The sequence below is a fragment of the Staphylococcus hominis subsp. hominis genome (genome assembly GCF_002901845.1).
GTDB lineage: Bacteria > Bacillota > Bacilli > Staphylococcales > Staphylococcaceae > Staphylococcus > Staphylococcus hominis.
This window is the reverse complement of the sequence record NZ_PPQE01000021.1, coordinates 1-57,671: the sequence shown is the minus strand read 5'-3', so window position 1 is coordinate 57,671 and position 57,671 is coordinate 1. Positions and strand designations below refer to the sequence as shown.

The 57,671-nt window shown below is 32.5% G+C and carries 57 protein-coding genes, 1 pseudogene and 1 other annotated feature (1 of these 59 running past the window's edge); of the genes and pseudogenes, 52 read left to right on the top strand and 6 right to left on the bottom strand.

The window, feature by feature from the left end:
• The 24 genes from radA to tuf form a co-directional block, all read left to right on the top strand.
• A protein-coding gene (gene radA / locus CD034_RS01460) for a DNA repair protein RadA (RefSeq protein ID WP_049418285.1) crosses the window boundary here: on the top strand, positions 1-728 show its 3' portion. The gene continues 646 nt to the left of window position 1, outside the view; the window shows 728 of its 1,374 coding nt (coding positions 647-1,374); the start codon falls outside the window, past its left edge; its stop codon occupies positions 726-728.
• Positions 729-750: 22 nt separating this feature from the next.
• Positions 751-1,821: a PIN/TRAM domain-containing protein gene (locus CD034_RS01455; RefSeq protein ID WP_002488403.1), complete on the top strand. Its 1,071-nt coding sequence runs from the start codon at positions 751-753 to the stop codon at positions 1,819-1,821.
• 280 nt (positions 1,822-2,101) lie between these two features.
• A complete protein-coding gene (gene gltX, locus CD034_RS01450; protein WP_002449039.1) occupies positions 2,102-3,556 on the top strand; it encodes a glutamate--tRNA ligase in 1,455 nt (484 codons plus the stop codon).
• A gap of 383 nt (positions 3,557-3,939) precedes the next feature.
• A complete protein-coding gene (cysE, locus tag CD034_RS01445) occupies positions 3,940-4,569 on the top strand; it encodes a serine O-acetyltransferase (RefSeq protein WP_172457920.1) in 630 nt (209 codons plus the stop codon).
• Positions 4,553-5,953: a cysteine--tRNA ligase gene (cysS, locus tag CD034_RS01440; protein WP_103288076.1), complete on the top strand. Its 1,401-nt coding sequence runs from the start codon at positions 4,553-4,555 to the stop codon at positions 5,951-5,953. The genes cysE and cysS overlap by 17 nt, the downstream gene beginning before the upstream one ends.
• Position 5,954: 1 nt before the next feature.
• Positions 5,955-6,344 carry a Mini-ribonuclease 3 gene (locus CD034_RS01435; protein ID WP_049431129.1) on the top strand — a complete coding sequence of 130 codons (390 nt, stop codon included), beginning with the start codon at positions 5,955-5,957 and terminating at the stop codon, positions 6,342-6,344.
• 5 nt (positions 6,345-6,349) lie between these two features.
• Positions 6,350-7,099, top strand: a complete 750-nt coding sequence (rlmB, locus tag CD034_RS01430; RefSeq protein WP_103288075.1) for a 23S rRNA (guanosine(2251)-2'-O)-methyltransferase RlmB — start codon at positions 6,350-6,352, stop codon at positions 7,097-7,099.
• On the top strand, positions 7,096-7,626 hold the full coding sequence (locus CD034_RS01425) for an NYN domain-containing protein (RefSeq protein WP_002455753.1): 531 nt from the start codon (positions 7,096-7,098) through the stop codon (positions 7,624-7,626). Before rlmB ends, CD034_RS01425 begins: the two co-directional genes overlap by 4 nt.
• A 67-nt stretch (positions 7,627-7,693) precedes the next feature.
• Positions 7,694-8,284: a sigma-70 family RNA polymerase sigma factor gene (locus tag CD034_RS01420; RefSeq protein ID WP_103288074.1), complete on the top strand. Its 591-nt coding sequence runs from the start codon at positions 7,694-7,696 to the stop codon at positions 8,282-8,284.
• Positions 8,285-8,364: 80 nt separating this feature from the next.
• Entirely contained in the window at positions 8,365-8,508 is a 144-nt protein-coding gene (rpmG, locus tag CD034_RS01415) for a 50S ribosomal protein L33 (protein ID WP_049336738.1), read from the top strand.
• 43 nt (positions 8,509-8,551) lie between these two features.
• Positions 8,552-8,752 carry a preprotein translocase subunit SecE gene (gene secE / locus CD034_RS01410; RefSeq protein ID WP_002449032.1) on the top strand — a complete coding sequence of 67 codons (201 nt, stop codon included), beginning with the start codon at positions 8,552-8,554 and terminating at the stop codon, positions 8,750-8,752.
• A gap of 17 nt (positions 8,753-8,769) precedes the next feature.
• Positions 8,770-9,318: a transcription termination/antitermination protein NusG gene (gene nusG, locus CD034_RS01405; protein ID WP_002449028.1), complete on the top strand. Its 549-nt coding sequence runs from the start codon at positions 8,770-8,772 to the stop codon at positions 9,316-9,318.
• Between the two features lie 186 nt (positions 9,319-9,504).
• On the top strand, positions 9,505-9,927 hold the full coding sequence (gene rplK / locus CD034_RS01400) for a 50S ribosomal protein L11 (protein ID WP_001832298.1): 423 nt from the start codon (positions 9,505-9,507) through the stop codon (positions 9,925-9,927).
• Positions 9,928-10,133: 206 nt separating this feature from the next.
• A complete protein-coding gene (gene rplA / locus CD034_RS01395; protein ID WP_002449030.1) occupies positions 10,134-10,829 on the top strand; it encodes a 50S ribosomal protein L1 in 696 nt (231 codons plus the stop codon).
• Positions 10,830-10,955: 126 nt separating this feature from the next.
• Positions 10,956-11,109: a sequence feature (ribosomal protein L10 leader region), on the top strand.
• 30 nt (positions 11,110-11,139) lie between these two features.
• Positions 11,140-11,640 (top strand): 50S ribosomal protein L10, encoded by a 501-nt coding sequence (rplJ, locus tag CD034_RS01385; RefSeq protein WP_002449049.1) that lies wholly within the window; start codon positions 11,140-11,142, stop codon positions 11,638-11,640.
• 39 nt (positions 11,641-11,679) lie between these two features.
• The gene (gene rplL / locus CD034_RS01380; protein WP_002449041.1) at positions 11,680-12,048 is read left to right on the top strand and encodes a 50S ribosomal protein L7/L12; all 369 of its coding nucleotides are present in this window, start codon (positions 11,680-11,682) and stop codon (positions 12,046-12,048) included.
• 171 nt (positions 12,049-12,219) lie between these two features.
• Positions 12,220-12,828 (top strand): class I SAM-dependent methyltransferase, encoded by a 609-nt coding sequence (locus CD034_RS01375; protein WP_050215260.1) that lies wholly within the window; start codon positions 12,220-12,222, stop codon positions 12,826-12,828.
• A 203-nt stretch (positions 12,829-13,031) separates the two neighbouring features.
• Positions 13,032-16,583 carry a DNA-directed RNA polymerase subunit beta gene (rpoB, locus tag CD034_RS01370; RefSeq protein ID WP_002449020.1) on the top strand — a complete coding sequence of 1,184 codons (3,552 nt, stop codon included), beginning with the start codon at positions 13,032-13,034 and terminating at the stop codon, positions 16,581-16,583.
• Positions 16,584-16,772: 189 nt separating this feature from the next.
• Positions 16,773-20,366, top strand: a complete 3,594-nt coding sequence (gene rpoC, locus CD034_RS01365) for a DNA-directed RNA polymerase subunit beta' (RefSeq protein ID WP_161800511.1) — start codon at positions 16,773-16,775, stop codon at positions 20,364-20,366.
• A 147-nt stretch (positions 20,367-20,513) separates the two neighbouring features.
• Positions 20,514-20,774: a ribosomal L7Ae/L30e/S12e/Gadd45 family protein gene (locus CD034_RS01360; RefSeq protein WP_002449063.1), complete on the top strand. Its 261-nt coding sequence runs from the start codon at positions 20,514-20,516 to the stop codon at positions 20,772-20,774.
• A gap of 89 nt (positions 20,775-20,863) precedes the next feature.
• Complete coding sequence (gene rpsL / locus CD034_RS01355; RefSeq protein WP_002449050.1) at positions 20,864-21,277, top strand: 30S ribosomal protein S12; 414 nt, start codon at positions 20,864-20,866, stop codon at positions 21,275-21,277.
• A gap of 69 nt (positions 21,278-21,346) precedes the next feature.
• Entirely contained in the window at positions 21,347-21,817 is a 471-nt protein-coding gene (gene rpsG, locus CD034_RS01350) for a 30S ribosomal protein S7 (protein WP_001137495.1), read from the top strand.
• 121 nt (positions 21,818-21,938) lie between these two features.
• Positions 21,939-24,020 (top strand): elongation factor G, encoded by a 2,082-nt coding sequence (fusA, locus tag CD034_RS01345; protein WP_049336725.1) that lies wholly within the window; start codon positions 21,939-21,941, stop codon positions 24,018-24,020.
• A 209-nt stretch (positions 24,021-24,229) separates the two neighbouring features.
• Entirely contained in the window at positions 24,230-25,414 is a 1,185-nt protein-coding gene (gene tuf / locus CD034_RS01340) for an elongation factor Tu (protein ID WP_002449023.1), read from the top strand.
• 182 nt (positions 25,415-25,596) lie between these two features.
• Here the strand turns inward: tuf and CD034_RS01335 are convergent, their stop codons facing one another.
• Positions 25,597-26,763: a M20 family metallopeptidase gene (locus CD034_RS01335; RefSeq protein WP_002455749.1), complete on the bottom strand. Its 1,167-nt coding sequence runs from the start codon at positions 26,761-26,763 to the stop codon at positions 25,597-25,599.
• A gap of 181 nt (positions 26,764-26,944) precedes the next feature.
• On the opposite strand from CD034_RS01335, the pseudogene CD034_RS01330 reads away from it, so the two are divergent.
• The 4 genes and pseudogenes from CD034_RS01330 to CD034_RS01315 all read left to right on the top strand — a co-directional run.
• A pseudogene (locus CD034_RS01330) lies at positions 26,945-27,085 on the top strand (8-amino-7-oxononanoate synthase); the annotation flags it as partial.
• 156 nt (positions 27,086-27,241) lie between these two features.
• Positions 27,242-27,754, top strand: coding sequence for a GNAT family N-acetyltransferase (locus CD034_RS01325; protein ID WP_002488410.1), 513 nt, complete (start codon positions 27,242-27,244; stop codon positions 27,752-27,754).
• 4 nt (positions 27,755-27,758) lie between these two features.
• Entirely contained in the window at positions 27,759-28,178 is a 420-nt protein-coding gene (locus CD034_RS01320) for an NUDIX hydrolase (RefSeq protein WP_002455746.1), read from the top strand.
• A gap of 312 nt (positions 28,179-28,490) precedes the next feature.
• Positions 28,491-29,444, top strand: coding sequence for an ornithine cyclodeaminase family protein (locus tag CD034_RS01315; RefSeq protein WP_103288073.1), 954 nt, complete (start codon positions 28,491-28,493; stop codon positions 29,442-29,444).
• A 76-nt stretch (positions 29,445-29,520) separates the two neighbouring features.
• Here CD034_RS01315 and CD034_RS01310 read toward each other — a convergent pair whose 3' ends face one another.
• Complete coding sequence (locus CD034_RS01310) at positions 29,521-32,406, bottom strand: 5'-nucleotidase C-terminal domain-containing protein (RefSeq protein ID WP_070653742.1); 2,886 nt, start codon at positions 32,404-32,406, stop codon at positions 29,521-29,523.
• Between the two features lie 273 nt (positions 32,407-32,679).
• Here CD034_RS01310 and CD034_RS01305 point away from each other — a divergent pair, with 273 nt between their 5' ends.
• Together CD034_RS01305 and CD034_RS01300 are read left to right on the top strand one after the other, a co-directional pair.
• A complete protein-coding gene (locus CD034_RS01305; RefSeq protein ID WP_002449055.1) occupies positions 32,680-33,636 on the top strand; it encodes an NAD-dependent epimerase/dehydratase family protein in 957 nt (318 codons plus the stop codon).
• Positions 33,637-33,810: 174 nt separating this feature from the next.
• On the top strand, positions 33,811-34,890 hold the full coding sequence (locus CD034_RS01300; RefSeq protein ID WP_103288072.1) for a branched-chain amino acid aminotransferase: 1,080 nt from the start codon (positions 33,811-33,813) through the stop codon (positions 34,888-34,890).
• 96 nt (positions 34,891-34,986) lie between these two features.
• Here CD034_RS01300 and CD034_RS01295 read toward each other — a convergent pair whose 3' ends face one another.
• A complete protein-coding gene (locus tag CD034_RS01295) occupies positions 34,987-36,123 on the bottom strand; it encodes a site-specific integrase (RefSeq protein ID WP_103288071.1) in 1,137 nt (378 codons plus the stop codon).
• Between the two features lie 119 nt (positions 36,124-36,242).
• Positions 36,243-37,103 (bottom strand): helix-turn-helix domain-containing protein, encoded by an 861-nt coding sequence (locus tag CD034_RS01290; protein WP_103288070.1) that lies wholly within the window; start codon positions 37,101-37,103, stop codon positions 36,243-36,245.
• A 149-nt stretch (positions 37,104-37,252) separates the two neighbouring features.
• Between CD034_RS01290 and CD034_RS01285 the strand changes: the two genes are divergently transcribed.
• From CD034_RS01285 to CD034_RS01190, 18 genes are all read left to right on the top strand, one after another.
• The gene (locus CD034_RS01285; RefSeq protein ID WP_002455739.1) at positions 37,253-37,456 is read left to right on the top strand and encodes a helix-turn-helix transcriptional regulator; all 204 of its coding nucleotides are present in this window, start codon (positions 37,253-37,255) and stop codon (positions 37,454-37,456) included.
• A 37-nt stretch (positions 37,457-37,493) separates the two neighbouring features.
• Positions 37,494-37,763: a hypothetical protein gene (locus tag CD034_RS01280; protein WP_002455738.1), complete on the top strand. Its 270-nt coding sequence runs from the start codon at positions 37,494-37,496 to the stop codon at positions 37,761-37,763.
• Between the two features lie 131 nt (positions 37,764-37,894).
• Entirely contained in the window at positions 37,895-38,038 is a 144-nt protein-coding gene (locus tag CD034_RS01275; protein WP_258026797.1) for a hypothetical protein, read from the top strand.
• A gap of 59 nt (positions 38,039-38,097) precedes the next feature.
• Positions 38,098-38,349 (top strand): hypothetical protein, encoded by a 252-nt coding sequence (locus CD034_RS01270; RefSeq protein ID WP_103288068.1) that lies wholly within the window; start codon positions 38,098-38,100, stop codon positions 38,347-38,349.
• Between the two features lie 313 nt (positions 38,350-38,662).
• Positions 38,663-39,457, top strand: coding sequence for a DnaD domain protein (locus tag CD034_RS01260; protein ID WP_103288067.1), 795 nt, complete (start codon positions 38,663-38,665; stop codon positions 39,455-39,457).
• 12 nt (positions 39,458-39,469) lie between these two features.
• Positions 39,470-40,267, top strand: coding sequence for an AFG1/ZapE family ATPase (gene zapE / locus CD034_RS01255; protein WP_017175335.1), 798 nt, complete (start codon positions 39,470-39,472; stop codon positions 40,265-40,267).
• A 53-nt stretch (positions 40,268-40,320) separates the two neighbouring features.
• Positions 40,321-41,163: an encapsidation protein CP3 gene (locus CD034_RS01250; protein ID WP_103288066.1), complete on the top strand. Its 843-nt coding sequence runs from the start codon at positions 40,321-40,323 to the stop codon at positions 41,161-41,163.
• Complete coding sequence (locus tag CD034_RS01245; RefSeq protein ID WP_103288065.1) at positions 41,153-41,386, top strand: hypothetical protein; 234 nt, start codon at positions 41,153-41,155, stop codon at positions 41,384-41,386. The genes CD034_RS01250 and CD034_RS01245 overlap by 11 nt, the downstream gene beginning before the upstream one ends.
• An 11-nt stretch (positions 41,387-41,397) precedes the next feature.
• The gene (locus tag CD034_RS01240) at positions 41,398-41,919 is read left to right on the top strand and encodes a hypothetical protein (protein WP_103288064.1); all 522 of its coding nucleotides are present in this window, start codon (positions 41,398-41,400) and stop codon (positions 41,917-41,919) included.
• 54 nt (positions 41,920-41,973) lie between these two features.
• Complete coding sequence (locus tag CD034_RS01235; RefSeq protein ID WP_037554527.1) at positions 41,974-42,213, top strand: terminase small subunit; 240 nt, start codon at positions 41,974-41,976, stop codon at positions 42,211-42,213.
• Between the two features lie 24 nt (positions 42,214-42,237).
• Positions 42,238-42,666 carry a terminase small subunit gene (locus tag CD034_RS01230; protein WP_103288063.1) on the top strand — a complete coding sequence of 143 codons (429 nt, stop codon included), beginning with the start codon at positions 42,238-42,240 and terminating at the stop codon, positions 42,664-42,666.
• Positions 42,667-45,545: 2,879 nt separating this feature from the next.
• The gene (locus CD034_RS11130) at positions 45,546-45,707 is read left to right on the top strand and encodes a hypothetical protein (protein WP_170999991.1); all 162 of its coding nucleotides are present in this window, start codon (positions 45,546-45,548) and stop codon (positions 45,705-45,707) included.
• Positions 45,708-45,730: 23 nt separating this feature from the next.
• Complete coding sequence (locus CD034_RS01220) at positions 45,731-45,985, top strand: hypothetical protein (protein ID WP_103288061.1); 255 nt, start codon at positions 45,731-45,733, stop codon at positions 45,983-45,985.
• A gap of 146 nt (positions 45,986-46,131) precedes the next feature.
• The gene (locus CD034_RS01215) at positions 46,132-46,611 is read left to right on the top strand and encodes a Pycsar system effector family protein (RefSeq protein WP_103288060.1); all 480 of its coding nucleotides are present in this window, start codon (positions 46,132-46,134) and stop codon (positions 46,609-46,611) included.
• Between the two features lie 11 nt (positions 46,612-46,622).
• Entirely contained in the window at positions 46,623-47,132 is a 510-nt protein-coding gene (locus tag CD034_RS01210) for an ImmA/IrrE family metallo-endopeptidase (protein WP_172457901.1), read from the top strand.
• Entirely contained in the window at positions 47,119-48,549 is a 1,431-nt protein-coding gene (locus tag CD034_RS01205; RefSeq protein ID WP_103288058.1) for a hypothetical protein, read from the top strand. The genes CD034_RS01210 and CD034_RS01205 overlap by 14 nt, the downstream gene beginning before the upstream one ends.
• A gap of 1,702 nt (positions 48,550-50,251) precedes the next feature.
• Positions 50,252-50,482, top strand: a complete 231-nt coding sequence (locus tag CD034_RS01195) for a hypothetical protein (protein WP_070811097.1) — start codon at positions 50,252-50,254, stop codon at positions 50,480-50,482.
• Positions 50,483-50,764: 282 nt separating this feature from the next.
• Positions 50,765-51,466 (top strand): HAD family hydrolase, encoded by a 702-nt coding sequence (locus tag CD034_RS01190; RefSeq protein WP_070548009.1) that lies wholly within the window; start codon positions 50,765-50,767, stop codon positions 51,464-51,466.
• Positions 51,467-51,607: 141 nt separating this feature from the next.
• Here the strand turns inward: CD034_RS01190 and CD034_RS01185 are convergent, their stop codons facing one another.
• A complete protein-coding gene (locus CD034_RS01185) occupies positions 51,608-52,270 on the bottom strand; it encodes a deoxynucleoside kinase (protein WP_002449060.1) in 663 nt (220 codons plus the stop codon).
• On the bottom strand, positions 52,263-52,880 hold the full coding sequence (locus CD034_RS01180; RefSeq protein ID WP_049431567.1) for a deoxynucleoside kinase: 618 nt from the start codon (positions 52,878-52,880) through the stop codon (positions 52,263-52,265). The genes CD034_RS01185 and CD034_RS01180 overlap by 8 nt, the downstream gene beginning before the upstream one ends.
• A gap of 63 nt (positions 52,881-52,943) precedes the next feature.
• Here CD034_RS01180 and tadA point away from each other — a divergent pair, with 63 nt between their 5' ends.
• From tadA to CD034_RS01160, 4 genes are all read left to right on the top strand, one after another.
• Positions 52,944-53,432, top strand: coding sequence for a tRNA adenosine(34) deaminase TadA (gene tadA / locus CD034_RS01175; RefSeq protein WP_049431569.1), 489 nt, complete (start codon positions 52,944-52,946; stop codon positions 53,430-53,432).
• 117 nt (positions 53,433-53,549) lie between these two features.
• The gene (locus tag CD034_RS01170) at positions 53,550-54,416 is read left to right on the top strand and encodes an HAD family hydrolase (protein ID WP_049431570.1); all 867 of its coding nucleotides are present in this window, start codon (positions 53,550-53,552) and stop codon (positions 54,414-54,416) included.
• Positions 54,417-54,443: 27 nt separating this feature from the next.
• Complete coding sequence (locus CD034_RS01165; RefSeq protein WP_002449053.1) at positions 54,444-55,010, top strand: NADPH-dependent FMN reductase; 567 nt, start codon at positions 54,444-54,446, stop codon at positions 55,008-55,010.
• A 267-nt stretch (positions 55,011-55,277) separates the two neighbouring features.
• Positions 55,278-57,671: YSIRK-type signal peptide-containing protein (locus CD034_RS01160; RefSeq protein WP_180991105.1), on the top strand; the 2,394-nt coding region annotated here is incomplete at its 3' end.

Here is a 57,671-nt window from a genome sequence, read left to right as displayed (position 1 = left end):
AAGAAGGACAAATTGCTGGTCCAAGACTATTAGAACATATGGTAGATACAGTTTTATACTTCGAAGGTGATGAACACCATGCTTATCGAATTCTAAGAGCAGTTAAAAATCGTTTTGGTTCAACGAATGAAATGGGTATTTTTGAAATGAAACAAAGTGGTTTGAAAGGTGTACAAAATCCTTCAGAAATGTTTTTAGAAGAACGCTCTACAAATGTTCCAGGATCAACAATTGTGGCTACTATGGAAGGCACACGACCACTATTGATTGAGGTGCAATCTCTAGTAACACCTACTACATTTAATAATCCAAGACGAATGGCCACAGGCATCGACCACAATCGACTTAGCTTACTTATGGCTGTTTTAGAGAAAAAAGAAAATTATCTTTTACAACAACAAGATGCTTACATTAAAGTAGCGGGTGGAGTGAGACTGACTGAACCGGCTGTAGATTTAAGTATTATTGTAGCGACTGCTTCAAGTTTTAAAGATAAAGCCGTAGATGGTTTGGATTGTTATATTGGTGAAGTGGGATTAACTGGTGAAGTAAGACGAGTATCGCGTATTGAGCAACGTGTACAAGAAGCGGCAAAACTAGGATTTAAGAGAGTGATTATTCCCAAAACGAATATAGGTGGATGGACATTCCCAGAAGGTGTTCAGGTCGTTGGCGTGACAACGGTACATGATGCCTTAAAATATGCGTTTAGTAATCGCTCATCATAGGCATTTAAAGGGGTGATAACGTATGAAGGTATTAAAAGGAATTGTTATTATAATCTACATCATTCTTGGTGCATCATTTGGAATCATGTTAATTCCAGAAATTTTAAATGATTTAGGTATGAACACCCCACCCATTTATACTAATCATTATATTGATGGTTTAGTAGGGATGATTGTATTCTTTCTAATATTTGGTCTATTTATTAATAAAGTAACACGATTACTTAAAGAAGCTGAAATGTGGATTATGAAACGTAGTGCAGTCGAAATTTTGTTTGCTACACTAGGATTAGTCGTTGGTTTATTTATTTCAGTAATGGCTTCATTTATTTTAGAAATGATAGGAAATTCTATATTAAATCACCTTGTGCCTATTATTATTACACTATTATTATGTTATTTAGGATTCCAGTTTGGTTTGAAAAAGCGTGATGAAATGCTTATGTTTTTGCCAGAAAATATAGCACGTTCAATGTCTAAAAATAATATCAGTGCTATACCTAAACTGTTAGATACAAGTGCAATTATTGATGGAAGAATTTTAGATATTATTAAATGCGGGTTTATAGATGGAGAAATACTTATTCCTCAAGGAGTTATAAATGAATTGCAAGTAGTTGCAGATGCTAATGATAGTATCAAACGTGAAAAAGGACAACGTGGATTAGATATTTTAAATCAACTTTATGATTTAGACTATCCAACTCGTGTGATTCATCCTCAAAAATCTCATAGTGATATTGACAAACTGTTAGTTGAATTAGCTCAAGTCTATCATGCCCATGTCATTACAACCGATTTCAATTTGAATAAGGTATGTCATGTTCAAGGGATTACTGCATTAAATGTTAATGATTTATCAGAAGCAATTAAACCCAATGTTCATCAAGGTGACCGACTTAATATTTTATTAACTAAAATGGGTAAAGAACCTGGCCAAGGGGTAGGATATCTAGATGATGGAACAATGGTTGTTGTAGATCATGCCAAATCTCTTATAGGGAAACAGGTTGAATTAGAAGTCATTAGTTTATTACAAACATCATCTGGTCGTATTATATTTGCTAAGACTATAGAGGAGTCCTTAAGTTAATAGGAAAAAGAGTTTCATGTGAAACGTAGTCATTGATGAATTATTGTATAATATTTTTCGTTATGAGATATTGCTGAGTAACGTAACAACAGTAGCAATAGACTTATCAAACCAGCCAATTAATGCTACAATAATAAGGAAATGCGAAGTTGATCTAAGTATAGATTAGAAGTTAAAGTTATTCAAAAACGACTCTTTAAAGATTGTTTGGGATAACTTTTTTCTAATGAAAGAAATCATTCGCTATAAAGAATGAATAACAAAATTAGGAGTGAAACGAATGAGTGAACGCGTAAGAGTAAGATATGCGCCAAGTCCAACTGGATATTTACACATCGGAAATGCAAGAACTGCATTATTTAATTATTTATTTGCTAAACATTATGATGGAGATTTTGTAGTACGTATTGAAGATACAGATAGTAAAAGAAATCTTGAAGATGGAGAATCTTCACAATTTGATAACTTAAAATGGTTAGGATTAGATTGGGATGAATCTATCGATAAAGACAAAGGTCATGGTCCTTATCGTCAATCTGAACGTGCAGACATCTATAATCCACTTATTCAACAATTATTAGATGAAGATAAAGCATACAAATGCTACATGACTGAAGAAGAATTAGAAGAAGAACGTGAAGCTCAAATTGCTCGTGGAGAAATGCCACGATATGGCGGTAAACATGCACATCTCACCGAAGAACAACGTCAACAATTTGAAGCTGAAGGACGCAAACCCGCTATTCGTTTCCGTGTTCCAAAAGATAAAACATATACATTTGATGATATGGTTAAAGGAGAAATTTCTTTTGACTCTAATAATATTGGAGATTGGGTTATCGTGAAAAAAGATGGCGTCCCTACGTATAATTTCGCGGTAGCAGTAGATGATCACTACATGGAAATTTCTGATGTTATTCGTGGAGATGATCATGTATCAAATACACCTAAGCAATTAATGATTTATGAAGCATTTGGTTGGGAACCACCACGTTTTGCGCATATGTCATTAATTGTAAATGAACAACGTAAAAAATTAAGTAAACGAGATGGCCAAATTTTACAATTTATCGAGCAATATCGTGATTTAGGTTATTTACCTGAAGCGTTATTCAATTTTATTGCTTTACTCGGTTGGTCTCCTGAAGGTGAAGATGAGATCTTTTCTAAAGAAGAATTTATTAAGATTTTTGATGAACAACGTCTTTCTAAATCTCCAGCAATGTTTGATAGACAAAAATTAGCTTGGGTTAATAACCAATATATGAAAACAAAAGATACAGAAACAGTATTTGAGCTTGCTTTACCACACTTAATCAAAGCAAATTTAATTCCTGAAAATCCAAGTGAAGAAGATAAAGAATGGGGACGCAAATTAATTGGTCTTTATCAAAAAGAAATGAGTTATGCAGGAGAAATTGTTCCGTTATCAGAAATGTTCTTCCATGATATGCCTGAATTAGGTGAAGAAGAACAAGAGGTATTAAATGGCGAACAAGTTCCTGAATTAATGTCTCATTTATATGGTAAATTAGAAGCGCTTGAACCATTTGAAGCTGCTGAAATTAAAAAAACGATTAAAGAAGTACAAAAAGAAACTGGTATTAAAGGTAAACAATTATTTATGCCTATTCGTGTAGCAGTGACTGGTCAAATGCATGGTCCTGAATTACCGAATACAATTGAAGTATTAGGAAAAGAAAAAGTACTATCTCGTTTAAAAAAATATGTTTAAAACAATGTTAATATAATAAGTCAGACACACATGTTTAAACTTGAAATTTTATAAAAAACTTCTTATGATAAGATTAAACATATGTTAGTTAAAGGATTAGTAAATATACGATAATGTTGTTAGAGAGTATGCGGTTGCTGTGAGCATATCATTATCTATATCGAATGCACCTTTGAATGTTCAATTAAATATAGAAATGAGTATGATAAGGTAGACTAGTATGTTCATCAACTTACTTTATCTAAAATGAAGAGTGGAACCGTGCAATAGCGCCTCTAGCAGTTAATGTTAGGGGCGCTTTTTTTAAATATTTGAATGATACATGGACTGTAAGATATTCATAATATATAGAAAATGGGGAGGCGAGCGTCTTGATAAAAAGAATGAAAGATGATGTAAAAATGGTATTTGAACAAGACCCTGCAGCACGTACAACATTTGAAGTAATCACAACTTATGCAGGCTTGCATGCGGTGTGGAGTCACTTAATTGCACATAAATTATATAATAAAAAACACTACGTTTTGGCGAGAATGATTTCACAAGTATCTCGCTTTTTTACAGGAATTGAAATTCATCCTGGAGCGAAAATTGGAAAACGTCTATTTATTGATCATGGTATGGGTGTAGTTATTGGTGAAACATGTACGATTGGAGATAACGTAACGATTTATCAAGGCGTGACACTTGGAGGTACAGGTAAACAAAAAGGAAAGCGTCATCCAGATATTGGAGATAATGTTTTAATTGCAGCAGGATCAAAGGTTTTAGGAAATATCCAAATTGATTCTAATGTTAATATTGGTGCGAATTCAGTAGTCTTACAATCTGTGCCAAGTTATACAACAGTTGTAGGTATTCCAGGTCATATTGTTAAACAAGAAGGAAAACGAATTGGGAAAACATTTGATCATCGTAATTTGCCTGATCCTTTATTTGAACAAATTAAGCAACTAGAACGACAATTGGAAAAAGCTAAGAATGGAGAGATTAAAGATGATTACATTATATAATACTTTAACACGTCAAAAAGAGGCGTTTAAGCCCATTGAACCTGGTAAGGTGAAAATGTATGTATGTGGACCTACAGTGTATAATTACATTCATATCGGTAATGCCCGTCCAGCAATTAATTATGACGTCGTACGTCGATATTTTGAATATAAAGGCTATACGATTGATTACGTATCTAATTTTACTGATGTAGATGATAAACTCATTAATCGTTCTAAAGAATTAAATGAAAGTGTGCCAGAAATTGCTGATCGATATATCAAGGCATTCTATGAAGATGTAGGGGCACTTAATGTTAAAAGAGCGACATCTAATCCACGAGTAATGAATCATATGGATGAAATCATTGACTTCATTAAACAACTTGTAGATGACGGTTATGCATATGAAAGTAATGGAGATGTGTATTTTAGAACCCGTCAATTTGATGGATATGGTAAATTAAGTCATCAGTCTATTGATGATTTAAAAGTTGGCGCTCGTATAGAAGCAGGTGAACAAAAAGAGGATGCATTGGATTTTACGCTATGGAAAAAAGCAAAACCTGGAGAAATTAGTTGGGAGAGCCCATTTGGACAAGGACGTCCAGGATGGCATATTGAATGCTCTGTAATGGCTTATCATGAATTGGGAAAAACAATTGACATCCATGCAGGAGGATCAGACTTACAATTTCCACATCATGAAAATGAAATAGCGCAATCTGAAGCACACAATCACGCGCCTTTTGCTAATTATTGGATGCATAATGGTTTTATTAATATAGATAATGAAAAAATGAGTAAATCATTAGGTAACTTTATTTTAGTACACGATATTATTAAAGAAATTGATCCAGATGTATTACGTTTCTTCATGATCAGTGTTCATTATAGAAGTCCAATCAACTATAACGTTGAATTAGTGAATGCTGCTAAAAGTGGATTAGAGCGTATACGCAATAGTTATCAATTAATTAAAGAAAGAGAAGCAATCGCAACTGATTTAGAAACACAAACAGACTATATTGATCAAATTAATGATATTTTAAAACAATTTGAAGCAGTAATGGATGATGATTTTAATACAGCAAACGCTGTAACTGCATGGTATGATTTATCAAAATTAGCTAATAAATATGTGTTAGAAAATACAACATCAACTAAAGTGATTCAGCGCTTTAAAGAAGTATATCAAATTTTTAGTGACGTATTAGGTGTGCCATTAGAAGGAAAAGAAAATGATGTATTACTTGATGAAGACATAGAAAAACTTATCGAAGAACGTAATGAAGCACGTAAAAATAAAGATTTTGCTCGAGCTGACGAAATTAGAGATACGCTAAAAGAACAAAATATTATTCTTGAAGATACGCCTCAAGGTGTAAGATTTAGAAGGGGTTAATATGGATGCCAGACTACTAAACCCATTAACGTTAGCTTATATGGGAGATGCTGTATTAGACCAGCATGTACGTGAATACATTGTGCTTAAATTACAAAGTAAACCGAATCGCTTACATCAAGTATCGAAACAATATGTGTCTGCAAAAAGCCAAGCACAAACGCTTGAGGTATTAATAACAAAAGAATGGTTTACTGAAGAAGAACGAGATATTGTTAGAAGAGGCCGTAACGCTAAAAGTTATACGAAAGCTAAAAATACAGATGTACAAACCTATCGTAAAAGTTCAGGTTTAGAAGCTATTATAGGATTTCTTTATTTAGATCATCGAAATGAACGATTAGATGCGTTACTTGATATGATTGTACAAATTGTTGATGAAAGGTTGTGAACATAGTGGAAGATATCGTTATTGTCGGTAGACACGCTGTTAAAGAAGCAATTGTGTCTGGTCATACAATAAATAAAATTTGGATACAAGAAGGAATAAGAAAGCAGCAAATTAATGATATTTTAAAAAATGCTAAAGCACAGAAATTGATTATACAAACTGTTCCAAAATCCAAATTAGATAATTTAGCAAATGCACCGCATCAAGGTGTAGCTGCACTGATTGCACCATACGAATATGCAGATTTTGATCAGTTTATTCAATCTCAAAAAGAAAAAGAAGGCCTTTCTACAATAATTATTTTAGATGGGTTAGAAGATCCACATAATCTTGGTTCGATCATTAGAACGGCAGATGCAAGCGGAGTAGATGGAGTTGTTATCCCTAAAAGACGTTCTGTTGCGCTCACACAAACTGTTGCAAAAGCGTCAACAGGTGCGATTCAGCATGTCCCAGTGATGCGTGTTACAAATTTATCAAAAATAATTGATGAGTTGAAAGATAATGGATATTGGGTAGCAGGCGCTGAAGCGGATAATGCTACAGATTATCGCAATATGGCTGCTGATATGCCACTGGCTATCGTAATTGGTAGTGAAGGGCAAGGTATGAGTAGATTGGTTAAAGATAAATGTGATTTCTATATTAAAATTCCCATGGTAGGCCATGTTAATAGCTTAAATGCTTCTGTAGCTGCTAGTTTAATGATGTATGAAGTATATCGTAAACGACATCAAATTGGAGACTCCCAATGAAAGATAGATATCTAATTATTGATGGGTACAATATGATTGGTCAATCAAGGGAATTGAGTAAAGTAGCAAGAGAAAGTTTAGAGGAAGCACGTGAACAACTCTTAGATGTGATTGCCAATTACAATGCAGTTGTCGCTGATGAGATTGTATGTGTATTTGATGCATATGAACAATCTGGTATAGAAAGAGAATACATTTATCATGGTGTTAAAACAGTTTTTACGAAAGAAAAAGAAACTGCAGATAGCTATATTGAGCGTTATGTATACAATTTATACAATAAACATACGACACATATTACAGTAGTGACCAGCGATATGAGCGAGCAACATGCTATTTTTGGAGCAGGTGCATATCGTGTTTCATCTAGAGAAATGTGGCGAGATTTAAAAGAGAATGCAATGACGGTTAGTAAATCAGTAGATGATTTTAATGAACGTAAACCAAGAACTCGAATTTCGTTATCAAAAGATGTACTTGCAGAATTTGAAAAAATACGACGAGGATATGGTAAAAAACATAAATAATACAGTCTTGCCATTTAAAAGATGCGTCTTATACAATGTGCCTAACTTATAAAGAAAGGTTTTGTATATGACTTATCATTTTCGACAACTAGAAGATATATTTAAAGCTTTTCAATATAGCCAAAATACATTGGAGAAAGAACAGTTATTCGCAAATATAATGAATGTGATACGTCCTAAACTTATGATGAAGTTTAGAAGTCTAGGTATATATCATCAAGAACTAGAAGATTTAATTCAAGATACCTCGTTAAAGATATATTTAGCTTTACACACATTTAATTTTAATACGAATGTTCCATTCGAACATTATTTAAATCGTCTCGTTTATTCTGTAAAAAAAGATTTTTGGAGAAAACGTTATGCGTTTAATCAACGTCAACAATTGTTAATCAATGAATGTGTAGTAGAATATCGTTTGAATCAAATGATAAAAAGGACGGAAGCACTATATTTAACTAGATTAAGTAAAGAAGACTTGATAGATAGTTTTAAGAAGTTAAGTATGTTTGAAAGAGAAGTTGCAAATTTACTTCTACTGGATTATTCCCCATCAGAAATAGCAAAAAGACTAAATGTAAAAGATAAAGTAGTTTACAATAGTATTCAACGTTGTAAAATAAAAATGAAACAATATTTATTGAAATACAAACGTTAAGTATTTTAGTACGAGTTTGACAGTTTATTATAAGTTTATGTATAGTAGACTGGTATTAATATGAGTAAAGGTGAATTGATGTGAGAAAAGTACCTTTAGTTTGTGAAATGTGTGGTAGCAGAAATTATAATGTACCTAAAAAAGAAACATCAGCTAAGAGATTACAACTGAAGAAATATTGTTCCAGATGTAATGAACACACGATGCATAAAGAATCAAAGTAATGAGTTTATAAGTATATACTTTGAAAAGCATGGAGGTAAGGTTATGGCTAAAGATAAAGACGCAAGTAAGAATAAAGAAAGTTTCTTCCAAGGCGTTAAAAGCGAAATGGAAAAAACAAGTTGGCCTACGAAAGAAGAACTTTTTAAATATACTGTCATTGTAGTAGCTACAGTAATTTTCTTTATGGTCTTTTTCTGGGTATTAGACGTAGGTATTGGTAATTTAATTCAATTATTTAGATAAAAGTAAGGAGTGACAACATGTCTGAAGAAGTTGGGGCTAAGCGTTGGTACGCAGTGCATACGTATTCTGGATATGAAAATAAAGTTAAAAAGAATTTAGAAAAAAGAGTAGAATCAATGAATATGACAGAGCAAATTTTTAGAGTTGTCATACCTGAAGAGGAAGAAACACAAGTTAAAGATGGGAAAGCAAAAAAACAGGTTAAAAAGACATTTCCTGGATATGTTTTAGTAGAGCTTATTATGACAGATGAATCATGGTATGTTGTACGTAATACTCCAGGTGTCACAGGATTTGTTGGTTCAGCAGGTGCAGGTTCAAAACCTAATCCATTACTTCCTGAAGAAATGAGATTCATCTTAAAACAAATGGGACTTAAAGAAAAAACAATTGATGTAGAATTAGATGTAGGTGAACAAGTCCGCATCAAATCAGGACCATTTGCAAATCAAGTTGGTGAAGTTCAAGAAATCGAAGCAGATAAATTTAAATTAACTGTATTAGTCGATATGTTTGGTAGAGAAACACCAGTTGAAGTAGAATTCGATCAAATAGAAAAATTATAATCATTTTAAATTATAAAGTATGATTTGCTTAAAAAGATGAAATTTTACTATTGATTTTTAATTAAGTTTAATGTTAAAATAATGTGGTCGCGTTTTTAGAACGCTCATTTCGTCACGAAATGTTTATGAGTGGGAGGGCAAAACTGAGCCCTGTGACCACATCACGATATCAAGGAGGTGCACATCGTGGCTAAAAAAGTAGAAAAAGTAGTTAAATTACAAATTCCTGCAGGTAAAGCGAACCCAGCACCACCAGTTGGTCCAGCATTAGGTCAAGCAGGTGTGAACATCATGGGATTCTGTAAAGAATTCAATGCACGTACACAAGAACAAGCAGGTTTAATCATTCCGGTAGAAATCAGTGTATATGAAGATCGTTCATTTACATTCATTACTAAAACTCCACCGGCTCCAGTACTACTTAAAAAAGCAGCTGGCGTTGAAAAAGGTTCTGGTGAACCAAACAAAACTAAAGTTGCTACAGTAACTAAAGATCAAGTACGTGAAATTGCTCAAACAAAAATGCAAGACTTAAACGCTGCAGACGAAGAAGCAGCTATGCGTATTATCGAAGGTACTGCACGTAGTATGGGTATCACTGTACAATAATTATTAAATGAAAATGAGTTTGAATTTGAAATAAACTCATAGACGATAGCAGGTAACAGAAACGACAACATATATTGTCTATGATTAGTCTTTAGTAAATTAATATTTATTAATGACATCATCTGTTATCTGCTCTTAACTTGTGTAAATCACACAAGTAAGCGTGGGAGGAAATTCCGCTAAAACCACTAAAGGAGGAACAATAAATGGCTAAAAAAGGTAAAAAGTATCAAGAAGCAGCTAATAAAGTTGACCGTACTAAATACTATAGTGTTGAAGAAGCAATTAAATTAGCTAAAGAAACTAGTATCGCTAACTTTGATGCATCAGTTGAAGTAGCATTCCGTTTAGGTATTGATACACGTAAAAATGACCAACAAATCCGTGGTGCAGTAGTGCTACCAAACGGTACTGGTAAATCACAACGTGTATTAGTTTTTGCTAAAGGCGATAAAATTACAGAAGCAGAAGAAGCAGGCGCAGATTACGTGGGTGAATCTGAATATGCTCAAAAAATTCAACAAGGTTGGTTCGACTTTGACGTAGTAGTAGCTACACCTGACATGATGGGTGAAGTTGGTAAATTAGGTCGTGTATTAGGACCTAAAGGTTTAATGCCAAACCCTAAAACTGGTACAGTAACTATGGACGTTAAAAAAGCTGTAGAAGAAATTAAAGCTGGTAAAGTTGAATATCGTGCTGAAAAAGCAGGTATCGTACATGCTACGATTGGTAAAGTATCTTTCGACGAAGAAAAATTAGTTGAAAACTTTAATGCTTTACAAGATGTTTTAGCTAAAGCTAAACCAGCATCTGCTAAAGGTACTTACTTCAAATCTGTTGCTGTAACTACAACAATGGGTCCTGGAGTTAAAGTAGATACTTCATCTTTTAAACTTTAATTTCAAATATATGAATAGATTGTAGACTGGTAGATAATCATTGCTTATTTTGAAAAAGATAAGATCATTTTCTTCCAGTCTTTTTTTAAAAAACAATTGACATATTACAATAAACAAGTTATATTATTTATTGTGATTATTTTACCTAAGACAGTAGGAGTTAATCTTTAACTTAAAACAATATCCTACCGAGGCTAAAATTGACTTGAACGTGATGATTATTATAATGATCTTTCAAGCACTTTTTGCCGTGGGTAGAAAGTGCTTTTTTTATTAAAAAAGCACCAAAAATAAAAATGGAGGTGTCTGAATGTCTGCTATTATTGAAGCTAAAAAACAACAAGTTGACGTTATCGCTGAACAACTTAAAAATTCAGTTTCAACTGTTATCGTGGACTACCGTGGTTTAACTGTTGCGGAAGTAACTGATTTACGTGCTCAATTACGTGAAGCTGGTGTTGAGTATAAAGTATACAAAAACACATTAGTTCGTCGTGCAGCTGAAAAAGCAGGTATCGAAGGCTTAGATGAATTCTTAACTGGTCCTACAGCTATCGCTACAACTACTGATGATGTAGTTGCTCCAGCGAAAGTGATCTCAGGATTTGCTAAAGAACATGAAGCTTTAGAAATTAAAACAGGCGTTATGGAAGGTAACGTTATCTCAGCAGAAGAAGTTAAAACTGTTGGTTCATTACCTTCACACGATGGTCTTGTATCTATGCTTTTATCAGTATTACAAGCTCCAGTACGCAACTTCGCTTATGCGGTTAAAGCTGTTGGAGAACAAAAAGAAGAAAGCGCTGAATAATTGCGCATAAAATTTTAAAATAAATGGAGGAATAATAAAATGGCTAATCAAGAACAAATCATTGAAGCAATTAAAGAAATGTCAGTATTAGAATTAAACGATTTAGTAAAAGCAATTGAAGAAGAATTTGGTGTAACAGCAGCAGCTCCTGTAGCAGCAGCTGGTGCAGCTGGTGGCGGAGATGCTGCCGCAGAAAAAACTGAATTTGACGTTGAATTAACTTCAGCTGGATCTTCAAAAATCAAAGTTGTTAAAGCAGTTAAAGAAGCAACTGGCTTAGGCTTAAAAGATGCTAAAGAATTAGTAGACAACGCTCCTAAAGTAATCAAAGAAGCTGTTGCTAAAGAAGATGCTGAAAAACTTAAAGAACAATTAGAAGAAGTTGGAGCTACTGTAGAATTAAAATAATTCTAGTATCTTAACTTAATATATAAGTAAATCATTTTAACTTAGTCACTTTAGAGTGAAAGTGTTAATGATTACTTGCATTCTTTGAGAAATTAAAACCCCGTTATTGTTGATAACGGGGTTTTAATTCATTTTCTAATCAAATAGATGAACGAATAAAGAGGTGAAATCATGAGTCACTATTATGATGAAAATCCTGAAGTACAAAGTGATGAAAAAACAATTCAATACTTTTATCATAAATCTCAGTTAAAACTAACGACAGATGCGGGCGTTTTTTCAAAAGGAAAAGTAGACTTTGGGTCTGATTTATTAGTACAAACGTTTTTAAATGAACATCCACCAGGTCCAAGTAAACGTATCATTGATGTTGGCTGTGGTTATGGTCCTATTGGTTTAATGATTGCTAAAGTGTCACCACACCATCAAATTACTATGGTGGATGTGAACCATCGAGCTTTACATTTAGCTGAAAAGAACAAAAAGCAAAATCAAATTGATAATGTTATCATTACAGAAAGTGATGGTCTGTCACAAGTTGAGAATGAATACTTTGACTTTGTATTAACAAATCCGCCAATTAGAGCTGGGAAAAATGTTGTTCATCGAATCTTTGAAGAAGCATATCAAAAGCTAAAAAATCAAGGTGAACTCTATGTTGTCATTCAGAAAAAGCAAGGTATGCCTTCTGCTAAAAAGAAAATGGAAGAAATATTTAATAATGTAGAAACTGTGAACAAAAGTAAAGGGTACTATATACTGAAGAGCCAAAAAGGTTGATTTCAAAATGGTATTCTGATATAGTTATAAAATGTAAAAATTTATGTTCAACAAGTGTGTACTTTTACGCAAAATGAGCACGATAAACAAGAATAAGAAAAGAATCGAAAATGGTGTCATCAATTGTGTTGCCGTTTTCTTTTTGTCTTGTTATGTGAAATTTTGTGTATAAGTTCAACACAATATTTGAGGGGTGAATCTGTTTGGCAGGTCAAGTTGTCCAATATGGAAGACATCGTAAACGTAGAAATTATGCGAGAATTTCAGAAGTATTAGAATTACCTAACTTAATAGAAATTCAAACTAAATCTTATGACTGGTTCTTAAAAGAAGGTTTATTAGAAATGTTCCGTGATATTTCACCAATTGAAGATTTCACTGGAAACCTATCTTTAGAATTTGTGGATTATAGATTAGGTGAACCAAAATATGATTTAGAAGAATCAAAAAACCGTGACGCTACTTATGCTGCACCTCTTCGTGTTAAAGTACGTCTTATTATCAAAGAAACTGGTGAAGTTAAAGAACAAGAAGTTTTCATGGGTGACTTCCCATTGATGACGGATACTGGTACGTTCGTAATTAATGGTGCAGAACGTGTTATCGTTTCACAATTAGTACGTTCACCATCAGTATATTTTAATGAGAAAATAGATAAAAATGGACGTGAAAATTACGACGCAACGATTATTCCAAACCGTGGTGCGTGGTTAGAATATGAAACAGATGCTAAAGACATCGTTTACGTTCGAATTGATAGAACACGTAAATTACCTTTAACAGTATTATTACGTGCTTTAGGATTCTCTAGTGATCAAGAAATTATCGATTTATTAGGAGACAGTGAATACTTACGTAATACGCTTGAAAAAGATAGTACTGAAAATACTGAACAAGCTTTATTAGAAATCTATGAACGTTTACGTCCTGGTGAACCACCAACAGTTGAAAACGCAAAAAGCTTATTATATTCACGTTTCTTCGACCCTAAACGCTATGATTTAGCAAGTGTTGGTCGCTATAAAACAAATAAAAAGTTACACCTAAAACATCGTTTGTTTAACCAAAAATTAGCGGAACCAATCGTTGACAGCGAAACAGGTGAAATTGTTGCTGAAGAAGGAACAGTTTTAGATCGTCGTAAATTAGACGAAATTATGAATGTTTTAGAGTCAAATGCAAACAGTGAAGTGTTCGAGTTAGAAGGTAGCGTTATTGATGAACCTGTAGAAATTCAATCAATTAAAGTGTATGTTCCAAATGATGAAGAAGAACGCACTACAACAGTGATTGGTAATGCATTACCTGATTCAGAAGTGAAATGTATTACACCAGCAGATATTATTGCCTCAATGAGTTATTTCTTTAACTTATTGAATGGTATTGGTTATACAGATGATATTGACCATTTAGGTAATCGTCGTTTACGTTCAGTAGGTGAACTGTTACAAAACCAATTCCGAATTGGTTTATCTAGAATGGAACGTGTCGTTCGCGAAAGAATGTCTATTCAAGATACTGATTCAATTACACCACAACAATTAATTAATATTAGACCTGTAATTGCTTCAATTAAAGAATTCTTTGGTAGTTCTCAATTGTCTCAATTCATGGACCAAGCTAACCCATTAGCAGAGTTAACACATAAACGTCGTCTTTCTGCTTTAGGACCTGGTGGTTTAACACGTGAACGTGCACAAATGGAAGTTCGTGACGTACACTATTCTCACTATGGTCGTATGTGTCCAATTGAAACACCAGAGGGACCAAACATTGGTTTAATTAACTCATTATCTAGTTATGCACGTGTAAATGAATTTGGTTTTATCGAAACACCATATCGTAAAGTAGATATTGATACCAATTCGATTACTGATCAAATTGATTATTTAACTGCTGATGAAGAAGATAGCTATGTAGTTGCACAAGCCAATTCTCGTTTAGATGAAAATGGTCGTTTCCTAGATGATGAAGTGGTATGTCGTTTCCGTGGTAACAACACTGTTATGGCAAAAGAAAAAATGGACTACATGGATGTATCTCCTAAACAAGTAGTATCAGCAGCGACAGCTTGTATTCCATTCCTTGAAAACGATGACTCTAACCGTGCGTTAATGGGTGCGAACATGCAACGTCAAGCAGTACCATTGATGAATCCTGAAGCTCCATTTGTGGGTACAGGTATGGAACATGTGGCAGCTCGTGACTCTGGTGCAGCAATTACTGCAAAACATAGAGGTCGTGTTGAACACGTTGAATCTAATGAAATCTTAGTTCGTCGTTTAGTTGAGGAAAATGGAACTGAACATGAAGGCGAATTAGATCGTTACCCATTAGCTAAATTTAAACGTTCAAACTCTGGTACTTGTTATAACCAACGTCCAATCGTTTCTGTAGGTGACGTTGTAGAATATAATGAAATTTTAGCTGATGGTCCTTCAATGGAATTAGGAGAAATGGCATTAGGTCGTAACGTCGTTGTAGGTTTCATGACTTGGGACGGATATAACTATGAGGATGCCGTTATCATGAGTGAACGATTAGTTAAAGACGATGTATATACTTCAATTCATATTGAAGAATACGAATCTGAAGCACGTGATACTAAATTAGGGCCTGAAGAAATTACACGTGATATTCCTAACGTTTCTGAAAATGCACTTAAAAACTTAGACGATCGTGGTATTATATACGTCGGTGCAGAAGTTAAAGATGGAGATATCTTAGTTGGTAAAGTAACGCCAAAAGGTGTCACAGAATTAACTGCAGAAGAACGATTATTACATGCCATCTTTGGTGAAAAAGCAAGAGAAGTTCGTGATACGTCATTACGTGTCCCACATGGTGCAGGTGGTATCGTTCTAGACGTTAAAGTATTTAATCGTGAAGAAGGCGATGATACGTTATCACCAGGTGTGAACCAACTTGTTCGTGTATATATCGTTCAAAAACGTAAAATCCATGTTGGAGACAAAATGTGTGGTCGTCATGGTAACAAAGGGGTTATCTCTAAGATTGTTCCTGAAGAAGATATGCCTTACTTACCAGATGGACGTCCAATCGATATCATGTTAAACCCACTAGGTGTACCATCACGTATGAACATTGGACAAGTTTTAGAGTTACATTTAGGTATGGCTGCTAAAAACTTAGGTATTCATGTTGCTTCTCCAGTATTCGATGGTGCAAACGACGATGATGTATGGTCTACAATCGAAGAGGCTGGTATGGCACGTGATGGTAAAACAGTATTATATGATGGACGTACTGGTGAACCATTTGATAATCGTATTTCTGTTGGAGTAATGTATATGCTTAAACTTGCTCACATGGTTGACGATAAATTGCATGCACGTTCAACTGGACCTTACTCACTTGTTACACAACAACCACTTGGTGGTAAAGCACAATTCGGTGGACAACGTTTCGGTGAGATGGAGGTATGGGCACTTGAAGCTTATGGTGCAGCATACACATTACAAGAAATCTTAACTTATAAATCTGACGATACTGTAGGTCGTGTTAAAACATACGAATCTATCGTTAAAGGTGAAAACATTTCAAGGCCAAGTGTTCCTGAATCATTCCGAGTATTGATGAAAGAATTACAAAGTTTAGGTTTAGATGTAAAAGTTATGGATGAACATGATAATGAAATCGAAATGGCCGATGTTGATGATGAAGATGCAACTGAGCGCAAAGTAGATTTACAACAAAAAGATGTTCCAGAAACTCAAAAAGAAACTAACGAATAATAAAATTATAAATTTAAGATGAATAAACATGAGTTGCGTAATTTTAATCTCATCAAGATTTAGATTGCGCACTGATGTGCATCTTATGTATGTGATGTCAGTTTCAGTAAATGTAAATCAATCAAATAGCACAGCTAATCTAAATTGAAGGAGGTAGGCTCCTTGATTGATGTAAATAATTTCCATTATATGAAAATCGGTTTAGCCTCACCTGAAAAAATCCGTTCTTGGTCATATGGTGAAGTAAAAAAACCAGAAACAATAAACTATCGTACTTTGAAACCTGAGAAAGATGGTCTTTTCTGTGAAAGAATTTTTGGACCTACAAAAGACTGGGAGTGTAGTTGTGGTAAGTACAAACGTGTACGCTACAAAGGCATGGTTTGTGACCGTTGTGGTGTAGAAGTCACAAAATCTAAAGTTCGTCGTGAAAGAATGGGGCATATTGAATTAGCAGCACCTGTTTCTCACATTTGGTACTTTAAAGGTATTCCAAGTCGCATGGGTCTTTTATTAGATATGTCTCCAAGATCATTAGAAGAAGTTATTTATTTTGCTTCTTATGTGGTTGTAGATCCAGGTCCAACGGGATTAGAGAAAAAATCATTATTATCTGAAGCTGAATTCAGAGAATATTATGATAAATACCCAGGTCAATTTGTAGCAAAAATGGGTGCAGAAGGTATTAAAGACCTATTAGAAGAAATTGACTTAGATGAAGAATTAAAAGCATTACGTGATGAATTAGAATCAGCAACTGGACAAAGATTAACACGTGCAATTAAACGTTTAGAAGTTGTGGAATCATTTAGAAATTCTGGAAATAATCCTTCATGGATGATTTTAGATGTACTACCAATTATTCCACCAGAAATTCGTCCTATGGTTCAATTAGATGGTGGACGTTTTGCAACAAGTGACTTAAATGATTTATATCGTCGTGTTATCAACCGTAATAATCGTTTGAAACGTTTATTAGATCTTGGTGCTCCTGGTATCATCGTGCAAAACGAAAAACGTATGTTACAAGAAGCAGTAGATGCATTAATCGATAATGGTCGTCGTGGTCGTCCAGTAACTGGTCCAGGTAATAGACCATTGAAATCTTTATCACATATGTTAAAAGGTAAACAAGGTCGTTTCCGTCAAAACTTACTTGGTAAACGTGTTGACTACTCAGGCCGTTCAGTTATCGCGGTAGGACCAAACTTAAAAATGTATCAATGTGGTCTTCCAAAAGAAATGGCACTTGAATTATTTAAACCTTTCGTAATGAAAGAATTAGTGCAACGTGAAATTGCAACAAACATTAAAAATGCGAAAAGTAAAATTGAACGCATGGATGATGAAGTATGGGATGTATTAGAAGATGTCATTAAAGAACACCCAGTATTACTTAACCGTGCCCCAACGCTTCACAGATTAGGTATTCAAGCTTTCGAGCCTACTTTAGTAGAAGGACGTGCAATCCGTTTACATCCACTTGTAACAACAGCTTATAACGCTGACTTTGATGGTGACCAAATGGCGGTACACGTACCATTATCTAAAGAAGCACAAGCTGAAGCACGTATGTTAATGTTAGCGGCGCAAAATATCTTGAACCCTAAAGATGGTAAACCAGTTGTTACACCATCACAAGATATGGTATTAGGTAACTATTACTTAACTTTAGAACGTAAAGATGCTGTAAATACTGGTATAATCTTTAATGATACAAATGAAGTACTTAAAGCATATGCAAATGGTTATGTGCATCTACACACTCGTATAGGTTTACATGCACGTTCACTTAATAATCCTACATTTACAGAAGAACAAAATAATAAAATTTTAGCTACTTCTGTAGGTAAAGTGATCTTTAATGAAATCATTCCAGATTCATTTGCATATATTAATGAACCTACTCAAGAAAACTTAGAAGATAAAACACCTGATAAATATTTTGTTGATCCAACACAATTAGGTGAAGGTGGTCTTAAAGCTTACTTCGAAGAGCAAGAACTTACTGCACCTTTCAACAAAAAATTCTTAGGTAATATTATTGCTGAAGTATTTAACAGATTTAGCATCACAGATACATCAATGATGCTTGACCGTATGAAAGATTTAGGATTCAAATTCTCATCTAAAGCTGGTATCACAGTTGGTGTATCTGATATCGTAGTACTTCCAGATAAACAACAAATTTTAGATGAACATGAAAAATTAGTAGAACGTGTATCTAAACAATTTAATCGTGGTTTAATCACTGAAGATGAACGTTACAACGCAGTTGTTGAAATTTGGACAGATGCTAAAGATCAAATTCAAGGCGAATTAATGCAATCACTTGAAAAAACAAACCCAATCTTTATGATGAGTGACTCAGGTGCCCGTGGTAACGCATCTAACTTCACACAATTAGCCGGTATGCGTGGGTTAATGGCTGCGCCATCAGGTAAAATTATTGAGTTACCAATTACTTCATCATTCCGTGAAGGTTTAACAGTATTAGAATACTTCATCTCAACGCATGGTGCGCGCAAAGGTCTTGCCGATACAGCACTTAAAACAGCTGATTCAGGTTATCTTACTCGTCGTCTTGTTGACGTTGCACAAGATGTTATCGTTCGTGAAGAAGATTGTGGTACGGACCGTGGTTTATTAGTTTCTGATATTAAAGAAGGTACAGAAATGATTGAACCATTTGTCGAACGTATTGAAGGACGTTATTCTAAAGAAACAATTCGTCATCCTGAAACGAATGAAATCATTATTCGTCCTGATGAATTAATCACACCTGAAATTGCTAAGAAAATTACAGATGCAGGTATTGAAAAAATGTATATCCGTTCAGCATTTACATGTAATACTCGTCATGGTGTATGTGAAAAATGTTACGGTAAAAACCTTGCTACAGGTGAAAAAGTTGAAGTAGGTGAAGCAGTTGGTACTATTGCCGCTCAATCAATTGGTGAGCCTGGTACTCAACTTACAATGCGTACTTTCCATACAGGTGGGGTAGCAGGAAGCGATATCACTCAAGGTCTTCCTCGTATCCAAGAGATCTTTGAAGCACGTAACCCTAAAGGCCAAGCGGTAATTACTGAAATCGAAGGTGTCGTTGAAGATATTAAATTAGCAAAAGATCGCCAACAAGAAATTGTGATTAAAGGCGCTAATGAAACAAGATCTTATCTTGCTTCAGGTACTTCAAGAATTAAAGTAGAAATTGGCCAATCAGTAGAACGTGGAGAAGTATTAACTGAAGGTTCTATTGAACCTAAGAACTTCTTAGCTGTTGCTGGTTTAAACGCGACTGAAAGCTACTTACTTAAAGAAGTGCAAAAAGTTTATCGTATGCAAGGTGTAGAAATTGACGATAAACACGTTGAAGTAATGGTTAGACAAATGTTACGTAAAGTAAGAATTATTGAAGCTGGTGATACTAAACTTCTACCAGGTTCATTAGTAGATATTCATAACTTTACTGATGCTAATAGAGAAGCGTTTAAAGAACGTAAACGCCCAGCTACTGCAAAACCAGTATTACTTGGTATTACTAAAGCATCTCTTGAAACAGAAAGCTTCTTATCTGCGGCTTCTTTCCAAGAAACTACTCGTGTACTTACTGATGCTGCTATTAAAGGTAAACGCGATGACTTACTTGGACTTAAAGAGAATGTTATTATTGGTAAACTTATCCCAGCTGGTACAGGTATGAGACGTTATAGTGACGTTAAATACGATAAAGTGGGTACTCCAGTTGCTGAAACTGACGAAGCAGAAGTGACTGAGTAATTAATGTGAAAGTAACTTGGAACTTTAATTTGTTCCAAGTTCTTTTGTTTTAATATTTACAGAAAATGATAAAAAATGTTGACTAATTATTATATAAAGTGTTATTATTGTAAAGGTTGATGCAAGCAGAACTTTGGAGGATATTTAATGTCTAATGAAAAAGTTGCACGCTTTAACAAACAACATTTTGTAGTTGGTCTTAAACAAACGTTAAAAGCGTTGAAAAAAGATCAAGTTACATCATTGATTATTGCTAAAGATGTTGAGATATATTTATTAGCTCAAGTATTTAGCCAAATCAATCATAAAAGTATACCGATTACTTATTTCGAAAGCAAATCGGCTTTAGGAAAAGCAGTAGGTATTAATGTTAATGCGACAATTGTTGCGTTATTGAATGAGAATTAGTAAGTTTTTACACTTACTAAATTTTATTTAACCTAAAAATGAACCACCTGGATGTGTGGAATTAAAAAATGAAGAGAGGAGGACATTCAATGCCAACTATTAATCAATTAGTACGTAAACCTAGACAAAGTAAATCTAAAAAATCAGATTCACCAGCGTTAAACAGAGGTTTCAATAGTAAAAAGAAACAATTTACTCACTTAAACTCACCTCAAAAACGTGGTGTTTGTACTCGTGTAGGTACAATGACACCTAAAAAACCTAACTCAGCGTTACGTAAATACGCTCGTGTGCGTTTATCAAATAACATTGAAATCAACGCATACATTCCTGGTATCGGCCATAACTTACAAGAACACAGTGTTGTACTTGTACGTGGTGGACGTGTAAAAGACTTACCTGGTGTGCGTTACCATATTGTACGTGGTGCGCTTGATACTTCAGGTGTAGATGGACGTAGACAAGGACGTTCATTATACGGAACTAAAAAACCTAAAAATTAAGTTTAAGATTGTGTAAATTTTACTATCAATTTTTAAGAATATATTATAATAGGAAGGGAGGACTTTATAATGCCTCGTAAAGGATCAGTACCTAAAAGAGACGTATTACCAGATCCAATTCATAACTCTAAGTTAGTTACAAAATTAATTAACAAAATTATGTTAGACGGTAAACGCGGAACAGCACAAAGAATTCTTTATTCTGCATTTGACCTTGTAGAACAACGCAGTGGTCGTGATGCTTTAGAAGTATTCGAAGAAGCTATTAACAACATTATGCCAGTATTAGAAGTAAAAGCGCGTCGTGTAGGTGGTTCAAACTACCAAGTACCTGTTGAGGTGCGCCCAGAACGTCGTACGACTTTAGGATTACGTTGGTTAGTAAACTACGCTCGTCTTCGTGGTGAAAAAACTATGGAAGATCGTTTAGCTAACGAAATCTTAGATGCTGCTAATAATACAGGTGGTGCAGTCAAAAAACGTGAGGACACTCACAAAATGGCTGAAGCGAACAAAGCATTCGCTCACTATCGTTGGTAAGATTAAAGCTTTAACCCTGAGTGTGTTCCGTCATATTGGTTTACCAAGTAAAATGGTTCATGCTTAGGGCATCGCCATATTCTATAGTACTTATTCAGTAATAACTGGAAGGAGAAAAACAATGGCTAGAGACTTTTCTTTGAAAAACACTCGTAATATCGGTATCATGGCTCACATCGATGCTGGTAAAACTACAACGACTGAACGTATTCTTTATTATACAGGTCGTATCCACAAAATTGGTGAAACACATGAAGGTGCTTCACAAATGGACTGGATGGAACAAGAACAAGATCGTGGTATTACAATCACATCAGCTGCAACAACAGCTTCTTGGAAAGACCACCGCGTTAACATTATCGATACACCAGGGCACGTAGACTTCACTGTAGAAGTTGAACGTTCATTACGTGTACTTGATGGTGCGGTTACTGTACTTGATGCTCAATCAGGTGTAGAACCTCAAACTGAAACTGTTTGGCGTCAAGCTACTACTTATGGTGTTCCTCGTATTGTATTCGTTAACAAAATGGATAAACTTGGTGCAAACTTTGAGTATTCAGTAAGCACATTACATGATCGCTTACAAGCAAATGCAGCACCTATCCAATTACCAATTGGTGCCGAAGATGAATTTGAAGCAATCATCGACTTAGTTGAAATGAAATGTTTCAAATATACAAATGACTTAGGTACAGAAATTGATGAAATTGAAATTCCTGAAGATCACAAAGAAAGAGCAGAAGAAGCTCGTTCTAATTTAATCGAAGCAGTTGCAGAAACTAGCGACGAATTAATGGAAAAATATCTTGGTGACGAAGAAATTTCAGTAGCTGAATTAAAAAATGCTATCCGTCAAGCTACTACTGACGTAGAATTCTACCCAGTACTTTGTGGTACAGCATTCAAAAACAAAGGTGTTCAATTAATGCTTAATGCAGTAATTGATTATTTACCATCACCATTAGATGTTAAACCTATCGTAGGTCATCGTGCTGAAAATCCTGATGAAGAAGTCATTGCAAAAGCTGACGATAATGGCGAATTCGCAGCATTAGCTTTCAAAGTTATGACTGACCCTTATGTTGGTAAATTAACTTTCTTCCGTGTATATTCAGGTACGTTAACATCTGGTTCATACGTTAAAAACTCAACAAAAAACAAACGTGAACGTGTAGGTCGTTTATTACAAATGCATGCGAACTCTCGTCAAGAAATTGACACTGTTTACTCAGGAGATATCGCTGCAGCTGTAGGTCTTAAAGAAACAGGTACTGGTGACACTTTATGTGGTGAGAAAAATGACATTATCTTGGAATCAATGGAATTCCCAGAACCAGTTATTCACTTATCAGTAGAACCTAAGTCTAAAGCTGACCAAGATAAAATGACTCAAGCTTTAGTTAAATTACAAGAAGAAGACCCTACTTTCCATGCACATACTGACGAAGAAACTGGACAAGTTATCATCGGTGGTATGGGTGAGTTACACTTAGATATCTTAGTAGACCGTATGAAAAAAGAATTCAACGTTGAATGTAACGTAGGTGCACCAATGGTTTCTTATCGTGAAACATTTAAACAATCTGCTCAAGTTCAAGGTAAATTCTCTCGTCAATCAGGTGGTCGTGGACAATATGGTGATGTTCATATTGAATTCACTCCAAATGAAACTGGCGCAGGGTTCGAATTCGAAAACGCTATCGTTGGTGGTGTAGTTCCTCGTGAATACATTCCATCAGTTGAAGCTGGTCTTAAAGATGCCATGGAAAATGGTGTATTAGCTGGTTATCCATTAATTGATGTTAAAGCTAAATTATTTGATGGTTCATACCATGATGTCGATTCATCAGAAATGGCCTTCAAAATTGCTGCATCATTAGCACTTAAAGAAGCTGCTAAAAAATGTGATCCAGTTATCTTAGAACCAATGATGAAAGTTACAATCGAAATGCCTGAAGAATACATGGGCGATATCATGGGTGACGTAACAGCTCGTCGTGGACGTGTTGATGGTATGGAACCACGTGGTAATGCACAAGTTGTTAACGCTTATGTACCACTTTCAGAAATGTTTGGTTATGCAACTTCATTACGTTCTAACACTCAAGGTCGCGGTACTTACACTATGTACTTTGACCATTATGCAGAAGTTCCAAAATCAATTGCTGAAGAAATCATCAAAAAAAATAAAGGTGAATAATATAACTTGTTTTAACTAGTAAATCTAGGTAAAATACAGCTTGAGCTTATTAATTAAGCATTCATCTTTATGAATTGATTTTTTATCCAAAATGCATTATAAAAGAACTATGAATTCTTTTTAGAACAATCATTATGTCTCATGATAGTGAGTAACTATCATGAGAGATAATATTGAAATAACTTAACTAGAATAGGAGAGATTTAATAATGGCAAAAGAAAAATTTGATCGCTCAAAAGAACATGCCAATATTGGTACTATCGGTCACGTTGACCATGGTAAAACTACTTTAACAGCTGCTATCGCAACTGTATTAGCTAAAAATGGTGACACTGTAGCACAATCATATGACATGATTGACAACGCTCCAGAAGAAAAAGAACGTGGTATTACAATCAATACTGCACACATCGAATATCAAACTGACAAACGTCACTATGCTCACGTTGACTGCCCAGGACACGCTGACTATGTTAAAAACATGATCACTGGGGCTGCTCAAATGGACGGCGCTATCTTAGTAGTATCTGCTGCTGATGGTCCAATGCCACAAACTCGTGAACACATTCTTTTATCACGTAACGTTGGTGTACCAGCATTAGTAGTATTCTTAAACAAAGTTGACATGGTTGACGATGAAGAATTATTAGAATTAGTTGAAATGGAAGTACGTGACTTATTATCTGAATACGACTTCCCAGGTGACGACGTACCTGTAATCGCTGGTTCAGCTTTAAAAGCTTTAGAAGGCGATGCTCAATACGAAGAAAAAATCTTAGAATTAATGCAAGCAGTTGATGATTATATTCCAACTCCAGAACGTGACTCTGATAAACCATTCATGATGCCAGTTGAGGACGTATTCTCAATCACTGGTCGTGGTACTGTTGCTACAGGCCGTGTTGAACGTGGTCAAATCAAAGTTGGTGAAGAAGTTGAAATTATTGGTATCAAAGAAACTTCTAAAACAACTGTTACTGGTGTAGAAATGTTCCGTAAATTATTAGACTACGCTGAAGCTGGTGACAACATCGGTGCTTTATTACGTGGTGTTGCTCGTGAAGATGTACAACGTGGTCAAGTATTAGCTGCTCCAGGTTCAATTACACCTCACACAAAATTCAAAGCAGACGTATACGTTTTATCAAAAGATGAAGGTGGACGTCATACTCCATTCTTCTCTAACTATCGTCCACAATTCTATTTCCGTACTACTGACGTAACTGGTGTTGTTAACTTACCAGAAGGTACTGAAATGGTAATGCCTGGTGACAACGTTGAAATGACAGTAGAATTAATCGCTCCTATCGCGATTGAAGACGGTACTCGTTTCTCAATCCGTGAAGGTGGACGTACTGTAGGATCAGGCGTTGTAACTGAAATCTTCGAATAATTTATTATTTGATATGGAAGACTCCCTTAGTGGGGGTCTTTTTTTATTTGAAAATAAGACGTAAGTTCACTTTGCTTTCATTTAGTAAAAAATATTAATAAACCAGCTCATAGATAAATACTATCTATGAGCTGGTTCAATCGTTTATTTTCTAAGATTTACGATACATATTTAACAATGAATTAAAAAACGCTTTCAAGTTCTAAGATTTTAAGAAATTCACTTGCAGCATATTTAAATGCTGCTTCATCAATATCAAAATGAGGATTGTGATGTGGGGCTGTAATACCTTTATCAGCATTGCCACATCCAGTTAAGAAAAATGCACCAGGTCGGACTTTTAGATAGTGTGAAAAGTCTTCACCAATCATCATCAGTTCTGATTTATTAAAACGTAAATGTAACTCATTTGCCGCTTGTTTAACTGTTTCATAAGCTGCTTCATGATTATGAACTGGTAAATACCCTCTAATATACTCCATGTCATAAGTGATATCATTCGCTAATGCAAGACCTTGTAATAACTTATCCATTTTCTCTTGAACATGCGCTTGTAGTTTTGTATCAAAGGTACGTACGGTCCCTTTACAAAATGCTGAATCTGGAATAACACTATCAGAAGAACCTGCTTGTACCATACCAAAGGTTAATACTGCTTCTTTTACAGGATCAATGGTACGAGAAATGATTTTTTGAGCACTTAGTATAAACTCAGCCATAATTACAATTGGATCAATTGTTTCATGAGGTTTAGCCCCATGACCTCCTTTACCTTTAATGGTAATCGAGAATTCATCTGGAGAAGCCATGATTGCACCTGGTCTTGAATAAATTGTACCAGTAGGATAACCACTCCAAAGATGAGTACCATAAATTTTATCAACATCGTTTAAACAGCCATCATCAATCATTTCTTGAGAGCCACCTGGCATAATCTCTTCACCATATTGAAAAATAAATACAACATTTCCTTTTAATAAGTGACGATGTTCGTGAACAATTTCAGCAACACCTAATAAAATAGCAGTATGACCATCGTGTCCACATGCATGCATAAAACCATCGTTTTTAGATTTATATGGAACTTCGTTTAATTCTTGGACTGGTAATGCATCGAAGTCTGCACGAAATGCAATAGTTGGACCATTTTCTTTTCCTTTAAAAGTTGCCTTGATACCATTTCGTCCTACAGGTGACACAATCTCACAGTCTAAATGACTTAACTGATTGAGAATGTAGTTATGTGTCCACGTTTCTTCAAATGAAGGCTCTGGATATTGATGCATATAGCGACGCATTTGAATCATTCTATTTTCTTTTTCACTGGCTAATTGAAACCAATCAAACACATTGACCACTTCTTCCTAATTATTATGAACTTTAGTATAACAAATTCTACTTAAACTCAGTAGTCACTCATTATAATTTTAATAAAAGATACACTATCAGGTATTAAATGAATGAATTATCTTATAATATAAAATGATTATGATGATAATAAATGATGATGAATCAATAATAAAAGAAAATGATGAGACACATGGTTTTGTGATAGATAAAGGTGCAGGAATAGTAAAACATTTAAACTTACAAGACAAAATTGATTTCCAAATCGGTACATTATCTAAAGCTATCGATGTCGTAGGTGATTATGTCGCACGCACTAAAAAATGTTAGATCAAGCACTTAAAGTATTAAAAAGTTGGAAAAGGTTAAATAGTATTAAATAAACATTTAATTAATTTGAGTCATCTATTAGTTTAAATGTATAAATGGATTGTTTTTCATTTTTAGTGGTACACTAATTGTAAAAAAAGAGGTGTATACATGCTTGAATTAAGAAAACTAGAGTATAAAGATAAAGAAAGTTTAATTCGATATTTACAATATTGGTATGACAACAATGAGAAAATTGTTCCATCTAATGTCGATGTCGCACATTATCAATCTTTTCAACAAATGGTCGAACAATTGAATCATCCACCCGTAAATATGAATACCGTTCCTTCTACAACATTATTTTATTTTAAAAATGATTATATTGTTGGTGCAGTAAATATTCGTCATGAACTTAATGATAAATTAAAAAACATTGGAGGACATGTAGGTTATGGCGTCGCCAAACCATACAGAGGAAATGGTTATGCTTCAAGCATGTTAGAAGAAGCACTAAATAGACTAAATAAAATGGGGATACATAAAGTATTGATGACATGTAATCCTTATAATTATGCTTCACAAAAAGTAATAAAAAAACATGGAGGATATGAAATTAATTCGTACATTAAAAAAAACGGCCAGCCAGTAAGTCGATTTGAAATTCCAAATGATGGAAGGTGAAACTGTGAAAGATTTAAAAGTCGTATATGCGCTCATACAAAATCAAGAAAGAAAAGTATTACTTGTTAATAATACAGATGGCGGGGGGTGGTCATTACCAGGAGGAAAGGTAGAAAAGGAAGAAACGCTAATTGAAGCTTTGAAACGTGAAGTAATGGAAGAAACAGGTCTTAATGCTAAGATTGGAGATATCGTAAGTATTAATGAAGGTAAATCAACTCAAATGAATGTACACACATTATTTATTATGTTTAAAGCTACAATTAAAAATGAAGTCATAGATATACAAATGAAAGATGAAATTTCAGAAACAAAATGGATGACCATCGAAGAAGCAGATCAAAATCTTACATACTATAATCACAGTTTAAAAGTATTTTTAAATAATAAAGCTACCTATTATAATGAAGGTGTTATAGATTGAAACAAAGGTATTATAGCAATCATTTATAGGAAGATATAAAAAAATCACTTTTCTCATAAGAAAAGTGATGGGTGTCAAAAGTTTATGAATAGTTTCATATTGTTATGAAATCGCAAGGCACTTTATTATATAAACTGTACCTTTTATTTATAATATAAAGACATCATCAATTTTATATCATCACAATAATAAGTTAATAAAATCTATAAAAAATATTAATATTCAGTGGATTAGAATATATAATGATTAAATTGAATGATTGTTACTTCTAATCTATCATTTAACAATATCCAAATAGTGGAGGTCTATGAAATGATCGTTTTAAATGAACAAGATCAACAAAACTTATTAGATATGAAAGAAGTGATTGAAGAAGTCGGTCATGCGTTACAGGTGTTTTCAGAAGGAAAAACTGAAACGCCATTACGTTATGTGTTACCTTTTAATAAAGAAAATAGATATTTAGTGATGCCAGCTTTATCAGATGAATTAAATATTGTCGGTATTAAAACAGTCACTTTCGCACCTAATAATCCTAAACTAGATAAAAAAACAATTACTGGATCAGTCTTGCTGAGCGATTATGATACAGGAGAAACCCTTGCTGTACTTGATGGTAGTTATTTAACTAAGATTCGTACAGGCGCCATTTCTGGTGTAGCTACAAAATATTTAGCGCGTGAAAATGCAAAAACATTGTGTGTGATTGGCGCTGGAGATCAAGCTGAGGGGCTCATTGCAGCAATATTAGCAGTGAGAGATATTGAAATGCTTCATATCTCGAGTCGTACAAGAGCTAAAGCTGAAACATTGGCTGAATTTGTGAAACAAACGTATCACGTGTCAACAAAAGTCTTCGATGAAGCAGATCAAGCCATGGAAAACGCAGATATTGTTGTGACAACTACAAATTCAAATAAACCGGTGTATTCTCATTCATTACATCCCGGTGTTCATTTAAATGCAGTAGGTTCATTTAAACCTGAAATGCAAGAACTCCCTTCAGAAACGATGTTGATTGCTAATAAAATAGTTGTTGAATCTACAGAAGCAGCAATGGAAGAAACAGGTGATTTAAAAGTACCATTAGAAGAAGGCATCATTACTGAGCGATCATTACATGGTGAACTAGGAGATATCGTAAGTGGAAAAATATCTGGACGTGATGATGAAGAAGAAGTGACAGTATTTAAATCAGTAGGTTTAGCTATTGTAGATATAGTAGTGGCACAATACTTTTATAAAAAAGCTCAACAAACTAATTAACCCTATACTGTATAAAACATAGATACCGTATCAGTGATAACGTAGATATAGCTGATACGGTATTTTTATTTAAATATTATGCTGATTTTTTACGTTGACGAAGATATATCAATCCAGCACCTGTTGTTACTAATAAAATCGCAATACCGTGCTCTAAATTAGCCTCTTTTTTACCTGTGCTTGGAAGTTGTACATGATGCTTATTTGTATAACATCCAGTTAATTCTGATGTTGCTTCTGAGTCATTTATTGTCACTACGTGTATAGAATCATGATGAGTATTTGAATCCGTACCATGCTTTAGAGGTAATGTATACGCTCTTGATCCTTTATTCGTATGACATGCTTTAGATGATGTAAGTTCTTGATTAGATTGATATTGATAAGGTCCAATCAAATGTGCAATGTTATGATATTGTGATTCTTGAGTTAACTTATTTTCTAAAGATAGCATTGTTTTGATAGGGTGATGAGCAACATCATAGTGATTGATGTGTGCATGCGTACCAGTATAATTTTTGTGTTTATCAATTGCTATAGCATGAGTATGACATTGTTGAGTATGCGTTGAAGTAAGATGTTTATGGTTTGTATTTGCCATATCATTTGAATGATGTTTTGGTGCTATTGATTTATGATGGTTGATACAAGGATGAGGACTTTCATGAATGGCAACTACTTTGTGATCATTATCTTTTTTATTAGGTTGAGAGACTTTACCTGGATGTTTTGGTTGTGCTCCTTCTAGGTGTGTATTTGATTGAGATGATGTCGTTTGATCATGCGGTTGTGTAGTAGTCGCATCATCAGTTTGTTCATCGATTTCAGGTTGACCATTGATGATTCGTACAGCATCCACTGTATCATAACTACTTAGATCAGCTTCTTTTATATATTGGGAAACAACAGCATCTAAAGAGATTCCTTCCTCACGTTTTCCACCGAACATATCATAACCATCACCTTGATGAGCTGTAAAATCATTTGTCGTTACATAATATGTACGATTAGAATCTAAATTTTCATACTTACCAGTTGATTTGTTTAAGATTTTAATGGCACTGACACGTTGGCCAGATTCTTTATCAAGATTAAAGTATACGCGAATTGAATTTGATACTTGTAAAAAGCCACCACTTGGGGCTAAAACTTTTTTCCCATCTTGAATATCGGTAGTAGAACTTAAACTATGTTCAAATGCTTGTTTAACGTCAGAACCTTTAACTTCAATTTGAGAAATTAAATTTCCAAAAGGTAATACTGTTATAACATCATTTTCAGTTACTTGGCCTGTTTGAATAGAAGCTCTAATACCACCACCATTTGTGACTGCAAAGTCAGGTCGATGTGAGAAATTCTTTTCAGCATAAGCCTCCATAGCATCTGTAATAAGGTTCCCTAAATTAGTTTCTTGTGTACGTACGTGTTCACGTTCGCCATTTAACGTCACTGGATTATTTGGAATAATCACAGTTGAGGTTTCTTTTAAAAATTCGTTATTTGCTTGACGTGTTTGAGCTTCAATTTGAGAGTCAGTTGGAACTTCTTTAGTATCTGCCACATTAATCAGTGAGGCATTTACATTATTAATAGTTCCATTATGTACATCGAAATCAATACGTCCAACATTTGCAAGTGCTGTACCTGTTTGAGTAAGTACATTATTTGCGCCGTAGTCTCTACCATGTTCGATTACGGTATGTGAATGTCCATCTACGACGAAAATGGGGTGTGAAAATAGTTTTGATTGTGTTAATTGATCAATTAAATAATCACTACGCCATATATTTCTTGTAGATTTATCGACACCTAAGTGAGATAAAATAACAAAAACGTCTACATTATCTTTAATATCATTCATTGCTTGTGTCACACTGGGAAGTGGATCTTTAAATTCAATATCATTAACTGCTGTTGGAGAGGTTTTTGTTTTAGTTTCAGGTGTTGTCACACCTACAACCCCATAACGTATATTATTTTTAGTTATGATTGTAGATGGTTTAAATATAAGATGGCCATCTTTATAAATATTAGATGATAACATTGGGAAATTAAGCTGTTGTTGCAATTTCATTAACTGATCATAACCAAAATCAAATTCATGGTTACCGATTGTCATAGCATCGTAACCTACACTATTCATCGCTTTTGCCATTTCTTCACCTTTTGATTTATTTGAAACAGGCAGTCCTTGGAAAGCGTCTCCCGCATCTAATACTAAATCAGGTTGAATTTGATCTTTAAGACCTTTTACTTTAGCCATGCCAATCACTCTTCCGTCTTCTTCTACAAAGCGACCATGAATATCATTTGTATGTAAAATAGCGTGTGTTGTAGATGATGGTGTAGTTGCTTTAGTATTTGAAGTAGTTTGAGTTGTAATGTTCTTATGGTTTAATGTTGTCGTATCTTGAGATTTTGATGTTTGTGTTAGTGTAGCCTTTTGGGTTGATACATTAGTTGATGGGCGAGATGTTTGAACAGAAGAGGTTGATGATGTCTTTTGAGACATTGCTTTTGGTGCAGTAATATTTTCTTTTGAAGTTTGAAGTTGTGCCGATGATGTTTGAGTTGTTTGTGATGCTTTTTCTTGAGTAGGTACTTCAGATGACGTTTGAGATGTTACAGTTGTCGATGATGTTGAGTTCGTCTGTGGTGAAGAAATATGTTGCTCAACTATTTGAGTCTTATTTTGTGTTGATACATTATCTTGAGAGGTTTTAATAGTTGAGACATTTTCCGTAGTCGCTTTTTCAGAAGTTGTTTTTTCTGAAAAAGTAGTTTGATGATTTTGAGATGTTTTCTCTTGTGGTGAAGATGTCATTGCTTTAGATTGGGAAGATATCGCATCATTTTGTAAAGTTGAAGCGGTATCGGGAACTTCTGCTGCATATGATGTTAAAGATAATAATCCAAAAGCAATAAAGAAAATCAATAAGAGTGATACAAAATATTTCTTCATGTTAGCCTCCTTTTAAAAATAATTTACAAGTTTATAGTAGCATATAGGCGCTGAAATATAAGAAGGAAAAAATAATTTAAGATAATTTTAAAAATAATTAACAAACAAAACGTAAATTAAATCAAATAAGTAATTTATTAGAAGAATAAAATTATTACTTTAACGTACAATCTAATGATATATGTAAATAGTTTTATAATATAGTGGATCTAAGAATATGGGGAGTTCTAAAAAGTCGCTACTAGGATAGATAAGATAAAGGGAGAAATAATAATGAAGAGAATTGTAATTACAGGAGCACTAGGACAAATAGGAACTGAATTGGTACTAAAATGTAGAAAATTATATGGGAAAAATAATGTATTAGCCACTGATATTAAAGAGCTAGAACCACATTCATTGATTAATGATGGTCCATTTGAATTACTTGATGTAACAGATCGTGACGCAATGATGGCTGTAGTAGAAGACTTTAGAGCAGATACACTTATGCATATGGCTGCGTTACTTTCTGCAACAGCTGAAAAAAATCCTTTGCAGGCTTGGGATTTAAATATGGGTGGGTTAATGAATGCTTTAGAAACTGCAAGAATGTATGACTTACATTTCTTTATGCCAAGTTCAATTGGGGCATTTGGTGCGTCTACACCTAAGAAAAACACACCTCAAAATACGATTCAACAACCGACAACAATGTACGGGATAAATAAAGTTACAGGTGAATTATTATGCCAATATTACTTTAAAAAGTTTGGTGTCGACACACGTAGTGTAAGATTTCCAGGGCTCATTTCACATACCAAAGAGCCAGGCGGAGGTACTACAGATTACGCAGTAGAAATATATTTCGAAGCGGTTAGACATGGTCACTACACGAGTTATATCGCTAAACATACGTATATGGATATGATGTATATGGACGATGCCATTGATGCGATTATTCAACTTATGGAAGCGGATAGTAAGACACTTGTAATACGCAATGGTTATAATTTAAGCGCAATGAGTTTTGAACCTGAGATGATTAAGAAAGAAATTCAAAAACATATTCCTGAATTTACATTAGATTATGATGTCGATCCAGTAAGACAAGCGATTGCAGATACGTGGCCAGATAATATTGATACCAGTTATTCTCGAAAAGAATGGGGCTTTAATCCAAAGTATCATTTGGCTAAAATGACAGAAACAATGATACGAACGATTAAAGAAAATGAAGAAAAGACATAAGTTCATAATTAAAAAGGTGGTTTGGATTTTGACTCTCTTTTAAAGAGTATAAAAAAGAAAAGGGTTTCATTTTTTATTTTATTTGAATTTTTAGAAAATTTATTGAATAGACTATATGAGATTGCTATAATTTATATTAAATCTTATTCATGAAATATATTAGGAGGCTTCAACATGTCAGAAAAAGTTAAATTTGAACAACGTGACACACTTAAAGAAAAACCAGAAGGAAATCTTGGGTTTGGGCAATATTTCACTGACTATATGTTAAGTGTAGATTATGATGAAGAAAAAGGCGGTTGGCAAGAATTAAAAATTGTTCCTTATGCACCGTTTGAAATTTCTCCAGCAGCACAAAGTTTACACTATGGTCAAGCTGTATTTGAAGGTTTAAAAGCATATAAACATAATGGTGAGGTCGTATTATTCCGTCCAGATCAAAACTTCAAACGTATCAATGATTCATTAGCGCGTTTAGAAATGCCTAAAGTAGATGAAGAATTATTATTAGAAGGTTTGAAACAACTTGTTGATATCGAACGTGATTGGGTGCCAGAAGGCGAGGGTCAATCTTTATATATTCGTCCATTCGTATTCGCTACAGAAGGCATCTTAGGTGTTCGTGCTTCTAAAAAATACAAATTATTAATTATCTTATCTCCATCAGGCGCTTACTACGGCGGTGATACATTAAAATCAACAAAAATTTATGTTGAAGATGAATATGTACGTGCAGTTCGTGGGGGTGTAGGTTTTGCTAAAGTAGCAGGTAACTATGCAGCAAGTTTATTAGCACAAACCAATGCGAATAACTTAGGATATGATCAAGTATTGTGGTTGGACGGCGTTGAACAAAAATATGTTGAAGAAGTAGGTAGTATGAACATTTTCTTTGTTGAAAATGGCAAATTAGTAACTCCTGCGTTAAATGGTAGTATTTTACCTGGTATTACACGTAAATCAATTATCGAATTAGCAAAAGAATTAGGCTATGAAGTAGAAGAACGTAAAGTATCTATTGATGAATTATTCGAAGCTTACGATAAAGGCGAATTAACAGAAGTATTTGGTTCTGGTACGGCAGCAGTCATCTCTCCAGTAGGTACATTAAAATATGAAGATAGAGAAATTGTGATTAATAATAATGAACCTGGAGAAATCACTAAAAAATTATATGACACATACACTGGTATCCAAAGTGGTAAATTAGAAGATAAACATGGTTGGAGAGTTATTGTGCCGAAATATAGATAACTTATAAAAACAAGCTAGAAACGTTATAACTATGCGGTTTCTAGCTTGTTGTTTTTTTAATAATTATAAATTGAATACGTTTTGAATACGTTATTGTTAAAAACTAATATAATTAGCAAACTTCTCAGCAACTTTTTCACGTTGTTTTTCGGTAATATGAGCATAAACATCCATTGTTGTATTAATATCGCCATGTCCGAGTCTGTCTTGCACTTCTTGAATAGATAAGCCCGCTTCAAATAATAATGAACAATGAGTATGTCTAAAACCATGAATTTTAATTTTTTTAAAGTTATATTTCTTACATATTTTATCCATTGCTTTATTGGGGTGCTGCACTTGAAGACGTTTATTTGTTCGTAAATTTGTAAATAAACATTGTGATTTATTACTTGTGTTATGTCCATGCATTAAACAAAGTTTACGTTGTTCTACACGCCAATTTTTTAATATTGAAAGAGTACGATCATCAATGCTTATAACTCTTATAGATGAATGAGTTTTAGGAGGTTGTATAATCTCTTTACTGTTAAGTCCAATAGTAACAGTTTTATCTATACTGATTGTTTTATTTTTAAAGTTTATATCTTCCCAAGTTAAAGCCATTAATTCTCCTCTACGCATACCTGTAAATCCTAAAAGTCGAAACATAGCATAATACATTAAATCATCTTTAATAAGTTCTAGAAATTGTTTTAATTCATCACTAGAATAATAGGTTAAATGCTCATTACCTTTATTTCTTGTTCTTTTCGGTAATTTAGTATATTTAAATGGATTCTCATGTATTATTTTCAACATAACAGCATATTCAAATACATTCGCAGCATATACCTTAATATTTCTAAAATCCTTATAATTTTCTATCCAGTAGTTTATAACTTTTTGACAATAAGGCGTAGTAATACTTTGAATAGGCATATTATCAAATTCTTTAAGTATTTTTATTTTAAACATATTACTAACTCTAACAAATGTACTTTCTCTAACGGTGCATTTATATTGCTCTAGCCATAACTCATATACTTGCTTAAAAGTCGTAATATCATTATTTAGAAATCCCTTACTTTGAACTTCTGTTTGTAGCTTAGCTTCTGCAATTTTGGCCTCTCTTTCAGTTTTAAAGCCACGTCTTGTTGTCCGCTTCTGCTTACGAGTAATTGGATCAACACCGAGATATGCAACAAACATATACGCCGTTGAGCCGTCTTTCTTTTTATATTTCTTAATCATTGTAAATCAATCCTTTCTACTTGCCCGCATGCGTTTGATTGGATTGAACACACCTTTGAGAGTGGTTACTCATTGGTGCGGTAATAGTATGTATGAACTCGTAAGCAGGAGTGGAAAGGTTAGAAATTTTTATTAATATATTTTTTTAAATCAAATATTTGATTTTGTAAATATTTATATTTTTCATAACTTACTGTATCAATTACTAAATTCTTATCAAAAATTTCATCATCAATATTTTCTTTGGAATTTTTAGTAGTATTATTAATAACAAAGTAATCATTTATTTCATTTGATAGAATATCTAATTTTCTATTTAACATGAAACTAAGTATTTTTGGATATTGCTTGCCAATAGTTTCTAAAATATCTATTAAAAAGAGAATTATATTTTTAAATTCTTTTGATTCTAAGTTTATAAGAGCAACCAAATTATTTATAATATCAGATTTATACAACATTTCATTCATTGAATCATTATCATTTTGTAAATTATGCATAACTACATCTGTCATTCTATTAATTAATTTATCTTTATTATCTTTTTCTTGATAAGTGGATTTATTTTCTAATGAAATAGCTAATAAAATTCGATTTTGTAATTTAACAAAATAAAATCTTTGCGACTTTGGAATAACGATTGTATATTCATAATATTCAAAGTCATCTAATAAGTTGAAAAAAGCTTTAATATTAGATTTAATCATAATCTCTAGTTCATTAGGGTTATTATTTAACAATTTAACTAATTGAAAATTATCTACAAATTCTCCATAGAGTAACTCTTCTACAGTTATACTTACTAAATCAGCGATCTCTCTTAATCTGCTTGCATTAGGTAAAGAAATACCTTTTTCCCATGTTGCTACATTTCCTTTGCTAGCTCCAAACAATTCCCCAAACGATTCTTGAGTAAGTCCTTTTTGTTGTCGAATAGATTTGATTCTTTTACCTACTTGTTCTTTATTATACGAATACATAATTTTCCTCCTCAACACTAATTATAATAAATAATAGTGATAAATTAAATAGAAAGTTCTAAAAAGTACAAAAAAATATTGACTTAGTAAAAAGTAAGATGATAATATGTATTTGTAAGTTCTAAAAAGTTTTGAATAGAGGTGTTAAAATGACAATTAATAAAATCAAAGGTTATAGAAATTATTTAAATTTGACGCAAGAAGGTATGGGACAAAAATTAGGTATTTCAAAGCAAAGTTACTATAACAAAGAGACAAATAAATCTAGCTTTACCGATGAAGAAAAGAAAAAATTTAAAGAATTATTATTGCCTTATTTTCCAAATATAACTATGGAAGATATATTTTTTTAATTATTAGTTCTAAAAAGTTCATAATGGAGGGTTGGATATGGCAGAACAGCAACCAATACTAAGTGAATCCGCTTCTTTAGAATTAGCAAATGGTATCTTAAAACTTGCCGAACAGATAGCGCAGCGAAAGATAGAGCAACAACAAAAGAGATGGGCTACACAAACAGAATTAAGAAAGTTATATAGATGTACACATAGTGACATTACCGAGTGGGAACGTTTAGGACTTACTAAACGAAAGCAAGGTCGCAGTTATTACTATGATCTCAAAGAAGTAGAAGAATTTTTACTATCACAGAAAAAATAAATTATCTAAGTCCCGCATGTTAATAATTTGTGATTGAACGATAGTATTAATTCAATTTTAAGGTGGTGTTTAAATTGATTAGATTTCTGAATGAGCTCGCTTATATATGTGTAATTACTATATTTCTAAATATGTATTCTGAATTACATTATGCGTTAGTGTTTTTCTTATTTGGAAGTATGATTGCAGCACTTAAATTTGATATGAGAAGTGAAGAACATTCATATCTTTATAAAGCATACAGACAGCATTTAAGAAACAGAAAAGAGATTTAAGTAGAAAGTATTCAAAATAATAAATCGCTTCAATATGGAGCTATAGGAGGAACAAAACAATGAAATTATTTAAAAAGAAATACGATCATAAAAAAGTAAACAAAGTGAAAGATGTGATTTTATATACTTCATATTCATTTGAAGCTAAAGCATACGAGGAAGCTATTGAATTATTGAAAGATAACAATAAACAAAAAGCTATTGAACTTATGTATGAAAGATTAATAGAAGCACAAAGAAAAGAATATGAAATGAAGTTAGAAATAGAAAAAGCGTCATCTGTTCGCACTAGCCAAAGTAGAAACAGATAACGCCAATAGATGTAATATAGGTAAATAATAAACTACTGAAAGGATAGCATTTTATGACTAATAAAATCAAGTGTTCTAAAGGTTATGGCGTCATTACACAAAGTGTTATGTCTAGCAAAGATATAAGTATAGAAGCCAAAGCATTGTACTGCTATTACATGGCACATGTAGGGGATAACTTTATTCCTAGCGCTACACAAACATGCAATGATTTGATGATCAGTTACAAGCGTTTTAAAACATTACGGACACAATTATTTGAAAGAGGCTTTTTATAGATTAATAAAAATTAGCAGCAAAGGAGGGCAGAAGATTGACGACATACAGAGTCAAAAAAGAGAGTGGTAACTTTGTAACCATTCATAAAGGTTTTATAACTGATGATAGATTATCAGCTAAAGCTAAAGGTATTTTATTGTATTTACTAAGTCGGCCTGATGATTGGCAAATATATACCGCTGAAATAAAGAAACACATGAAAGATGGTATTAAGTCAATAAATACTGGTATTCATGAATTAATAGAGTATGGATATATAAAGCGTAGTAAAAAAAGACAAGATAGCGGCGTTTTTAACGGTTATGAATATATTGTTTATGAAACGCCAACCGAAATGCCATTTTCGGAAAACGGATTATCGGCAAACGGTTTTTCGGAAAACGGAAAAACGGAAAACCGAAAAAGGCACACTACTAATATTAATAATACCTATAAGGATTTAACTAATAATTATGATACAGAAATTAACAGTAGTAGTAGTGCAAGCACTACTAAACAACAACCACCGTCACATTCTTATAGTAATGTATTCAACTTTTACCAAGAAAATGGATTTGGAATACTTCAACCATTTGTAGTGGATCAGATTGAAAACTGGATAGATGATTTCAACGGTAATGAGAATATCGTTATAGAAGCATTAAAAGAAGCAGCAACAAATAACGTGTGTAAGTGGAGCTATGCTAACAGTATTCTTAAAAGTTGGTATCAAGACGGTATTAAATCTATTGATGATATAGAAGCACGTAGAAAACAACGTGAAGCAAGTAAAAACAAAACTGAATCTACAAAAACATTCGATAACTCTCAATATGCAGATTTATTTTAGGAGGGAAGCTACTTGAAAAGTATTAATGATATTGATTTAAAAAGCAAAATGCGTAGTGAATTGATTGAAGAACAATATAACCTTAAATGTGATAAATGTAAAAACATATATAGTTATCATAAATTCAGAAAGTCAGACGGTACAATTCAAATAATCAGAAACGGGTGCGAGTGTGAATCTATTGAGAAAGGAAAACAAAGCAGAAGCCAACACAAAGCAAATCAAAAACGCTTGAATATTGAAAAAGTATTTAAGCAATCCATGATGAATGATGATTTATTAAAAGCTGAATTTGATAATTATAAACCAACTAATAAAAACTTATTAGAAGCTAAGCAGATTCTACAAAAGTATGCAGCTAACTTTAAACCAGATCAACCAAAGTCGCTACTTTTACAAGGGAGTTATGGTATAGGCAAAAGTCATTTAGCTATGTCGGTTGTAAGAGAAGTTAAAAAGAAAGGCTATACAGCTTTATTCTTAGATGTTACTGAATTAGTAAAAGCATATCGAAATACCTATAACAAGAATGTAGCAATGACTGAAAAAGAATTAGATCAAATGATTAGAGATGTAGATTTGCTTGTGATAGATGATTATGGAACAACAGTAAACGATTATGGCAATGAAAAACTATTTTCATTAACAGATATGAGAACAGGTAAAAGCAACATCATAACAACTAATCGTGAAGCATTAGAACTATCTAACAATGACGATAAAGCAAAAAGATTTAGTCGTTTGATGAAAAACACACAAATTATAAAAATGCATGGTACAGATTATAGATTAAAAGATTTTAAATCATAAGTGGTAACGGGCTTTGTACCCGTTCCGCTTCTTAGAAAGGAGTAACACATAGTATGGCAAGTCTAAAACAAGCGTATCAACTAGACACAGACGCCGAAGAAATCGAAATGATTAGTGATTATACGTTATTTACGCTATATAATCCAAAGTTTATTGAGAAGAAAGCAGAAAGTATTAGGGAAGGTATTGAAACACTCTATGAACGTAATAAGCCACATATGGCTAGCGATAACATTACAGGGATTCTCTATTATGAAAGTGTGAATATCGAACATCTAGCCATTCAGATTATCGAAGAAAAAGAAAAGTTAGAATCTTATCTGAAAAAGAGCAATAGAAACCTATATCATTTATACGCTGTTTTAGAAGGCTATACAAAGCAAGAACAGATATTTATAAAGAATCACATCAGAAATGCAAAGGTGCGTGATAATGAGCTTGTGAGACGCTTTAAAATTGATTTATATAACTATGTCCAAGCTGAAAGAGAGAAAAGACAAGAAGAACATAACAAAAAGTCATTTAATGCGTACTTAGTGGATAAAGATGAAGTAAGAAAAAGACAACAAAAGAAAAAGATTAATAATGGTTATGGCCTAACGCTCAATCAAGAGAAAGAGCTGCGACTAATTAAAGAACATGAAGAAGAACGAAATACAGATATGGGGGTATTCATTGACTTAATTCAACAGATGAACAATGATGAACTCTTATCTTATGTGTTAGATCGTCATGAGTTTAATATTGATAGTTATAATCTCAAAATATTAACTGACGCAGCACTCTACTGCTTGCCATTGAAACAAAGAAAGCAAGCCTATAACCATTTAAAAACAATAACGAGAACACTAATAAATAATCCAATCGAAAAGAGGTTAAAACAATATGAACAATGATGAAATGAATAAATTAAGTGAAGCATTAGAACTATCAGAATCTCAAAGATTAGCTTTATATAACTATAGTGAACGAGAAGCTAAAGAGAAAGCACAATCACAAGAACAAAAGAAAGAATTAAGTAGTTTAGAAAAGCATGAGAAACGCCAACAAATCATGAGTATTAAAGACGCTAACCAACGACAAGAAGAAATAGCGAAGCATGTTGATTTATTCAAGTAGGAGGGCTAATAATGAAAACATTAAAACAAATTGAAGTGCATAAAAAGAATATTGAAAGCTATCAAAAGGATATACAAGTACTAGAACAAGAAGTAAATAACGAAAAAGAAAAGATTGATCAACTTAATGCAGACTATCAAGAATTAGTAGTAAGTGGCCAAGTTGAAAAAGCTGATAAGCTATATACTAAAATTGATAAACAAGAAACGACACACAAAGCAAAAGTAAAACGTTTAAGCGTTATGAAGCAATCACTGAAACAAGTCATTATTAAAAATTGTAGCAGTATGCAAGAAGAAGCCGATAAATTAAGTGATGAATATATAGAAACATATAACGACGATTTACAACACTATAACAAGCTCAAAGAAGAACTAAAACAAGCAGAACAGAAACTAGAAGAACATAACAATAGTTATATACTTAATCAACGTAATTTAAGCCATTATATAGATAGATTAACAAGGAAAAACAATATACAACCAACTGAATTTATGGGTAGCGTCAATAGTCGTAAACCATTTTATATTTAATCAATGTAGCCTACTTTTATAGTGGGCTTATTTTATAGCTTAGTGAGGTATTATATGAAAAAATTAACAACTAAACAAAGACGTTTTGCAGATGAGTATATAGAAACGGGTAATCCTTATTATTCAGCAGTAAAAGTGGGATATAGCGAAGTATACGCAAGAGATAATGCTTTAAAATTATTGGAAAATATTAGTGTGAAATCCTATATACATGAGCGTTTAGAAGAAATAAAGAATGATAATATGACCGAGAAATACGGAGTTATGCGTTATTTAACAAGATTAATAAAGTAGGCAATAATTGTTAGGAGGGATAAAATGAAGTCATTAACGCTAAAACAAAAACAATTCGCAGATGAGTACATTCGAACTGGAAACGCTTATCAATCGGCAGTAAATGCGGGTTATAGCGAAAAGTATGCAAAGGCTAGAAGCCATAAGATGTTGGAAAATGTCGGAATAAATCAATATATAGATGACAATTTAGAAATTATTCAAAAAGAAAGTATAGCAGAAGCTGATGAGATCATGCGTTATTTAACACGAGTGCTTAGAGCGGAAGAAAAAGAAGAAATATTGGTATATGTGGGCGACGGTATGCAAGAAATCCAAACAATACAACCTAGTGCCAAAGACAGAATAAAAGCAGCAGAGTTATTAGGCAAACGTTATCGCATGTGGACGGATAAGCAAGAGGTAGAAATTACTACACCAATATTTATTGATGATGTGCCAGAAGAGGATTAAGGAGAAATTGATAAGCAAACAAAGATTAGGTTTATAAAAAGTTTAATTTAAAAGTAATATCTGGTATATTTAATATAATAATTCGCGGTGAAATCCCGCTTTCTACTTTAACAAGTAGCTCGTTCCCGGTGAAATCCCGGTTACCAGATGTTAATTCATCTGGTCTTTTTTTATGTAATCAAAGCTATTCCTCATAAAAAAGAGTTTAATTTGTTAGTATCTAAAGTAAAGGTTTGTTTTTTCTGATTTTTAAAATTAGCTTTTATTTGCTTTTTAAGAGCCATTAAATAAAAATATATATGAAACTCTCTAAATGCTCTAAAAAGTATCTTAAAATTGCAAATAAGGGTATTTAAAATTTAATAACTCTTGTAATAAAATATTTTAAAAAAGGAGTTTTTTTATGAATCTTAGTTTGTTTTTGATAATTTCTATTTGTTGTGTTCTGTTACCAATTATAATTTCTGTAAATGAAAAAAATAAGAAGAATAAAAAGAGGTAGAACACGTAGTTGTGCCGAGAAAATTTATTGATGTTGAGAAGAACCTTTAACTAAACTTGTTGACGAATGTTGACATAGCGTGAGCTATTAAGCCGACCATTCGACAAGTTTTGGGTTTGTTAAGGGTTCCGAGGCTCAACGTCAATAAAGCAATTGGAATAAAGCATTAATTTCGTTATGCTTTTAAAATTAGCTAATAATCCATGATATAACCAATACAATTATTGATATAACGAGAGTTACCCACATCAATGGCGCTACTTTGTCTACCATTTTTTTGTATTCTTTATCTGCCGCATTTCTTTTTTTCAACTCCCAGCACTTTATGCTTAAGTATAGGGCTTCTAGTAAATTAACGATTAATACTAATAATAAAATTGTAATTATCATAAGATATTTTTCTCCTTGTTTTTTGTGGTTTTTGAAACGAGTTGAAAACGAGTTTCTTCTTGTCTTGATACTATATAGAAATAATACAGAGTTGAAAAAGAAATGTAAATATGACGTATAATTTTTTATAAATATAAAAGTAAGCGTTTTCTATTTACATTTAGAGCCTTTTATAAGATAATAACCGTAGCTACTAAAATTTACTACTCAAAATCGAGTATCCTTTAAAATGACTGTATCCGTTGGGTGCAGTCTTTTTGTTTATAACTTGTCAAAACTTTACATTTCATAAAGTTACAAAAAGACTTAAAAGTCCACCTGTAAGCAGTGCTTTAAAATAGGGAAGTGGTTTGATTAGACAAAAGGGATGTCCCAAATTAGGGCTACCCTTTAATATCATCAAATTTGGGGATATTAACTTTTACTCGGCTCAAATGTGAGCTTAGTAATATAAGTACATTTACTGAAACCAAATTTGGGCTAAGTGAATATATTGAAAGTTGTATTCCGCTTCTAAAAGCTGATACGACAAGTTAGCGTATCAGTGATTTAAATATAAGCTTATTAATCAATTCAATAGCTGACGCACTAAATTAGTGCATTAGAAAACGAAAATATTCGTTCTCTAAATTAAGACGAATACAGCCGAAATGTCGGCTCAATAGAATATAATTAGAAAACCGAAATGTTGGTTATCTAATCTGAAGTACTAGTTTAGTATCTCAGAAAAGCCGTTTGTGGCTTCTCTGCGTAGTCAAAATGGCTACGGAGCTATATATAGATTATCTACGTACCTAAATTGAGTACGCAGCAACATAATGATCTAGTAGTAAATTTCATTCCCTAAATATTGGGAACGAGAATTGTAAATATTTTATAGATACTGTAAAAGTTGTAGACAATGAATAAATTTAATGCGTATAATGACATTAGAAGTTGTTCCCTTATGAAGCACTTCTATATTATATTTTTCTATATGTGAGTCATTTTTTCTTGGCTATGTCCATTGGGCATAGCTTTTTATTTTATTGTAGACAAATATATAAATAATGAGATAATAGCAAAAGAGGTTTAATACCTCTAACTTCTTTACGTACATATAGAGTTTTTACTCTATCTCAACTACAATGGGGCTAACCTTAATTGGTTAGCTTCTTTTTTGCGTAAAAAAGCACTCTCAGCTTAGCTCATGACAGAGTAAGTGAGAGTGTATATGAGAAGTAAGGAGTGAAACGTTTTTATTACTTTATTACATACAAACTAATGATTTTTATTATAATAGTGTGGCTAAATAAAAATTAGTGTGTAATAATAATAATTGAGATTGTCTAACTGGCGATTCTTTCCTTTCCATTAAGTATTTCTTCTCCAATGAAAATACTGTATGTTTAGGCAATCTCGACACTTTAAAAGCTTTCATAAATAGCATAACTCTTTAGGGGCGTAACGCCCCTTTTTGTATGCGAAAAAGTCTCACTAGTACATGACTAGTAAGACTAAGTTCAATGAAAGTAATGTTATCTATAACTTATATTAACATACAGCCGCTTCAATTAATACAATTACGTTTGTATTATACTAACGTAACCATTCGTGACGGTAGCTGACTGAACAATTCGTTCAGTCATGTATAAAAGGGGGGGAGGGAAACACGACGCCCTTTATTAGTTGATCTAAATAAGGACTGAACGAAACGTTATCCCTTTATTCATGGGGTCGTGAAACGCTACCCCATAGATGAGTGAACAAAACGTTCCCCCATGTGTCGCAACTTGCGACGTTAGGTAAGTTAATATAGCAACCGCTTCGATAGATAAAAAGATGTAGCTCTAAACTGGGACTACATCTTTTAACGAACAAGTCATATTATTTACGTTAAAAGTAAAAAAAAGATTTAACATAGTAGGAAGAACTCATAAATAAGGTTATAAAAATCATCAAATTTATATAAAATAGTATTAGATAAATGAAAAGGAGTTAGTAAAAAATGAATAATAAAAATATTAAAATAAAAACATTTGCTACTTTTAATACTAAAACTTTAGATGAAAAAGTTAATGAGTTCACGAATAGAGAAGATATAGAAGTAATTGAAATAAAAACCTCTTCCAATTGGTTATACATATCAGCAACAGTTATATACAAATAAAAAGGCTAAGGGAAATTATCAAAATGAGTAAAAAAGTAATTGAAGGCATTAAAGAAGGATTAACTATATTTATAATTGCTATTGCAATCGCTATTGTTTTAAACATTTTAGATCTGAATATTGGTTACAATAAATTTTGGAAATATTTAGGTAATCTAGGAATAATTAATATCTTTGATAACAAGGCATTAAATGGATTGATTATTTTAGGTTTTATAATAGGATTTATTGTCTTTTTAATAAATTTATTCTCTTCCAATAAAGAAGATGAGGATTAATTTTGTTGCTAATAAAGAAAGACTGTGTATTGACCAGCTTGTCGATTTAGCAATGTGGTTTAAAAAATTAATATTAAAAAACTTTCGATTTAAAACCAATAATAATATAATTAATAAAAAGCTATATAAAATTAGAGGTAAAAACTGTGAGTAATGAAAATTCTAAAGTGGAAAATAAAGAGAAAATAGATGAAATAAAAAAGCTACTTGACGATACATCGAATTGGTTAAAGTTTTTAGAAGCAAAGATTGTATTTCTTATAGGTTTAATGATAACTGTTGGATTTAAAATTTTTAAACTTAAAAATTTAAACTTTCATAATTCAGATACGTTTTTGTTAATAATATATTGTATTGTAGTTATAGTGTTAATAGCAAACGTTTCTAGTATTCTTAATACGTTTCGTAAAAACACTGGAAATTTTTTATACTATAAGGATATTAATAACTTTTCTATAGAAGATTTTAATAAAAAGTTATTAAATGTTGAAAATTGGGAAGAATATTACATAAGACAAATTCATGCTTTATCTCAAATCACTACAAGAAAACATAAAATATTAGCACGTAGCACGATAATATTTATACTGCTAATGATATTAAAAGGAATTCTAGAAATTATATGAGGTGTTTACTAATGACTATGCAAAGATTAATAAAAGAAACGGTAGATAAAATTTATGATACTTTCGAATTACCTAAAGATACTCCAATTGATCTAGATGAACTTTTAAATATCTTAGACATTCAATTACAAGAAAATCCAGAATTAATATATGAAGGAAAAATTGAAAAAGATTATAATAATAATACTATTATAACTATAAAATATCATCATAATGAAGGTAGGCGGAGATTTACTATCGCTCATGAGTTAGGCCATTATTTTTTACATTTTAGTGATGAAGATAAAGAGTTTAAAGATTCTGTGTTTTATAGAAGCTTAGAATACAATAATGAAGAAATTGAAGCTAATGAATTTGCTGCTAATTTATTAATGCCTGAATATGAATATGTGAGTTTTGTACAAAATAAAGCGTATGACAAAGATAAACGCTCTTATGATGCTGAATTAATTGCCGAACACTTTAAAGTTTCAAAACAGGCAGCGATTTATAGAGGTCGAAAATTAAATGTTTTTAAATAAACCAGAAAAAGCAGAGGAAATAAGAAAATTAACCAATCAAAAAGTACTAGAAAACAGAATATCAGAAGAAAGTTTAGAAGGAAATTACATTTTTGTTTCATTTGATTTAGTGGATTCTACCAGATATAAAAGTATTGAAACTGATTGGTCTATTCTTATTCAGAAATTTTACGAAGGAACTTATCATTATGTTAAATCAGAAGTTAACGAAAATTTCAAAATTTGGAAATATATTGGAGATGAAATATTATTATTTTTAAAAATAAATAATATAGATGAATTAATTGAAATACCTCCTAATTTATATAAAGTAATGAATATAGTACAATCAGTTCTAGAAGATAGTTTTCCAAATTCAAAAGGTTTAATTTATTTAAAAGGTACTGTATTTATAGCTAAGGTAGATGAAATTAAAGAATGTAATAATAAAAATAGAAATTATATTATAAAAACTCAAGCAAAGGATTTTTCTTCAAATAGTAAATTAGTGATTAGAGACTTTTTGGGCCCTGACATTGATTTGGGTTTTAGATTAACTAAACATAGTTATAAGAATCAGTTAGTTGTTAGCTTGGAAATGGTATATCTTATTGAACAATATATTTCTAAATCTAATTCATATAAAAGTGATCTTAATGATAATTTTAGAGTAATGAAATTAATTACTTTGAAAGGAATATGGCACAACAGAAAATATCCGATTATCTGGTTTAAACCAAAAAAAGAAAATTGGGAGCTTAAAAATTTAATAGAATATGATGATGATTTATTTCAAAATAAAGAATTTAATTATTATTTGAATAATTACATTGAAGAAAATAACTATTTAAAGCTATCAGAATTTATAAAAAAAGTTTTAGTCCAAAGTGGTAAAATAAATGTAATAGATGAAATAGAAGAAATATTTAACATTCATTCAGAAGATAATGAAAAGACTCCTGATGCATATCAATTAAATACTTTAGTTCCAACCGACCGTATGACTGAAGTTCATTATGTTTTAATTGGCATTAATATTTCAGATAATACAGTAGCTATATTTACAAAGAATAAGAATAATGAAGAAATATATGACTTTGGTTGTGCGCATAGTAACGAATATGAACCAGTAATAGATATTATTAATAATTACTATAAAAGTTTATATAAAGAAATGAACATACTTAAAAGAAATGAGAACGATAATATGCCTCTGCCTGTATCTATGTATCAATATGATAAACATGAGAAAAAGGTATCTGGTTTTATGTTTGTAGCTTTAATTTCAGATATAACTGGAGAAACACCAAAAGGTTATACTAATGTGAGAATGGAAAAAATAGAAAATTGTAGAGGAAAAGAATTTTATGATGATAGTGAGTTGAATCTTAAATTAGCACTAGAATCATTATCAAATAGTTATTTAAATAAAAAATAATGCATGCGAGCAAGTTAAATATATTTTTAACGTCACTCATTGAGTGGCGTTTTTTATTTTGAATACGTTTTGAATACGTTATTTAAAAATATATATTAAATATAAGTAAAGATAACACTAAGTAAACCTAATATAACAACGTTTATAAATAGTCATAAATACATATAAAATATATTTATTGTTGGAGAGTTATTGTGCCGGAATATAAATAACTTATAACAACAAGCTGGAAACGTTATAACCACGCGGTTTCTATCTTGTTGTTTTTTATTTTAGAACAACTTTTGGGGGTATATCAAAAAGTGAGTTGGCTTCCTTTTTGTATAAAGAAACCACTCTTAACATAGCTTATGTCGAACTAAGTAAGAGTGGTGATGTAAAATAAATAAGGAGCAAAATATTATAACGAAATATTCTGCGAATTAAATTATACCCTTTACAAATAAAGATAAACAATTTTTTATCATTTTAATAATTAATTAGATTTAAATGTAAAAAATATTATTTTTTTATTTCAATAGTATAGATAATTAAATTTTATTATGTAATAATAAGTAATGAGATTACCTAAATGACGACCCTTGACTTAGTGTTTTTCTTCTATTACAAATACCATATACCTAATACCATTATTACTTAGGTAATCTCAGCATATGAAATTCATTTAAATGATATAGATCTTTAGGGGCATAAAGCCCCTTTTTGTATGTGAAAAAAGCCTCGCTAGTACACGACTAGTAAGACTAAGTTTCAATGAAAGTAATACTAATTATGATTTTGATCTGTTTGATTATCTGGCTCCAATTTTTATCAGTGATTTGGATAATCTTAGAGTAATTAATACGATATATATTTAATTCAAGTTTCATCAAGATACCAAGTGATACAAATAGTGCAGAAAACCCTCTGCTAATTGTTTTATAAGCGAGTCCTTCATTTTGTGCTAAGAAGAAACTAAATATAAATAATCCAATTCCAATTCCGAATAAAATAAAAATAACGATTAACATGAATATATCCTTTCATTTTTAGTAATGATATGATGAATATCATTGTTAAAATTACTCAATAGTATATCATAAAGATATGTTATAGAATTTGATGAATCAGTTCATTCATTTTTTTAGTGAAGGTTATAATCACTGTATTATCTATTAATTAAACCACTTATAGATATAAAAGCAATAAGGCAAATTTTCTATTATTTTTCAATACATCTTTTTCATTTTTTTGGAATTTGATGAATAATTTGGACTTCTAGGCAACATTTAATATGAAATAATAGGGAAATCAAGACACTTTAGCATGAATCATATCAATTTAGGCAGAAATCCCCTATAAATTAAAATATGTACTAAACTATTAGTTGTAAACATATTTAAGGAGATGAAAACCATGTTAGATATCTTTAGTTTCATTAAAAAAGTATATGATTTAGTAAGTGGTATTCTTGTAAATGGTGAACCGAGAAATTAATTAATTGTTCCCCCTAATCGAATTGAATATATATTTTCATTAAATACTAGTAAAGCACGCTTTTTATTTAGATATAGTTACTAAATAAGAAGCGTGTTTCTTAATATATAATTTAAATTGTAGCGAATTAACATTTAGGTATTAAAAGTAAACAATTAAGGAATTGTGCACAATTTTTTAATCGTTTATGATAAAGTTAAGACACATTAAATAAGAGGTGATGACAATGACTGAAGTTAAATATTCAAACAAGGAAATTGAAATAATTTCTGATTTTCATAAGAAAAAACATCGTGATACATGTTGTATAGCACCTAAAATTAAATATCATAAAGATAAATTTGTATTTTCTCCAGTTTCTGACGATACTGAAACATCAAATATTAAAACATTTATTACAGAATGCAAAAACTGTGGAAAAGTAGAATTTTTTAATATAGCACCTGTAAGATTATAAATATATAATGAAATAGAATGTTGATACTTATCAACTTGTTGTAGACAATAAAAATGAAGTGATGTATGATATTTTTAGAGACTATTCCCTTACACATAGTCTTATTCCCGTTGAGGCATAGTAATGCCAACGTTATTCAAAACTAGTTTTATATATTCTTAGTTGAGTCATACCTAGAGAGGTATGGCTTTTTTTATAAACCTATGCTAAGCAGTTCTTTTACTATACTTAAAAGAACAATGTATATTACAATGAAATACAAAATAAGGAGTGTATATATAAATGGAATGGATATTATTTGATAAAGATGGTACATTAATTGAATTTGATCATAGTTGGGAAAAAATTGGCGTACGCCTGGTAAATAGTTTCCTAGAGACATTTCCTGTAGCAAATAAAGAAGCAACGCTTCGCAAACTAGGCGTTGTTAAAGATACGATTAGTCCGGATTCTGTTATGGGTTCAGGATCGTTAGATGAAATTGTTCATGCATTTAATGATGAATCTGGAAAAGATGTTTCTAAATGGACGCGTGATACAAGTCAAGCATTAGTAGATAGTCGTGAACCAGAAAATAACTGGATAGATGGCGTTTATGATATGATTCAATCATTACGACAAGAAGGCTATAAAATTGGTATTGTGACTAGTGACTCTGAAAAAGGAGTGACACAATTTTTAGAAGAAACACATTCTAAAGATGCGTTTGATTTAGTCATTTCTACTGAAGCGCATGCGGCTGAAAAACCCAATCCTGAAGTTCTTAAGCCACTTTTTGATCATTATGATGTTAAACCGGAAGATGTAGCCATCGTAGGTGACACAAATAATGATATGAAGACTAAAGTGAATGCAAAATTAGGTCTAGCCATTGGTGTATTAAGTGGTATCGCAAAAAAAGAGGAACTTGTGGATGCTGATTACGTAATTGAAACAGCTGTGAGTGTACCAGAAGTATTAAAAAAATATACACAAAATAATTAAACAAAAAGAGATTAAAGTATCAATGGTTATTTCTATATTTATAACATGTTGGCAGCCAAGGACTAAATTAAACATGTATTTATACCCATGTTTAATTCAATCCTTCTTGCCTAGATGAGACAGTAAAGTCTGTCTCTTTTTTTATCGATGATCTACATTTCGATATGTTTGAATAATATGTGCAATTTTGTCGATAATTGGATCTAAAGAGTCAGGGTTTTCATGAATATCATATTCATTAATATTCACTCTTACGACTGGACAAGCATTAAAATTGTTAATCCAATTTTCATAGCGTTTAAATAACTTTTTCCAATATACCGGATCAGTATTCATTTCCATATCGCGGCCACGTTGATGAATACGGTCGATTACTTCATCATAATCACAATCTAAATAAATTAAAACGTCTGGTTTAGGGAAATAGGGCGTCATAACCATTGCTTCAAATAATTCCGAGTAAGTTTTAAAATCTTCTTTACTCATTGTTCCTTGTTCTTCATGCATTTTTGCGAAAATATCAACATCTTCATAAATAGAACGATCTTGTATAAAGCCTCCTCCGTATTCAAACATGCGTTTTTGTTCTTTAAAACGTTCAGCTAAAAAATAAATTTGCAGATGGAAACTCCAACGTTCAAAATCATTATAGAATTTATCTAAGTAGGGGTTATGGTCTACATTTTCAAATGAAGTTCTGAAATTGAGTTTATCAGCAAGCGCTTGGGTTAATGTAGATTTTCCTACGCCTACCGTTCCAGCAATTGTAATAATTGCATTTTGAGGGATACCGTAATTATTCATATGTTATATCTCCTATCATGGGTTTAATTTGGTTTAAAATCAATTGATAATCTGATTCATTTTGCACAAAATCTAAATCAGAAGTGTCGATTAAAATCACATTAGCACCTTCATTTTTTAATGTTTCATAAAATGATAAATAATCCTTTTTTAAATTAAGTAAGTAGCTATCTTCAATTTGATGTTCAAAACTACGATTACGTTTAGCAATGCGACGTTTCAGTACATCTAAATCAGCATCTAAAAAGATAATCATATTAGGTAATTCAAGATCTTCAGTTAAAATATTGAAAATACGATTGAATTTATCAAATTCTGATTCGTTAAGTGTATTGCGCGCAAATATTTTATTTTTATAAATATGGTAATCACTTACCACACCTTGATTAATTTTTGCAATATCTTGTGCTTGTTTATAACGATTACAAAGGAAGAACATTTCAGTTTGAAAACTCCATTTTGAAATATCATCATAAAAATCAGAGAGAAAGGGGTTTTCATTAATGATTTCATTTTCTTCATAATAATTAAAGGTTTGGCTAATTTTATGAGTAAGAGACGATTTGCCAACGCCAATCGGACCTTCTATTGCAATAAATGGTTTATTCATAATTACATCTCCAAATGTTAAAATAGACATTGAGTATTTTATCATAAGTAAGGGATGACACATATGACAAATGATGAATTTTACATGAAATGTGCAATTGAAGAAGCGAAAAAAGCTCGACAACTTGGTGAAGTTCCTATCGGAGCAGTGATCGTTAAAGATAACGACATTATTTCACGTGCTCATAATTTAAGAGAAACCCTGCAACAGCCTACTGCTCATGCTGAACACTTAGCAATAGAACGGGCAGCTAAAGTCATAGGAAGTTGGCGTTTAGAAGATTGTACATTATATGTCACATTAGAACCCTGTGTCATGTGTGCTGGAACGGTTGTAATGAGTCGTATACCACGAGTTGTATATGGCGCGATGGATCCTAAAGGAGGATGCAGTGGTAGTTTAATGGATTTACTACAACAACCACAATTTAATCATCGTGCAATTGTTGAACAGGGTGTGTTAGAAGAAGAGTGTAGCAATTTATTGAGACAATTTTTCCGTGATTTAAGAGCTAAAAAAGTTAAAAGAAACACATCATCGTACAAAAGATGATAAATTTGTTAAAATAGGAACGGTAAAACAAATTTAAATTTTGTAATTGTGTTCACTGAATATGTATGTTCTAAAATATAATAGCTGTAAGTTTAGCTAATGAAATGAGGTAACGGCATGATTAAACTGATTGCAACAGATATGGATGGGACACTGTTAAATGCAGCACATGAAATTTCAGAAGAAAATATTAATGCGATTAAATATGCTCAATCAAAAGGGATTACAGTAGTCATTGCAACGGGTCGTGCGTTTTATGAAGCAAGCACGCCCATGGCTGAAACAGATTTAAAAGTGCCTTATATTTGTTTAAATGGTGCAGAAGTACGTGATGAATCATTCAATATTATGAATACCTCTCATTTAAATCATGAATTAGTAGAACGAATTAAAGCGATTCTTGATCGAGAAGACGTGTACTACCAAGTGTATACGAATAGAGGGATTTATACAGAAGATCCAACACGTGATTTAGATATCTATTTAGATATTGCAAGAAATGCAGGCCAACAAGGTGATGTTGAAAAGATTAAAGCAGGGATTCAAAAACGTATAGATAACGGTACACTCAAAATTGTCGATAATTACAAGGATATTGAAGATATTCCAGGCGAACTGATAATGAAAGTACTGGCGTTTAATCCAGATCTTGAAAAAATTGAACGTATTGGAAAAGAATTATCGGCCATATCAAGTCTTGCTATTTCATCATCATCACGTGGTAATTTAGAAATTACGCATTCAGATGCTCAAAAAGGAATTGCATTAGAAACGATTGCTAATCAACTTCGTATTGACTTACAAGATGTCATGGCGTTAGGAGATAATTTAAACGATGTATCCATGCTTGAACGCGTAGGCTATCCTGTTGCGATGGACAATGCGATGCCCGAAGTGAAAGCTATAGCTAAATTGGTTACAGATACCAATGAACATAGTGGTGTAGGTAAAGCAATTATGAAAGTTTTAACTGAAGAGAAATAAATAATATTGAAAAGGTGTTAGAACGAAATGAAAGGACTTATTGTAGTAGGAAGTGCACAAGTAGGTTCACATACCAATGCACTAGCTAAATATTTAACAGGACAATTCGATAATCATGATGTCGACGTAGATATTTTTGATTTAGCTGAAAGACCATTAAATCAACTTGATTTTTCAGGAACAACACATTCAACAGAGGAAATTAAAGCGAATACAAAAGCGTTCCAGGACAAAGCAATGGAAGCGGATTTCTTAATTTTTGGTACGCCAAATTATCATGGTTCATACTCAGGAATTTTAAAAAATGCGTTAGATCACATTAATATGGATTATGTCAAAATGAAACCAGTGGGCTTAATTGGTAATAGTGGCGGTATCGTAAGTTCAGAACCACTCTCACATTTACGTGTCATTGTTCGTAGTTTATTAGGTATTGCTGTACCTACACAAATTGCAACACACGATTCGGACTATGCAAAATTAGAAGACGGTACACTGTATTTAAATGACGAAGAATTCCAATTACGTGCAAAATTATTTGTTGATCAAATCGTATCATTTGTAAATAACAGTCCGTACGAACATTTAAAATAAATTATAATAATGTTAAAAAACACATTTATAAAAGAAGAAACTAGTTTAAAGAGCGATAGATATCGCTCTTTTTTTGTTTTTTTTATTAAATTAAATAAAAAAAGTATTAATATTTTTTTAATAATTATTAGTATCAATGAAGACATGTATTTTCTAAAATTTCTGATATTTTTCGAAAATATATGTATTGTCAATATAATATTAAAATGTTATATTTTTATCGGAGTATTGTACTCAATTAATTTGAAAAATAGGGGTGTGAGTTATTTGAAAAAGAAACCAAATAGAAGATTAGATTTCTTACCTAATGTTCAAAACAAATACTCAATTAGAAAATTTACAGTAGGAGCGGCATCTATTTTAGTAGGTGCAACATTAATCTTTGGGGCAGGGCAGGAAGAAGCAAAAGCTGCCGAATCAGATCAAACAGTAACAAATCAAGATAATACATCTTCACCTACTGATACAACGGAACAACCATCAACAGAAGAAAAAGCGACAAGTGAGAACATAACAACAGACCAACCATCACCAGAAGAAAAAGCAACAAGTGAAAACATAACAACAGATGAATCATCAGCAGAAGAAAAAGCGACTGAAAGTACTCAAACAGATGAATTATCAGCAGAAGAAAAAGCGGCTGAAAGTACTCAAACAGATGAATCATCAGCAGAAGAAAAAGTGGCTGAAAGTACTCAAACAGATGCATCAGCAGAAGAAAAAGCGGCTGAAAGTACTCAAACAGATGAATCATCAGCAGAAGAAAAAGCGGCTGAAAGTACTCAAACAGATGAATCATCACCAGAAGAAAAAGAAGCAAATGACAGTACAGAAACAAACCAATCATCATTAGACAAACATGAAACAACTAGTGATGTTGTTGAACAACCTGAAGCTAGTGCTTCAATTCAAACCATCTCTGAAGAGTTAAATGTATCAAGTGATGATACAGTTCAAGCTCTAGAAAATGTTGGAGTAGATACATCTAATGCAACAGAAGTAGAAGCTATTGCTGCACTTATTCAAAATGATTATGCAAATAATAGTAACGAAACACCAGTTGCTACACCATTAAACGTAAATTCAGCAACTGCACGTAATGAAGAAACAACAAATACACTAAGACCAAGAATGTTCGCTGCGATGGCGTTAGCTGCCGATACGCCAACAAACGATAATGTTGCTAGTAATGATAACAATAGAATCATTGAAGCTGATGCAATTGCAAACGGTTATATTAATTCAACTACAGACGCAACGAATGCTGCGAACACATTATCAGGACGTGCATGGATTGTTGATAAGGGTACACCTGCAACTATATCTAATGGATTGACACCGGTTCCTGAAGGTACACCTGTTTATATGCAATGGATTGATACAGACGGTGTAACGTCTCCAATTTATAAAGCAGCAACTTCAAATTCAATTGGGAGCTCTGATGGTTCACAGGTAGGGCCCGGAGCGTATGCGTTTGATTTAAGAGAACCATATATAGATGCAAATGGTAAAGAACATACGTATCGTGCAGTTAGTGGACAATACTATCGTATCTGGATTGAAGATTTTAAAACTAAAAACGGAAATACAGCAACAATGTTACGTACAGCAGGCGGTTTTTTACCAGGTTCGTATGTAAATTCAGTTACTAGTAATAATATTGGCCAGTTCCCATTAATAGGTACAAATATGCAACGTACAGGTATCTTTATGGGTGTTGAACCTGATGGTGAATATATGACTCGACCACAATCTGAGTGGATTCATGATACTCAAGGCGTTGATAGTCCACTTTCTTCAAACTCTATACAGGGTCGTGTATGGTTAGAAACAGGAACTGGTGGAGATTTAGCTAACTCAGCAACTGGTCCAAGCTACAACCCAGCTGCAAGTGATAGAATAGCAGATGGTTATACTGTTGTATTTTCATCTTTAACTGATGAAGGTGTTCAAGCATATAAAAATCAAGTGGAAAGTTTACCAAAATCAGAACAAGTAGACGCAGCAAGAACTTTATTAACAGATCATCCTGAATACATTTCAGCAACAGTTTATGGTGAGACAAATGCGGATGGATATTATACTATTCACTTCCCAACAGATACAAAAATTAACAATGATTATATTTATGGTTATGTAATGAATCCCGATGGAGAAAAAGTACTAGGATATTCTTCATTTACCTCACCAATTTTTACTGGAGCAAATTCAGATTTATCATTTACGCCTCAAACAACACCAGTTGCTAAACCAGCCAAGGGTGGATGGTATAATGTAAACTTTGCATTAGTTCCGACAACAGATACTAAAATTGATATTGTGAATTACAATAACACTACACAACCAGCACAACCTGGTGACACGGTTAATATTGATTTAAGCGGTTCACAATTATCACCACTTCCAACTCATATAGAGTGGAGAGATAGCAATGGTAATATAGTTCAAACAACGGATGACATTACTTCATATACTGATGGTGAACAAAAAGGTACATTTGTAGTTCCTAATTCTGCAAAAGCCGGGGATGTTTATACAGTTTATCTTGTTTCAGGTGGTAAAGATGTAGGTTCTGATTCATTCGTAGTTGCTACTCAAGAGAAATCATACCAACCAACAACAGACGAGGTTACAAAAGATTACGGTGACCCAACAACTGAG

Bases quoted from the DNA above. Each gene is read 5' to 3' on its own strand.
- CD034_RS01250 (WP_103288066.1), top strand. From the start codon at position 40,321: ATGGCAAGTCTAAAACAAGCGTATCAACTAGACACAGACGCCGAAGAA.
- CD034_RS01220 (WP_103288061.1), top strand. From the start codon at position 45,731: ATGAGTAAAAAAGTAATTGAAGGCATTAAAGAAGGATTAACTATATTT.
- CD034_RS01190 (WP_070548009.1), top strand. From the start codon at position 50,765: ATGGAATGGATATTATTTGATAAAGATGGTACATTAATTGAATTTGAT.
- CD034_RS01425 (WP_002455753.1), top strand. From the start codon at position 7,096: ATGAAAGATAGATATCTAATTATTGATGGGTACAATATGATTGGTCAA.
- CD034_RS01360 (WP_002449063.1), top strand. From the start codon at position 20,514: ATGTCTAATGAAAAAGTTGCACGCTTTAACAAACAACATTTTGTAGTT.
- tadA (WP_049431569.1), top strand. From the start codon at position 52,944: ATGACAAATGATGAATTTTACATGAAATGTGCAATTGAAGAAGCGAAA.
- nusG (WP_002449028.1), top strand. From the start codon at position 8,770: ATGTCTGAAGAAGTTGGGGCTAAGCGTTGGTACGCAGTGCATACGTAT.
- CD034_RS01165 (WP_002449053.1), top strand. From the start codon at position 54,444: ATGAAAGGACTTATTGTAGTAGGAAGTGCACAAGTAGGTTCACATACC.
- CD034_RS01285 (WP_002455739.1), top strand. From the start codon at position 37,253: ATGACAATTAATAAAATCAAAGGTTATAGAAATTATTTAAATTTGACG.
- CD034_RS01300 (WP_103288072.1), top strand. From the start codon at position 33,811: ATGTCAGAAAAAGTTAAATTTGAACAACGTGACACACTTAAAGAAAAA.
- CD034_RS01420 (WP_103288074.1), top strand. From the start codon at position 7,694: ATGACTTATCATTTTCGACAACTAGAAGATATATTTAAAGCTTTTCAA.
- CD034_RS01240 (WP_103288064.1), top strand. From the start codon at position 41,398: ATGAAAACATTAAAACAAATTGAAGTGCATAAAAAGAATATTGAAAGC.
- CD034_RS01170 (WP_049431570.1), top strand. From the start codon at position 53,550: ATGATTAAACTGATTGCAACAGATATGGATGGGACACTGTTAAATGCA.
- CD034_RS01245 (WP_103288065.1), top strand. From the start codon at position 41,153: ATGAACAATGATGAAATGAATAAATTAAGTGAAGCATTAGAACTATCA.
- CD034_RS01185 (WP_002449060.1), bottom strand. From the start codon at position 52,270: ATGAATAATTACGGTATCCCTCAAAATGCAATTATTACAATTGCTGGA.
- rpsG (WP_001137495.1), top strand. From the start codon at position 21,347: ATGCCTCGTAAAGGATCAGTACCTAAAAGAGACGTATTACCAGATCCA.
- CD034_RS01275 (WP_258026797.1), top strand. From the start codon at position 37,895: ATGTATTCTGAATTACATTATGCGTTAGTGTTTTTCTTATTTGGAAGT.
- cysS (WP_103288076.1), top strand. From the start codon at position 4,553: ATGATTACATTATATAATACTTTAACACGTCAAAAAGAGGCGTTTAAG.
- CD034_RS01235 (WP_037554527.1), top strand. From the start codon at position 41,974: ATGAAAAAATTAACAACTAAACAAAGACGTTTTGCAGATGAGTATATA.
- CD034_RS01325 (WP_002488410.1), top strand. From the start codon at position 27,242: ATGCTTGAATTAAGAAAACTAGAGTATAAAGATAAAGAAAGTTTAATT.
- rplL (WP_002449041.1), top strand. From the start codon at position 11,680: ATGGCTAATCAAGAACAAATCATTGAAGCAATTAAAGAAATGTCAGTA.
- CD034_RS01270 (WP_103288068.1), top strand. From the start codon at position 38,098: ATGAAATTATTTAAAAAGAAATACGATCATAAAAAAGTAAACAAAGTG.
- cysE (WP_172457920.1), top strand. From the start codon at position 3,940: ATGAAAGATGATGTAAAAATGGTATTTGAACAAGACCCTGCAGCACGT.
- tuf (WP_002449023.1), top strand. From the start codon at position 24,230: ATGGCAAAAGAAAAATTTGATCGCTCAAAAGAACATGCCAATATTGGT.
- secE (WP_002449032.1), top strand. From the start codon at position 8,552: ATGGCTAAAGATAAAGACGCAAGTAAGAATAAAGAAAGTTTCTTCCAA.
- gltX (WP_002449039.1), top strand. From the start codon at position 2,102: ATGAGTGAACGCGTAAGAGTAAGATATGCGCCAAGTCCAACTGGATAT.
- fusA (WP_049336725.1), top strand. From the start codon at position 21,939: ATGGCTAGAGACTTTTCTTTGAAAAACACTCGTAATATCGGTATCATG.
- rplJ (WP_002449049.1), top strand. From the start codon at position 11,140: ATGTCTGCTATTATTGAAGCTAAAAAACAACAAGTTGACGTTATCGCT.
- CD034_RS01210 (WP_172457901.1), top strand. From the start codon at position 46,623: ATGACTATGCAAAGATTAATAAAAGAAACGGTAGATAAAATTTATGAT.
- CD034_RS01435 (WP_049431129.1), top strand. From the start codon at position 5,955: ATGGATGCCAGACTACTAAACCCATTAACGTTAGCTTATATGGGAGAT.
- CD034_RS11130 (WP_170999991.1), top strand. From the start codon at position 45,546: ATGAATAATAAAAATATTAAAATAAAAACATTTGCTACTTTTAATACT.
- CD034_RS01295 (WP_103288071.1), bottom strand. From the start codon at position 36,123: ATGATTAAGAAATATAAAAAGAAAGACGGCTCAACGGCGTATATGTTT.
- rpsL (WP_002449050.1), top strand. From the start codon at position 20,864: ATGCCAACTATTAATCAATTAGTACGTAAACCTAGACAAAGTAAATCT.
- CD034_RS01455 (WP_002488403.1), top strand. From the start codon at position 751: ATGAAGGTATTAAAAGGAATTGTTATTATAATCTACATCATTCTTGGT.
- CD034_RS01195 (WP_070811097.1), top strand. From the start codon at position 50,252: ATGACTGAAGTTAAATATTCAAACAAGGAAATTGAAATAATTTCTGAT.
- CD034_RS01205 (WP_103288058.1), top strand. From the start codon at position 47,119: ATGTTTTTAAATAAACCAGAAAAAGCAGAGGAAATAAGAAAATTAACC.
- CD034_RS01375 (WP_050215260.1), top strand. From the start codon at position 12,220: ATGAGTCACTATTATGATGAAAATCCTGAAGTACAAAGTGATGAAAAA.
- CD034_RS01315 (WP_103288073.1), top strand. From the start codon at position 28,491: ATGATCGTTTTAAATGAACAAGATCAACAAAACTTATTAGATATGAAA.
- CD034_RS01310 (WP_070653742.1), bottom strand. From the start codon at position 32,406: ATGAAGAAATATTTTGTATCACTCTTATTGATTTTCTTTATTGCTTTT.
- CD034_RS01180 (WP_049431567.1), bottom strand. From the start codon at position 52,880: ATGAATAAACCATTTATTGCAATAGAAGGTCCGATTGGCGTTGGCAAA.
- rpoC (WP_161800511.1), top strand. From the start codon at position 16,773: ATGAAAATCGGTTTAGCCTCACCTGAAAAAATCCGTTCTTGGTCATAT.
- CD034_RS01290 (WP_103288070.1), bottom strand. From the start codon at position 37,103: ATGTATTCGTATAATAAAGAACAAGTAGGTAAAAGAATCAAATCTATT.
- CD034_RS01230 (WP_103288063.1), top strand. From the start codon at position 42,238: ATGAAGTCATTAACGCTAAAACAAAAACAATTCGCAGATGAGTACATT.
- CD034_RS01280 (WP_002455738.1), top strand. From the start codon at position 37,494: ATGGCAGAACAGCAACCAATACTAAGTGAATCCGCTTCTTTAGAATTA.
- CD034_RS01305 (WP_002449055.1), top strand. From the start codon at position 32,680: ATGAAGAGAATTGTAATTACAGGAGCACTAGGACAAATAGGAACTGAA.
- rplA (WP_002449030.1), top strand. From the start codon at position 10,134: ATGGCTAAAAAAGGTAAAAAGTATCAAGAAGCAGCTAATAAAGTTGAC.